Here is a 52,971-nt window from a genome sequence, read left to right as displayed (position 1 = left end):
GCGGAGTCCGCCGAGAACGCCGTGGAAGAGGTTCCGGAGCCGCCCGAGCCGACTGAGCCGGAGAAGGCTCCCGCGCCGGAAGCGGAAGTACCCGAACCGAGCGTGGCCCCGGAGCCGACAGCGGCCTCTCACGCCGAGGCCCGGCGGGCCACGGAGTCGCCTGAGGCTGCCGAGGCCGACGCGCAGTCCGCCGCGGAGTCCGCCGAGAACGCCGTGGAAGAGGTTCCGGAGCCGCCCGAGCCGACTGAGCCGGAGAAGGCTCCCGCGCCGGAAGCGGAAGTACCCGAGCCGAGCGTGGCCCCGGAGCCGGCAGCGGCCTCTCACGCCGACACGCCCGGTACCCCTGATCCCACTGGTACCGGTACCGATACCCCCGGTCTCGCCGTTACGCCCGACGGCCCGGACGCACTCGACGCGCCCGGCACCCCCGAGGCGACCGGGACGACCACGGCGACCGATGCCGGTGACCACCCCGCCCGCCGCCGCTCCCCCGCTCTCGTCATCGCCTCGGTGGCCGCCGCCGTACTCCTGATAGGCGGCGGTGGCGCCTACCTCACGTCGAGCGGCGGCAACGGTTCCGGTGGCGACGGGGCGGCACCGGGTGCCTCCGGTGGCTCCGCTCCCCCGCCCCTGGCACTGGACGGCTACTCCTCCGGCGGCGGCAACGGCATCGCTCCCGGCGAGCCCGATCCCTACGGCGTGAGCTACACGGCGAGCGGGACGCTCCCGGGCGGCCCCGGCTCGGCCGCGGTGTACCAGCCGTCCGGCGCGGTCTCCGCGGACCGGGTCGCGGCGCTGGCGAAGGCGCTGGGGGTCGACGGCACCCCGGTCGCCGAGGGCGAGGTGTGGAAGGTCGGTACGGACCACGACGGCTCCGGCGGCAGTCTCCAGGTGAACCGGACCGCGCCGGGCATCTGGACGTACAGCCGCTACGCCCCCGGCACCGACAACTGCAAGAGCGGTCTGGTGTGCGCGCAGGACCCGGCGGCGCCGGCCGGTGACCCGGTGAGCGTCGCCGACGCCGACAAGGCGGCGGCGCCGGTGCTGAAGGCGCTCGGGCAGGACGACGCGAAGCTCGACGCGAGCCAGGTGATGGGTGCGCAGCGGGTGGTGAACGCCGATCCGGTGGTCGGCGGGCTGCCGACGTACGGCTGGACGACCGGGCTGACCGTCAGCAAGCAGGGCGAGGTGGTCGGCGGCAACGGGATGCTGGCGACGCCGGCCGAGGGGGCCGCGTATCCGGTGCTGAGCGCCGCGAAGACGCTGGACCTGATGAACGCGGCGCCGCGTTCCGACCACCGGATGGGCATCGGCGGCTGCGCCAGTCCCGTGCCGCTGAAGGACCGCCTGGAGCAGCCGTGCGCCGCGTCGACGTCGGCGACCACGGCGTCGCCCTCCGCGTCCTCGGCGGTGATCGAGAAGGCGGTGTTCGGGCTGGCCGCCCAGTCCGTCGCCGGGCAGCAGGCGCTGGTGCCGTCCTGGCTGTTCCAGGTGCGCGGGGCCGCGGACTCGTACACCGTCACCTATCCGGCGGTGGACCCGAAGTACCTGGCTTCCGCGACCACGTTGACGCCCTCGGCGAGCGCCAGTGCCGCGCCGAAGGACGTGAAGGTGGACGGGTACACGGCCGAGGGCCGTGATCTGACCGTCGCCTTCACCGGCGGGGTGTGCGCCGACTACAAGGCGACGGTGGACGAGGGCTCGGAGCAGGTGGTGGTCAAGGTCACCGAGACGCCCTGGCCGGACAAGATCTGCATCCTGATCGCCAAGCAGTACCACCAGACGGTGCGTCTCGACGCGCCGCTGGACGGCCGGAAGGTGGTCGGCACGGACGGTCACGCGGTCCCGAAGGAGAAGGCCACGACGCTGAACCCGCAGGAGGGCTGAGCGCGGGCAGCACGAAGGCGGCGACCCCTCGCGATGAGGGGTCGCCGCCTTCGTGCTGGTCAGCCGCTGGGCTCAGCTGAAGGAGTCGCCGCAGGCGCAGGAGCCGGTCGCGTTCGGGTTGTCGATCGTGAAGCCCTGCTTCTCGATGGTGTCGACGAAGTCGACCGACGCGCCGCCCAGGTAGGGAGCGCTCATGCGGTCGGTGACGACCTTGACCCCGCCGAAGTCCTTGACGACGTCGCCGTCGAGGGAACGCTCGTCGAAGAAGAGCTGGTAACGCAGGCCGGAGCAGCCACCGGGCTGGACGGCGACGCGCAGGGCGAGGTCGTCACGGCCTTCCTGCTCGAGCAGGGCCTTGACCTTGGCCGCGGCGGCGTCGCTCAGGATGATGCCGTCGGTGGCGGTGCTGGTCTCGTCCGATACGGACATCTACATCTCTCCCGGGTTGTACGGAGACTGCTTGCCGACGAGTGCAACCGGCGGGTCCGCTGTTTCATTCCGGCCCGGCATTCGCGTTCTCGCGTTTTTCTACTTCTTCATGCTCGCACATGCCCGAAGTCACGCACAGCGGCTGTGAAGGTCACCCACGGCGACCTGCGCACAAGGCCACCACCCCACGGACATCCGGCGGCAACCCTCCCGTTCGGTGCCGGGATTCATGTCACATCGACGCAATGGCCGTCGTCAAAGTGACGTGAAGCAGTTATGATAGATAACGTCAGATCGACGAAAAGTAGAAAGGGTGCGTGTCGTGACCACCGCCCAGACCCCGGAGCTCGACGTACAGCCGACTCCGCTCGCCCTGCTGCTGCTCGGCCGCGAGGCCGACCCGAGGAGCGAGCGGGGCGTCGAGTGTCCCGGCGACCTGCCCTCGCCGTCCGACCCGGACCTGGTCGCGCGCGCCCGCGCGGCCAAGGAGAAGCTCGGCGACAAGGTGTTCGTGCTCGGCCACCACTACCAGCGCGACGAGGTCATCCAGTTCGCCGATGTCACGGGCGACTCCTTCAAGCTGGCCCGGGACGCGGCCGCCCGCCCGGAGGCCGAGTACATCGTGTTCTGCGGTGTGCACTTCATGGCCGAGTCCGCCGACATCCTGACCTCGGACGACCAGAAGGTGGTCCTGCCGGACCTGGCGGCCGGGTGCTCGATGGCGGACATGGCCACCGCCGAGCAGGTCGCCGAGTGCTGGGACGTGCTCACCGAGGCCGGCGTGGCCGAGCAGGTCGTGCCCGTCTCGTACATGAACTCGTCCGCGGACATCAAGGCGTTCACGGGCAAGCACGGCGGCACGATCTGCACCTCGTCGAACGCCCGACGAGCCCTGGAGTGGGCCTTCGAGCAGGGCGAGAAGGTGCTGTTCCTGCCCGACCAGCACCTGGGCCGCAACACCGCCGTCCGGGACATGGGCATGTCCCTGGAGGACTGCGTCCTCTACAACCCGCACAAGCCGAACGGCGGCCTGACCGCCGACGAGCTGCGGGCCGCCAAGATGATCCTGTGGCGCGGCCACTGCTCGGTGCACGGCCGTTTCAGCCTTGACTCCGTCAACGACGTGCGCGAGCGCATCCCGGGTGTCAACGTCCTCGTCCACCCCGAGTGCAAGCACGAGGTCGTCGCGGCGGCGGACTACGTCGGCTCGACCGAGTACATCATCAAGGCCCTGGAGGCGGCCCCGGCCGGCTCCAAGTGGGCGATCGGCACCGAGCTGAACCTGGTCCGCCGCCTCGCGAACCGTTTCGCCCCCGAGGGCAAGGAGATCGTCTTCCTCGACAAGACGGTCTGCTTCTGCTCCACCATGAACCGCATCGACCTCCCCCACCTGGTCTGGACCCTGGAGTCCCTGGCCGAGGGCAACCTGGTCAACCGCATCGAGGTCGACCAGGAGACCGAGGCGTTCGCCAAGCTGGCCCTGGAGCGGATGCTGGCGCTGCCGTAGCCGTACGAGCCCTGTGTCACCCCGAGCCGGACTTCCGCTCGGGGTGCGCGGGGTCGAGGCTGAAGAGGGTGCCGTCGGGGGTCATGACGGTCACCACACCCCCGTAGAGAAGTGCCTTGGGATCGGACGCCCCGTCCGTCGAGGCCGTGCCGACGCGCGGGGACGTCTGCCAGAGGAGGGTGCCCTTCCGGGTGTCCAGGGCTGCCACCCGGCCGCTGGGACTGGCCAGGTAGAGGGTGTGGGTGCGGGAGTCGTACGTCGGGGAGCCGGAGTTCTCCACGCTGGTGCGGGTGTGCCAGAGTTCCTTGCCGGTCAGCGGGGACACCGCCGCGACCTCGCCGTTCGCGCCCGTGATCCACAGGGTGTCGGAGGCGAGCGTCACCGAGCCCTCGTAGGTCTTCGCGAGCTTCGTCGTCGTCCGGCCGCCGGTCGTCGGGTCCGTCAGGAGGATCTTGGTGAACCTGGAGTCCTGCAGGGACGTCGAGCCGCTCTCCTCGTCGGCCAGGACCATGGCCGGATGGCCGTCGACGACCCCGAGGAAGCCGCTCTCGAAGGGGATCTGCCGACGCGCGAGGACCGTTCCGTCGGCGCGGTCCAGCTGCAGGAGCGTGGAGTACTTGGCGTTCTGCCCGGTGGGGAAGCACTGCGCGTACACGTCGGTTCCGGCCGGCAGGAACGTGCAGTAGGTGTGGGCCGGAAGTGTCATGGCCCAGCGGGCCTTGCCCGCGCGCGGGGAGCGGGCCGTCACCGTCCGGCCGTCGCTCTCGGCGGTGAGCACGACGTCACCGGCCATGATCAGGTCGACGTTCTCGTCGTTGACCTTGCGGATCCACAGTTGCGAGCCGCTCGTCGCGTCGAGGGCGACTATGCGGGTCGGGTTGTTCAGGGCGCCTTCCTCGGTGACGGTCTCCCGGACGAGGAGCGTGCCGTCGTACACCCCGAGGACCCAGGAGTCGTACCGGCTGGGATCGTCGCCCGGCGCCGCGAGCGCGGCGCGCCAGAGGGTTCTGCCGGTCCGGCCGTCCAGCCGTACCGGCAGGACGCCGTGGCCTCCGCAGTAGACGCTGCCGCCCTGGCTCAGGCAGTCCGGCTGGCCTTGCGCCGGCGTGCCCAGTGCGTTGACCTCGCCCCGGTCCGCCGGCTTGTACACCGTCGTCTGCCAGGGCTGCCAGCCGGTGGGCACCGCGGCCCAGCGGGAGGCCGAGGAGGAGCTCGCCGCCCCGGGGTCGTCCGTGAAACCCGGTCCGAACCGGATGTACCACAGCAGCCCCAGCGTCAGCGCGCCCACCGTGCCGACCGCCGCCCAGAGGGTACGGCGGCCCCGGAGCCGGCGGCGGCCGAAGCCGGTGCCGGTCGCCCGGTCGAAGTCGGCGCGCGGGCCGGTCGCCGCGCCGGCCGGCCAGGCCTCGCCGCGCAGGCCCAAGGTGCGCCGATCGTCCTCCGGCGCCTCGTACACCGCCGGGTCGCCCGCCGCCGGCTCGGGCAGGGCATCCGCCAACTCCTGTGCCAACTGCTCCAGTTCGGGCCGCTGGGCGGCCTCCTTGTGCAGACAGCGCTCCAGGACCGTACGCAGCGGGCCGCCCACGCCGTCGAGCACGGGCTCGTGGTGGACCACCCGGTAGGCGGTCAGATAGGGGCTGTCGGCGTCGAAGGGGCCGCGCCCGGCGACGCAGTACACCAGCAGCGCGCCGAGCGAGAAGACGTCCGAGGCGGGGCCGACGGTACGGGCGTCGGTGAACTGCTCGGGGGACATGAACGGCGGGGTGCCGATCATCTGGCCGGTCTCGGTGAGGGTGTGGTGGTTCTCGGCCGCGCGGGAGATGCCGAAGTCGATGACGCGGGGACCGTCCTCGGCGATCAGCACGTTGGCCGGCTTGAGGTCCCGGTGCACCACCCCGGCCCGGTGGATGTCCCGCAGCGCCTCCACCAGCCCGAGGGCCAGCCGCCGCAGTTCGCCGCCGCGCACCGGGCCCCGGTCGCGCAGCCGGTCGGCGAGCGAGCGCCCCGGCACGTACTGGGTGGCCATCCAGGGCCGGGCGGCCTCGGGGTCGGCGTCCACGACGGGCGCGGTGAAGGCGCCGCTCACCCGGCGGGCGGCCTCGATCTCCTGCCGGAACCGGGAGCGGAAGACGGGGTCCTCGGCGTACTGGGCGTGCACCACCTTGACGGCGACCTCACGCCCGGAGCGCGACCGGCCCCGGTAGACGGCGCCCATGCCGCCGGCCCCCAGCCGGTCGATCAGCTTGTAACCGCCGACGGACTTCGGGTCGTCCTTGCGCAGCGGCACGCTCTGACTCCTCTTCGCCGCATGGCCGTTCGATGCGTCAGCATACGGAACGGAAAACACGTCGGCGGCCGTACCCGGGGTTGTTCCGGGTACGGCCGCCGGTCATGGGACCGTCAGACGGCCGCGGGCTGCGGCTCCTCGGACGCGGGGGCGGACTCCGTGGCCCCCCGGCCCTTCTTGGCGGCCCGCTTCCCGGCCCGGCGCTCCTTGCGGAGCTCGACCATCGCGTAGAGCGTCGGCACGAGCAGCAGGGTGAGCAGGGTGGAGGTGATCAGACCGCCGATCACGACCACGGCCAGCGGCTGGGCGATGAAGCCGCCCTCGCCGGTGACGCCGAGCGCCATCGGGAGCAGGGCGAAGATGGTCGCCAGGGCCGTCATGAGGATGGGCCGCAGACGGTGGCGGCCGCCCTCGACCACGGCCTCGACGACGCCGTATCCCTGCCCGCGGTACTGGTTGATGAGGTCGATCAGGACGATCGCGTTGGTCACCACGATGCCGATCAGCATCAGCATGCCGATCATCGCGGGGACGCCCATCGGGGTGCCGGTGACGATCAGCAGGCCGAGCGCGCCGGTCGCCGCGAACGGGATGGAGACCAGCAGGATCAGCGGCTGGACCAGCGAGCGGAAGGTCGCGACCAGCAGCATGAAGACGATCGCGATCGCCGCGAGCATCGCCAGGCCCAGGTTCTTGAACGCGCTGTCCTGGTCCGAGGTGACCCCGCCGATCGAGGCCGTCGCGCCCGCCGGGAGCTTCAACGCCTTGATCTTGGACTGGAGTTGGGTGCTGACCGCGCCCGTGTTGTCACCGGTGGGCTTCGCGCTGACGGTCGCGGCGCGCTGACCGTCGATCCGGGTCATCGACACCGGCGCGTCCACCAGCTTCACGGTGGCGATGTCGCCGAGCTTCACCGGGCCCAGCTTGAGCGCGCGCAGCTGGGCCAGGGTCTCGGCCGGCTTCGCGGACTTCACGACGACGTCCCGCTCGGTGTCGTCGAGGGTCGCCTTCGCGGCCGCCGTACCCTTCACGGCCTGGGTGACGGCGGCGCCCAGCGTCTGGTCGTCGAACCCGGCGGCCGCGGCCTTGGAGTTGGCCTTCACGGAGATGCGCGGCACGCTCTGCGCCAGGTCGCTGGTGACGTCGGTGACGTCGTCCAGCCCCGCGACCGTGGCCCGGACCTGCTCGGAGGCCTTGCGCAGCACATCGCCGTCGGCCGCCTTCACGACGACGCTCAGGTCCTGGCTGCCGAAGCCGTCACCGGCGGAGACGGTCGTGGTGCCGATCCCGGACAGCTTGTGCAGGCCGTCCTCGATGGCGTTCTGCACCTTGTCGTACGACTTCGCGTCGTCCAGCATCACCGAGTACGACGCCTGGTTGGTGTCGGTGCCGCCGCCGAAGGCCGCCATGAAGCCGGAGGAGCCGACGGTGACCTGGTAGTCCTTGACGCCGTCGACGGAGGCGAGCAGCTTCTCGACCTTCTTCGCCTGGGCGTCGGTCGCGGCCAGGCTGGTGCCGGGCTTCAGCTCCTGCTTGACGGTGAGGACCTCCTGGTCGCCCTGGTCGAAGAAGTTGGTCTTCAGCAGCCCGGACATGCCGAACGTGACGACCAGGACGACGATCGCGATCAGGACGCTGGTGAGGCGGCGCCGGGTCGCGAAGCGCAGGGCGGGGACGTACGCGCGCTGCAGGCGGCTGCTCGCCTCCTTCTCCTCGGCCTCGCGGCGGGCCTCGGCGGTGTCCTCGGAGGTGCCCTTGGGGGCCCGCAGGAACCAGTACGCGAGGACCGGTACGACGGTCAGGGAGACGAGGAGGGACGCCAGCAGGGCCGCGGTGACGGTGAGGCTGAAGGGGCCGAACAGCTGGCCCACCATGCCGCCGACCAGGCCGATCGGCAGGAAGACGGCGACCGTGGTGAGGGTGGAGGAGGTGACCGCGCCGGCCACCTCGCGGACCGCCGTGAGGATGGCGGACTGGCGCTCCTCGCCGTAGCCGAGGTGGCGCTTGATGTTCTCCAGGACCACGATCGAGTCGTCGACGACCCGGCCGATGGCGATGGTGAGCGCGCCGAGGGTGAGCATGTTGAGGGAGAGGCCGCGGGTCCACAGCACGATCAGCGCGAGGACGACCGACAGCGGGATGGACACCGCCGTCACCAGGGTCGAGCGGACCGAGGCCAGGAAGACCAGGATGACCAGGACCGCGAAGACCAGGCCGAGGGCTCCCTCGGTGGTGAGGCCCTTGATGGACTTGGAGACCGCCGGGCCCTGGTCGCTGACGACCGTGAGGGTGGCGCCGGAGCCGAGGTCCTGACGCAGCTTCGGCAGCTTGTCCTTGACCGCGTTCGAGATGGAGACCGCGCTGCCGTCGTGGTCCATGGTGACGTTCACGGCGAGGCTGGGGCGGCCGTCGGTGCGGGTGATCGAGTCGGCCGGGGCCTCCTGCTCCCGCACCGTGGCCACGTCACCGAGGCGCACGGGCTTCTGCGCGCCCTGCCCGGTGACCATCAGGTCCTCGATCTGCCGCAGCGAGGTGAGACCGCCGCCGACCTGGACGGTGCGGTTGGCGCCGTCCTCGTCGAAGGAGCCCGCCGGCACGGTCGCGCCGGCCGCCTGGAGCGACTGGGCGAGGGCGGCGGAGGTGAGACCGGCCCGCGCGAGCTTCGCGTCCTGCGGGGTGACGGTGACCTGGAGGTCGCGGACGCCGGTGACCTGGACGCGGCCGACGCCGTCGATGTTCTTCAGGTCCGGGACGACCGTCTTGTCCAGCTGGTCGGCGAGGGCCTGCTGGTCCTTGCCGGAGGTGACGGCGAGGACCACGGTCGGCATGTCGTCGGTGGAGCCGGAGATGACCTGCGGGTCGACGGAGTCCGGGAGCTGGGCGCGGTTGACGGCCAGCTGGACGTCGGCCACCAACTGCTTGGTGTCGTTGCCGTAGTCGAAGGACGCCATGATCACGGCGTTGCCCTCGCTCGCGGTGGAGGTGACGCCGGTGACGCCGTCGACGCCTTCGAGGTTGTTCTCGATCGGCTCGATGACCTGCTTCTCGACGACGTCCGGCGAGGCGCCCTGGTAGGGGGCGAGCACGGAGACGACCGGGAGCTCGATGGTGGGCAGCAGCTGCTGCTTGATCTGGGGGATGGCGATCGCCCCGAAGACGAGCGCGATCAGGGACACGAGGCCTATCAGGGCCCGCTGCGCGAGGCTGAATCTGGACAGCCAGGACATGGGTCAGGGTCTCTTTTCGGTGAGCTGCTGTGAGCGGCAGATGAGCGGCACAGGGGGCACCTGTGAGCGCCCACCCCACCACCCTCACCCATGCGCGACCCTGCTCACGTAGGCCCTGGGTCCCGTTCCCTTATCCGGTTCCTACTCCGGCCGCAGTACGCCCGGGTGGAGATCAGTCCGTCCTCGGGCGGACCAGCCCCGACTCGTACGCGATCACCACGAGCTGGGCCCGGTCCCGGGCGCCCAGCTTGGCCATGGCCCGGTTGACGTGCGTCTTCACGGTCAGCGGGCTGACCTCCAGGCGCTCGGCGATCTCGTCGTTGGAGTGCCCGCCGGCGACCTGGACCAGCACCTCGCGCTCGCGGGAGGTGAGCGCGTCGAGCCGCTCGGTGCGGGCCGCGTCGCGGCCGTCGTCGCCCGCGTCGCCCTGGGCGAGGAAGCGGGCGATCAGGCCCTTGGTGGCGGTCGGGGAGAGCAGTGCCTCGCCGTCGGCGGCGACCCGGATGGCGTTGAGGAGTTCCTCGGGTTCGCTGCCCTTGCCGAGGAAGCCGGAGGCGCCGGCGCGCAGTGCCTGGACGACGTAGTCGTCGACCTCGAAGGTGGTCAGGATGACCACCCGGACCCGGTCGAGGGACGGGTCCTCGCTGATGAGCCGGGTCGCGGCCAGCCCGTCGGTGCCCGGCATCCGGATGTCCATCAGGACGACGTCGGCCTGCTCCTCCCGGGTCAGCCGGACCGCCTCGGCGCCGTCGGAGGCCTCGCCGACCACCTCCATGTCGGGCTCGGAGTCGACGAGCACGCGGAACGCGCTGCGCAGCAGTGCCTGGTCGTCGGCGAGCAGGACACGGATCGTCATACGGAATCCCCCAGGGCGGCCGTACGGTCGTTCGTACGGCCGTCGGTGTCGGTCTTGACCGGCAGGATCGCATGGACGCGGAAGCCGCCGCCGTAGCGGGGGCCGGTGGTGAGGGTGCCGCGCAGGGCGGTGACGCGCTCGCGCATGCCGAGCAGGCCGTGGCCGCCGCCGGCCTCGGGGGCGGTGTCCTCGCCGGAGCCGTTGTCGAGGACGGTGACCTCGATGTGCGGTCCGACGCGTACGACGCTCACCTCGGCCTTGGCCTCGGATCCGGCGTGCTTCTGCACGTTGGTCAGGGCCTCCTGGACGATCCGGTAGGCGGCCAGGTCGACGGCGGCGGGCAGGGTGCTGCCGTGGTCGGCGCGGGCCACCTCGACCGGGAGTCCCGCGTTGCGGAAGGTGTCGGCGAGCTCTTCCAGGACGTGCAGGCCGGGGGCGGGCTCGGTGGGTGCCTCGGGGTCGCCGGACTGGCGGAGCAGGCCGACCGTGGCGCGGAGTTCGTTGAGCGCGGAGCGGCTGGCCTCGCGGACGTGGGCGAGGGCCTCCTTGGCCTGGTCGGGCCGCTTGTCCATGACGTGCGCGGCGACCCCGGCCTGCACGTTGACCAGGGCGATGTGATGGGCGACGACGTCGTGCAGGTCGCGGGCGATCCGCAGCCGTTCCTCGGCGACCCGGCGGCGGGCCTCCTCCTCACGGGTGCGCTCGGCCCGCTCGGCGCGCTCCCGGATGGCCTGGACGACGGCGCGCCGGCTGCGGACCGCGTCCCCGGCGGTGGCGCCGATGCCGGTCCAGGCGAAGATCGCGAGGTTCTCCTGGGCGTACCACGGGAGGGGGCCCGCGGCCATCGCGGCGGTGGTCAGCACGATCATGGTGAGCAGGCCTGCGCGCAGGGTGGTGCGGCGGTCGGTGGTGGCGGCGACGGTGAAGAGGGCGACCACGGCCGCCATCGCGACGGGGGCGCGGGGGTCGCCGGTGACGCACTCGACGACGGCGGCGGCGCCGGTGACGGCCAGCACGGTCTTCGGGGCGAACCGGCGGAACACCAGGGCCGCGGCGGCGAGGGTCATCAGGGAGAGGCTGAGCGGGGCCGGGGTGCGGATGCCCCAGGCGACACCGTGCGCACCGTGCGGCACCGCGAAGGAGCTGACGACCATGCACCCCAGGACGCCGGCTGCGATGACCGCGTCCACGGCGAGGGGATGGGCGCCGGCTCTGCAGCGGGCCTTTTCGAGAGTGCTCACGTTCTGAACAGTACGGCTGGTTCGTGCCGACCGGAACGGTCCGCTCGGGCCACTCCAGGCACCGCCGCACCCGCCCACCCGCCTGACTCGGTCGGCTGATGAGCTCGGGTCCGGGCGCCGCGTCAGCCCGGGATCAGGCCGTCGTCCCGCAGCAGGGCCCGGACCTCCTCCAGGGTCGCGTCCGGGGACGGGAGGATGAGGTCCGAGGGTTCCAGGGCGTCGTCGGGCAGGGGCGTGCCCAGTTCTCGGACCTTGTCCAGGAGGGCGGTGAGGGTACGGCGGAAGGCCGTCTCGTCGCCGGACTCGGTCTCCGCGAGGAGTTCGTCGTCCAGCTTGTTCAGTTCGGTGAGGTGGCTGTCGGCCAGCCTCACCTGGCCCTCCCCCATGATCCTGACGACCATGTCGGCCATGTCGCCCTCCAGGCGTCGGCTACCGCTTGTCGAAGCTACTGCTTGTCGAAGCGCGGGGTGTCCTGCGGCTGCTGCGACTGCTGGCTCTGGCCGGTGCCGCCCTCGATCGCCTGCTGAGGCTGACCACCGGCGAGCTCGGCCTTCATGCGCTGCAGTTCCAGCTCCACATCCGTACCACCGGAGAGGCGGTCCAGCTCGGCGGCGATGTCGTCCTTGGCCATGCCCGTCGGGTCGTCCAGGGCACCGGAGGCCAGGAGTTCGTCGATGGCGCCGGCCCGGGCCTGGAGCTGCTGCGTCTTGTCCTCGGCGCGCTGGATGGCGAGGCCGACGTCGCCCATCTCCTCGGAGATGCCGGAGAAGGCCTCGCCGATACGGGTCTGGGCCTGGGCGGCGGTGTAGGTGGCCTTGATGGTCTCCTTCTTCGTACGGAAGGCGTCGACCTTGGCCTGGAGGCGCTGCGCCGCGAGGGTGAGCTTCTCCTCCTCGCCCTGGAGGGTGGCGTGCTGCGTCTCCAGGTCGGTGACCTGCTGCTGGAGGGCGGCGCGGCGGGACAGCGCCTCGCGGGCGAGGTCCTCACGGCCGAGCGCGAGCGCCTTGCGGCCCTGGTCCTCCAGCTTGGAGGACTGCTGCTGGAGCTGGTTCAGCTGGAGTTCGAGCCGCTTGCGGCTGGTCGCCACGTCGGCGACGCCCCGGCGGACCTTCTGCAGCAGTTCGAGCTGCTTCTGGTACGAGTAGTCGAGGGTCTCGCGCGGGTCCTCGGCCCTGTCCAGGGCCTTGTTCGCCTTCGCGCGGAAGATCATCCCCATACGCTTCATGACACCGCTCATGGGCTTCGCGCGCCCCCTTCTGACGGACTCCGGCTCACCGATCCTGCGACAGAACCCACAGTACGGGCCCTGCCTCCATTACCGCACTGTTCGGGGACCGATGCGCTCATCCCCAAGGACGACTACCGACAGCTCCGCTCCGGCACAGGTAGTAGGTGAGCCCCGAGCGAAGCGCCTGCAACGTCCCCTCTGTCCCCCATGGAGACGACTGGCGTTGCGGGATCGTTCCCCGCCCGACTAGGGCCCACACCCCGCCACCCCGTACCCTTGGGTTTTGTGTTCCGTAGCCGTGCCAAGGATGAGAAGGCCCCCGCCGACAAGGCGGCGGTGACCGACTCCAAGCAGACCCGTGACCCGCAGGCCCCGAAGGGCAGGCCCACGCCCAAGCGGAGTGAGGCCCAGACCCAGCGGCGCAGCGTGGCCAACACGCCGACGACCCGCAAGGACGCCGCCAAGCGTCAGCGCGAGGACCGGCGCGCCGCCATGGAGCGGCAGCGCCAGGCGCTGGCCACCGGTGACGAGCGGTACCTGCCCGCCCGTGACAAGGGTCCGGTCCGCAGGTTCGCCCGTGACTGGGTCGACTCGCGCTTCAACGTGGCGGAGTTCTTCCTGCCGCTGGCCGTGGTCATCCTGGTCATGAGCGTGATCAACAACACGGCGATCAAGAACATCGCGCTGCTGCTGTGGCTGATCGTGATCGTGCTGATCGTGCTCGACGCGGCGGTCAGCGGCTTCCGGCTGCGCAAGCGCCTGGCCGAGCGCTTCCCCGACCAGAACAAGAAGGGCGCCGTCGCCTACGGGCTGATGCGCTCCCTCCAGGTGCGCCGGCTCCGGCTGCCCAAGCCGCAGGTCAAGCGCGGAGAGCGGCCCTGAGCACAGAGCCGTTCTCCGGGGGTGCGGCGAAGGTCTGGCTGACCAGGCTGGGCGGGCTGCGTGATGTCGTACGACAGGAGCTGGTGGCCCGTCAGCTCGACGAGCAGATAGCCGGGCGGTTCCCGGTCGGTCAGCGGCTGCGAGTGCTCGACGTCGGGATGGGTCAGGGCACGCAGGCGCTGCGGCTGGCCCGGGCCGGGCACCAGGTGACCGGGGTCGAGCAGGAACCGGCGATGGTCACGGCCGCGCGCGAGGCCCTGGCCGGTGAGCCGGAGGGCATCCGCGAGCGGGTGCGGATCGTCGAGGGGGACGGCCGGGACACCGGCGTCCACTTCCTGCCGGGCAGTTTCGACCTGGTGCTCTGCCACGGTGTGCTGATGTACGTCGAGGAGCCCGACGCGCTGCTGGCCGGACTGGCCCGGATGCTCGCGCCGGGCGGCCTGCTGTCGCTGCTGGTGCGCAACGCGGACGCGCTGGCCATGCGGCCGGGGCTGAGCGGGGACTGGGCGGGGGCGTTCGGCGCCTTCGACTCGGTCTCGTACCGCAACCGCCTCGGTCTGGACGTCCGGGCCGACCGGCTGGGCACGCTCACCGACGCCCTCGCCGGGATCGGCGCGCCCCTGCACTCCTGGTACGGCGTACGGGTGTTCACGGACACGGCCGCGGACGACGCGGAGATACCCGACGACGTGGAGACCCTCCTCGCGGCGGAGGAGCGGGCCGGGCGGACGGATCCGTACCGGGCCGTCGCGGCTCTGCTGCATCTGTGCGGGGTCCGCGGCTGACCTCCGCGGGCGCCGCTCGTTCGGATCAGCAGCACGCGCCGGACCGTCGGCGGCGCGACGAGACTCGGGACATGGACGCTTCCCCCGCCCGCCGGACGACCCTTCGTACGGCCGCCGCGCTCGGTTCCTGCTGCCTCGTCCTCGCCGTCTCCGGGTGCTCCGCCCTCGGCGGCGGCGCGTCCGAGGACGCCTCGACCAGGGCGGCCCGGGCGGCATCCGTCCCGATGTCGGCGACCGACCTGCAGAACCAGTACCAGAAGGTGATCAAGGACGTCCTGCCGTCGGTCGTGCAGATCCAGGCCAGCAGCGACCTGGGCTCGGGCGTGGTCTACGACGGCGACGGGCACATCGTCACCAACGCGCATGTCGTCGGGAACGAGAAGACGTTCCGGGTGACGACCGCCAACAACGAGGAACCGCTCACCGCGACGCTCGTCTACTCCTACCCCGAGCAGGACCTGGCGGTCATCCGGCTCGACAAGGTCCCGGACGGGCTGAAGGCGGCCTCCTTCGGGGACACCGAGAAGGTCCAGGTCGGGCAGATCACGCTCGCCATGGGCTCGCCGCTCGGGCTGTCGTCCAGTGTGACCGAGGGCATCGTCTCGGCGACCGGACGGACCGTCAGCGAGAACCGCGAGGGCGGCGGTACCGGCGCCACGATCCCCAACATGGTGCAGACCTCGGCTGCCATCAACCCCGGCAACAGCGGCGGTGCGCTGGTCGACCTGGACGGCCGGGTCGTCGGCATCCCCACGCTCGCCGCGAGCGACCCCGACCTCGGCGGCAGCGCGGCGCCCGGGATCGGGTTCGCCATCCCGGCGTCGATGGTGAGGACGGTCGCCGACCAGATCATCAAGCAGGGCAAGGTCACCGACTCGGGGCGGGCCGCGCTCGGCATCACCGGGCGCACCGTCGTCGACGAGAACTACCAGCCCGCCGGGGTGGCCGTCGTGACCGTGCAGCCGGGGGGCGCGGCCGACAAGGCGGGCATCCGGGCCGGGGACATCATCACCAAGGTGGGTGAGGACGACATCACCACCATCACCTCACTGGCCGTGTCGCTCGCGTCGGACCGGCCGGGGCAGAGGACGACGGTGACGTACGGCCGGGACGGCGTCCGGCGGACGGTGGATGTGACGCTGAGCGCGCAGTGACGGCGGGGCGGCCCTGCGCGGGCCGCCCCGGACCGCCACGTCTCAGGACTCGTCCGCGTGCAGGCTCATCGGGCCGTAGATCTCGGTGGCGTCCTCGTAGAGCCGTACCTGGTCGGCGCCGCCGGCCAGCAGGGCCTTCCACTGTTCACCGATCCAGGACTCGGCGTCGCCCTGGGTGGTGAACTCCTCGGGCTCCACCGCGGGCTGGACCTCCGTCCCGTCGGCCTTCTCGAACCGCCACGTCCATGCCGCCATGTAGGCCTCCTTTGATCCAACTGGTGCATCGTATAAGGGCGCCGGGAAAAACTCCGCTGGTTGTGGGCTTGTGTACGGGCCCGTGGGGGCTTGTCGCGCAGTTCCCCGCGCCCCTCACGGGGCGCGTTGTGGGGGGCGTCGGCTGAAGCGGGAACCGTCAGGACGGGTGAGAATCGGGCTGTGGAAGTGACTTTGCTCGGTACCGGTGCTCCTGAGGGGCTGCCTCGACCCGGTTGTCCGTGTGCGGTGTGTGCGCGGGCCGTCGGGGTGGAGGCGCGGGCCGCGACCTCGGTGCTCGTCGACGGGACGCTGCTGCTGGATCTGACGCCGGGTGCGGCGTTCGCGGCGGCGCGGGCCGGGCGGTCGCTCGGCGGGGTGCGGCAGGCGCTGCTGTCGCATCCGCACGACGGGCCCGCCGTCGAGGTGCCGTCCGGGCTGCCGCAGCCGGTGCGGGTGCCGGACGGGCGGGAGCTGGCGCCGCTGACGGGGCATCGGGTGCGGGCGGTGGCGATGGACGCGGGCGGCACCGGGTACGCGGTGACCGGTCCCGACGGGCAGCGGCTGCTGTACCTGCCGCCGGGCGGGGCGCCGGCCGGGCTGGAGAACGGGAGCGCGGACTCGTACGACCTGGTCCTCCTCGACGTCGTGGGCCGCCCCGACGCGCTGGCGCGGCTGCGGGCGGTGGGGGCGGTGGGGCCGGCCACGGATGTCGTCGCCGTGCATCTGGACCACGACGTGCCGCCCGGCGCGGAGTCCCGGCGGCGGCTGGCGGCGGCCGGGGCCCGGGCGGTGCCGGACGGGACGACGCTGACGGTCGGGGTGTACGAGGACGTGCCCGACGTACCGCGCCGGACGCTGGTGCTGGGCGGTGCGCGGTCCGGGAAGTCCGTGGAGGCCGAGCGGCGGCTGGAGTCCTTCCCGGACGTGCTGTACGTCGCCACGGGCGGGACGCGCGGCGGGGACACCGAGTGGGCGGCGCGGGTGGCCCTGCACCGGGACCGGCGGCCGGGGTCCTGGCATACGACGGAGACCTGCGACCTGGTGCCGTTGCTGGCGGAGGACGGGCCGCCGTTGCTGGTCGACTGTCTGTCGCTGTGGCTGACCGACGCGATGGACTCCGTCGGGGCGTGGGACGACACGGAGTGGGCGTCGGGCGGGGAGAAGGCCCTGCGGGAACGGGTGCGGGAGCTGACGGACGCGGTGCGGGCGACCCGGCGGACGGTGGTGGCCGTCTCCAACGAGGTCGGGTCGGGGATCGTGCCGGCGACGGCGTCGGGTCGGCGGTACCGGGACGAACTGGGACGGCTGAACGCGGCGTTCGCGGGTGAGTGCGAGAGCGTGCTGCTGGTGGTGGCGGGGCAGGCGATGGTGCTGAGGTAGCCCGTACGACGGCCCTCCGACGTCCCCCTTTCTATGCCCCCCTCAGTGCCCCTCGACCCTCCCTCAGCGTCCCTTTCTCGCGATGATCCGGTAGGTGTTCGAGAAGCGGGTGCGGCGCAGGACGGGGGCCAGGGCGTGGTCGACCGCCGCCACCGTCGCCACCAGCGGGGCCGTCGCCCGCGGCCACCGCTTCGGCAGGAGCCGGCCGAGCATCAGGGCGACCGCAGCCGAGAGGTCGTACGGCAGGTGCGGGGCCCGGTGGTCGGTGGTCAGGATCTCGCAGCCCTGGGACTCCAGTTCCGCCCGGAGGTTGGCCGGTGGCAGCAGGTGCAGCTGGCGCGGCTGGCCGTGCGGGAACCACCACTTGCCCAGCAGCCGGGCGAACGGGCTGCGCGGGTCGGGGGTCTCGACGAGCAGGAGGCCGCCGGGGCGCAGCGCGGTGAGGGCGGCGCGGAGTTCGGCACGGGGGTCGGGGGCGTGTTCCAGGTGGTGGAACATGCTGACGACGTCGTAGCGGGCGCGCAGCCGGGTCAGGACCTCCGGGGTGGTCAGATGGCCGAGGTGGGCCTCCTCGATCCGGCCCGTTGCCTGGGCCCGCACGATGCGCAGGGTCGGGTCGAGCCCGTCGAAGGCCGTGTAGGGCAGCAGTTGCTTCGCCGTGTGCGGGAAGTGGCCGTGGCCGGTGCCGATGTCCAGCCAGCTTTCCGGCTCCGGCAGTGCCCTGGTGGCACGGACGGCGGCGCGGTGCCGGCGGCGGCCGGCGCGGGTGGTGTGGCCGCGTTCGGCGTGGTCCGCCAGCCGGCCCTCGTAGAAGTCCCGGTGGTAGAGGCCGAAGCCCTCCCAGGTCAGCCGGGGATTCTGGAAGGTGTGCGCGCAGTCCCGGCACTCGTCGAGGGCGAAGGTGCCGGGGCGGTGGTGGAGGAGATCGGGGGTGCGCAGCCGGGTGCGCAGGCGTCTGGAGCCGCACCAGGGGCAGTCCTGGCGGCGCGCCTCGTGGAACCGGTCGGTGCCCGGGCGGAGTTCGGGTCTGGGCGGCATGGGCGGCTCCCTGTGCTCCCTGTACGCATCCCTGTACGCAATCCACTGCAAACCGGAACGTATGGGATACCGATCTTGCCTGCCAAGACGCCGTGCGGGTGTGGTGGCGATCTGGCACCGAACCGTTCGTTCCGTGCCGGTACTGTTCGGCGAATGAGCTCGCTTAATCTCGACGACTTCACCGATCTGATCGAGCGCCCCGACGGCGGTGTACGCCGGGACGCCGAGGCGCGCCGGGAGCGGCTGGTCGTGCCGCCCGGGGCGCTGGGCCGCCTCGACGACCTGGGTGAGTGGCTGGCCGCCGCGCAGGGTTCCGTACCGGTACGGCCGGTGGAACGGCCGCGGGTCCTGCTCTTCGCCGGCGACCACGGCGTCGCCGAACTGGGCGTCTCCGCGCGGCCCGCGGGCAGTGCCGAGCTGCTGGTGCGGGCGGTCCTGGAGGGCGCCAGCCCGGTGGCGGTGCTCGCCCGGCGGCTCGGGGTGCCCGTGCGGATCGTGGACATGGCGCTGGACTGCGACCCTGACGCGCTGCCCGAGGAGGTCGTCCGGCACCGGGTGCGGCGGGGCAGTGGCCGGATCGACATCGAGGACGCGCTGACGGCGGAGGAGGCCGAGGCGGCCTTCCGGGCGGGCGTCGGGCTGGCCGACGAGGAGGCCGACTCGGGGACGGACCTGGTGGTGCTCGGCGACGTCAGCGTCGGCGGGACCACGGCGGCGTCCGTGCTGGTCGCCGCGTTGTGCGGGACGGACGCGTCCGTGGTGACCGGGCGGGGCGGGCTCGCCATCGACGACCTCGCGTGGATGCGGAAGTGTGCGGCGATCCGGGACGCGTTGCGGCGGGCGCGGCCCGTGCTCGGGGACCAGTTGCAGTTGCTGGCGGCGGTCGGCGGGGCCGACCTCACGGCGATGACCGGGTTCCTGCTGCAGGCCGCCGTGCGGAAGCTGCCCGTGGTACTGGACGGGGTCGTGGTGGCCGCGTGCGCGCTGGTCGCCCAGCGGATCGCGTTCCGGGCACCCGACTGGTGGCTGGCCGGCCACGACAGCGGCGAACCGGGCCAGGCGAAGGCGCTGGACCGGATGGCCCTGGAACCGCTGCTGCAGCAGGGCGTGACCGTGGGCGAGGGCGCGGGCGCCCTGCTGGCCCTGCCCCTGGTACAGGCCGCGGCGGCCCTGGCAGCAGAACTGCCCGAGAAGCCGGAGAAGCCGGAATCCGAGGAGAAGCCGGAGGAGTAGGGACCCCGGTGGGTCACGGCCGGGACGGCACCGCCGGATTGCGCCGTCCCGGTTGATCGCCGTCGCGGCGGACAGAAGAGACCGGCGGAACGGAGGGACCGGCCAACCGGGAAGCCCGCACGGAAGGGAGAGCGGCGGGCGAAGAGACCGGCGGGCGGGGAGTCCCTTGGAGAGGACCGGCGGAACGGGGAGGGCGGGAAGCCGGGGTTGAGGGCGTGGGAGTTGGGGGTTCTTGGGTGGTGTCGGCGGAATCGGGTGAGTGTGGCGGGGTTCGTCGTGAGGGCGCCCATATGATCGCTCTCCATGGGAGATGCCCGAATTGCCGTTGAGGGGTGCGATGGTCGTGAGCGGGGGCGGTGGGGCGTCGGGGTTTCCCAGCGGGCCGCCGGGTTTGCCGTGTGGTACTTGCGGGGTGTCGCCTTCGTCAACTTCCTCAGTGCGGTGTGGGTGTCGTTGGGGCAGGACGTGCGGCGGCACAACCAGGAGAACTTCTTCACGCCGTACCTGCTGACCGCCGGCTTCGCCTCCGGTGTGTTCACCGCGTTCCTCGCGATCACGATGCGACGGCGGAAGCGGGCCGCGTGGATCCTGAACCTCGTGCTGAGCGGGCTCTTCCTCGCGCTGTTCGCGTTCGCCATGGCGTTCCCGGAGATCCGGCGGTACCCGCAGAACTGGATCTCGATCGTGCTGACCGCCGCCTTCGTGGGGGCGCTGCTCGTCGGGCGGCGGGAGTTCTACGCGAAGGGCGACCGGTCCAATCCGCGGCTCGCCGCGACCGTCGCCGTCGGCGGCGGACTGGCCGCCTCGCTGCTCGCCGCCCTGCTCGTCACCGTCACCGACCAGGCCCCGCACGCCGCGCGTTCGACGTTCCTGGAGCGCTGGCACTACGGCACCCTGCGCCTGGTGTCGGTCGCCGCCGACCCCTCCCGGTTCCCGTACATCGCCCCGCCCACCTGGGTGAACGTCGTCATCAACGTGCTCAGCACGCTCCTCGTGCTCGCCGTCTTCTACGCCGCCTTCCGCTCCCGTCGCGCCGTCGACCCGCTCACCGAGGACGACGAGAAGCGGCTGCGGGCGCTGCTGGAGCGGCACGGGGAGCGGGACTCGCTCGGGTACTTCGCGCTGCGGCGGGAGAAGAGCGTGGTGTGGTCGCCGACCGGGAAGGCGGCGGTGGCCTACCGGGTGCTGGGCGGGGTGTCGCTGGCCTCCGGGGACCCGATCGGGGATCCGGAGGCCTGGCCGGGCGCGATCGTGCCGTGGCTGGGCGAGGCGCGGGCGCACGGGTGGATCCCGGCGGTGACGGGGGCGAGCGAGGAAGCCGGGACGGTGTACGCGCGGCACGGGCTGGACGCCCTGGAGCTCGGTGACGAGGCGATCGTCGAGGTCGCCGAGTTCACGCTGGAGGGACGGGCCATGCGGACCGTCCGGCAGGCCCACAACCGGGTGAAGCGGGCCGGGTACGCGGTGCGGATCCGCCGGCACGAGGACATCCCGGCGGACGAGATGTCGTACCTGGTCCGGCGCGCCGACGACTGGCGGGACGGGGCCACCGAGCGCGGGTTCAGCATGGCGCTGGGGCGGCTCGGGGACGGCCGGGACGGGCAGTGCGTGATGCTGGAGTGCACGGACGGGGCGGGTGAGCTGCGGGCGCTGCTGTCCTTCGTGCCGTGGGGGCCGGGCGGGCTGTCGCTCGATCTGATGCGGCGGGACCGGGACTCCGACAACGGGCTGATGGAGTTCATGGTCATCGAGCTGCTGCGGCGCGCCGAAGAGATCCGGATCACGCAGGTTTCGCTCAACTTCGCCATGTTCCGGTCGGTCTTCGAACGTGGTGCGCGTCTCGGCGCGGGGCCGGTGCTGCGGCTGTGGAGATCCCTGCTGAGCTTCTTCTCCCGGTGGTGGCAGATCGAGTCCCTGTACCGGGCGAACGCCAAGTACCGGCCCATCTGGGAGCCCCGGTTCCTGCTCTTCGAGAAGAGCGCGGACCTGCCGCGCATCGGCCTGGCGTCGGCGCGCGCGGAGGGGTTCCTGGGGGTTCCGGGGCTGCCGAGATGGGTGAACCGCAAGCACCTCGACACGCGATGAGGCACGCGGGGCAACCGGCCGCGCGACACGCACAGATGAGGACCCCCGTATGAAGCCGCTCGCCCGCTGGGCCCGCGCCGAGTGGGGGCTGCTGTACGCCACGGTGCGCGGCCCGCTGGCGAAGCGGCGGCTGCGGACGGTGCCGATGACGGTGGCGGCGGTGGGTCTGACCGCGCTGCTGCAGTTCGCCCAGAACCAGTCGTGGGGTTTCCGGTTGGTGCAGGACCTCGGGGCGGTGCGCGCCGAGGACCCGCTCTGGCAGGCCCTGCTGCGCACTCCCCTGTCGCTGTTCGTGCCGGCGCTGGATCTGCCGGTGTGGGGCGCGCTGGCGCAGATCCTGGTGGTGTTCGGCATCGCCGAGGTGTGCCTGGGCTGGTGGCGGACGCTGGCCATCGCCTACGTGGCGACCCTCGCCGGGACGCTGTACGCCCGGCTCGGCATCGCGCTCGGCCCGCACGGCCCGCTGGGTCTGCCCGCCTCGGACGCGCTGGTGGTGGACACCGGTCCGTCGGCCGCCGTGGTCGGTCTCGCGGTGTATCTGGGCTGGCGCTACGGCGCGTACACCACCGCGGGCGTGGTGGCGGCCGCGATGGTGGTCGAGGTCGCGGTGAAGGAGAACCTCGCCGGCAAGGAACATCTCGCGGCGATCGCGGGCGTGGCGGCGCTGTGCGCGGCGGCGGTGGCGCTACGACGGCTGCGGCAGCGGCGGAGCCGCCGCGGGGGTCAGCGGCGGCCGGGCAGCCGGACCGGCTCGGGGCGGTCGGGCTTGCCGCCGATCCAGTCCTGAAGGGTCCGGCTGAGCCGGGACCAGCGGCGGTCGTGGTGGTAGGCACGCAGTCCGGCTCTGGCCCGGGCGCGCGGCCGGTCGCGGTAGAAGCGGCGGGACCAGGCGGAGCCGGGGCGGGCCAGCCGGACCGCGCCGACGATCCCGACCAGCGGGACGATCACGCCGAAGATCGCGGTGCGGGTCTTGCCCTTGCTCAGGGCGACGAGCGAGAAGAGGAAGTTCGCCCCGATGTTCGCGATGGCGGTGCCGCGGTCCTGGAGTTCGTCGGCGGACAGGTCGTTGACGCCGAACGGGGAGAACCCGGCGAGCAGCAGTCCGACCAGCGCGGCGGTGATGACGACGGCCTCGACGCTCTTGCGGCCGTCCTCGGTCCAGTAGACGTCGTTGAGGTGCAGGATCAGCGCGAACTCGTCGAGGACGAGTCCGGCGCCGATCCCGAAGACGATCGCGGCGAGGGCCGCGCCGGGGCCGTGGCGGCCGCTGCCGACCGCGCCGAACCCGCCGACGACGATCAGGACGACCCCGGGGACCACGTGGTGGATGTGCAGCCCGCCCGCCTTCACATTGCCGAACGGGCCCTTTCCGGCGCGGATCAGGCGGGTGATGGTCCGGGTGATCACGAAGGTCAGGACGAAGGCGGTCAGGGCGAGCAGCAGGGGGAGTTTGCCCGGCTCGATGATGTTCCGTTCCAGCCAATGTCCCATGTGCGAACTTTATCCCCGGCCGTGGTACGGCCCGAAGTCCGGCCTGTAGCACGGCCGGAAGCCCGGCCGGGGCAAGCGCCTTCCTGACCACCGGGTAACCTGCGCCGGTGGCTGCGACACCTGCGACTCCCTGGCTTGACGGCCTCCGCTTCGCCTTCGGCACCCTCACCGTCTTCCCCGTGAAGGTCACCCGCTGGGACCGTGACGCGGCCCGCGGCGGCATGCTGTCCGCCCCGCTGGCCGGCCTCGCCGTCGGGCTCTGCGCGGGTGCGGCCGGCGCGCTGCTGCTCCTGGCCGGCGCGAGTGCGTTGCTGGCCGCGGTGGCCGCCGTCGCCGTACCGGCCGTGCTCACCCGGGGGCTGCACCTGGACGGCCTCGCCGACACGGCCGACGGCCTGGGCAGCGGCAAGCCCGCCGAGGACGCCCTGCGGATCATGAAGCAGTCGGACATCGGGCCGTTCGGCGTGATCACCCTGGTGTTCGTGCTGCTCGCCCAGGTGGCCGCGCTGGCCCAGGCGTACGGGGACGGGTGGCAGCAGGGGGCGCTCGCCGCCGTCGTCGCCGCCATGGTGGCCCGGCTGGCGCTGACCCTGGCCGCCGTGGACGGGGTGCCCGCCGCCCGGCCCGAGGGGCTGGGGGCGGCGGTGGCGGGGGTGGTGCCGAAGGTGGGCGCGTCGGTGGTCACGGTCGCCGTGATGGTGGCGGCGGCGGGCGCCGGGGCACTGGTGGGGTCGGCCTACAGCCTGCCGGCTCTGTTCGCGGTGGTGGGCGCGGAGATGGTGACCGACGGGTTGCTACGGCACTGCAGGCGGCGCTTCGGCGGGGTGACCGGGGATGTCTTCGGGGCGCTCGCGGAGACGGCCGCGACGACCGCCCTGGTCGTCCTCTGCGTGACGTGACCGGCCTCAGCAGGTCTTCCGCCACACCCCCAGTTCGTACTTCTTCTCCAGCGAGCTGAGCCCCAACTTCCGTGACTGCGCGCAGAACTTGCTCGTCGGCAGCTCGTACTCCACGTGGAAGACCGCCTTGTCCGCCTTGACGAAGGGCACCAGGTCCGCGCACTCGCCGTACTGGGCGCACTGCTCGTTCACCGCGAAGTCGAAGTCCCCCACCAACTGCGGTATCTGGTCCAGGTCGTTCTTCAGGCCCACCGCCATGCCCCGGTCGTGGGCAAGGCGCGCGATGAGCCGGTTGTAGCGGAGCTGGTCGGCCGCCTTGAGGGGGAAGCCGGTGCGGTTCTTGTAGCCGTCCATGTTGTCGGGCTCCACCGCGTCGAAGCCCTTCTCCCTGCACATGTCGAGGCGGGCCGCCATCAAGGGCTTCAGTACGTCGGTGCGGCGGATGTCGAGCCAGCGCTCGCCCTCCCAGCCGTTGCCGCGCCCCAGCACCGACTTGGGGAACTTCTTCGCGTCGGGTCGCCAGTCCTCGTAGGCGCCGGTGGAGAGGTAGCAGATGACCTTGCGGCCGGCGTCGTGCAGCTTGCCGACGGTCGCCCTGGACTGGTCGAAGCCGTCGATGTCGTAGACCGACGCCTTGACGGAGGTGTCGACACGGCCGCTGAGCTGCCACTGCCAGCTGACCCCGGGTCTCGGCTGCCAGCGCCCGGCGTCGTCCGAGGCCCGGGTGCAGCCGGCGAGCAGGGCCGGCAGGACGAGCAGGGCCGACAGGAATACGGGGCGGGGTTTCACCGGGCGGGCTCCAGGGTGTGCGGCAGGGTACCCCAGGGATGATCTCCCACTCCGGGGACCGCGCAGTACACCGAGGCCCCGCGCTCCCGGCAGAGCGCCGCCGGGTCCGCGTCCGCCGGGACGCCGTAGACCAGATGGCATGCCTGCGCTCCGGGCGGGGGCGGGGCGAAGGCCGTACGGCGGTACGCCGGCCACGGGCCCTCGAAGGTGACCAGGACGTCGGCGATCGCCGCGTACGAGGGGTCGGGCGGGGTGCCGTGGTTGAGGACCAGCGTGGTGTGGCCGGTGAACCGGGCGGCGGAGGCGAGACGGCGGTAGTGGGCGAACTCCTCCGGGCGGGAGGAGACCTGGTCGAGGAAGACGCCGTCCGTGCCGTACCAGTCACGGTGTCGGGTGAGGTCGCGGACGACGTCGGCGTGCGGGCGGCGGGCGTAGTCGGTGTCCGTGTACCCGAGCACCCGCACCCCTGACTCCCGGAGCCTGGCGGCGACTTCGGCGAACGCCGGGTCGGGGCGTTCGCCGGGGCCGCTGGCCGGGTTGAGGACGACCCCGCGCAGGCGGGGCGCGGCCGCGACGATCGCGTCCCACTCGGCGGGGCGGACGGCGGGATGCTCGTAGTACGGGACCAGCAGGGTGCTCATCGGTGGGCGGTCGCCCTCCCCGTCCGGGCGCGGACCAGGGCGGTCTGGGCCACGGCGGCGGCGCCGAGGACGGCCACGGCGATCCGGTGCGGGTCCGCGGTGTGGGTCAGCAGGGCGAGGGTCTGGGCGAGCGCGGCCACGCAGCACACCGCCGCGGCGGCGAGGACGGCGCCGAAGGACTGGAGCAGCAGGCCGGTCCAGAGGACCGCGCCGAGGAGCAGGAGTCCGGCCAGGCGGACGGGGGTGAGGTCCGGCGCGTGCGGCCAGAGGGCGGCGAGGGTGAGGGCCAGGGCGAGGAGGGTGGCCAGGTAGCCGGTCAGGCAGGCGGCGAGGGTGCCGGCCGTGGCGCGCCGGAAGGCCGCGGCCGTGCCGGTGGTGCGGAGGGCGGTGAGGGCGCGGCTGCGGAAGCGGTACAGGAGCCATTCGGCCGGGCCCATGCTGAGGGTGAGGGCGACGGTGGGGTGGGGTTGGCCGGTGAGGAGGTCGGTGAGGGCGGCGTGGACGACGAGAATGCCGGTGGCGAGGCCGAAGAGGGCGTAGGGGAGGGAGTTGATCAGTTGGGGTTCGTTGGAGGGGGCTGTTGGTCGGGTGCGGCGCCGTGGGGGCTGGTCGCGCCCACGCGGCGGCAGCCGCCTGTCAGACACAGCCCCGCGCCCCTTACGGGGCGCTACGGCCGGGGCCACTTCGACGAAGGCGAGGGTGGCCACCGCGGTCAGTGAGGTCAGCAGAAGGGTCAGGCTCGCCGGTTCGGGGACCGGGTGGACGAGCGCCACCAGCGCGCCCGCCGTCATCGGCGACAGAGCGGCCAGCAACGCTCGTTCGCGGCCCATCACCAGGAGGACGCTCGATGCGCCCAGGTAGCAGGACTGGGCTGCGGCGAAGGCGGTGGCTGTGGGGGTGTCGGACACGGCGAGGGCGGCCAGGGTGCCGAGGAGGGCGCCGGTGGGGGTGCCGAGGAGGAGGGCTCGGCGGGCCGCGGTGCGGTCGCCGAGACCCAGCCAGGTGTAGGCGCGGTGGGCGAGGCCCTGGTTCCAGGTCCAGCCGCAGAGGGCGCCGGTCAGGAGGGTGAGGGTGCCGGTGGGGAGGCCCAGGGGGTCGGGTGGGCCGGCCAGGAGGGGGGCGCCGAGGACGTAGGCGAGGCCCGGGAGGGCGAAGAGGATGCCGCGGAGGAGGCAGGGCAGCAGGGCGGTGCGCCAGGGGTCGTGGGGCGGGGTGTCCGGTTCGGGATGGCGGCGTGGTACGCGGTCGTAGAGCTTCTCGGCGAGGGCGAAGGAGTCGGAGACGCCGTGGCGTTCGCGTATCTGGGCGTCGGACAGGCCGTCGGACTCCAGTAGGGCGGCTATCTCGTCCGGGTGGACGGCCGCCGCGACGAAGTCGTCGATGGACCGGGCGAGTTCGTCGGTCGGGTCGGACTCGGCCCAGCTGGGCGCGGTCCGTTGGCGGGGGATGCCGGGCAGGGTGGTGCCGGGGGCCGCCTCCGGGGGCAGCGAGACGCTTCCGCTCACCAGTCGGTCCCTTCCGTGGCGACCGCCGCGTACCAGGGGTCGCGCAGTTCGGCGGTCCAGTCGGCGACCGTCTCGAGGGCCGGTTCGTAGGTCGCGGAGCGGTCGGCCAGTTCCTGGTAGATCGTGCGGAAGTTGTCGACCGAGCGCTTGAGCGTGAAGCGGTCGATGACCCGCTGCCGGGACAACTCCCCCAGCTTCCACCGCCGTTCGTCATCCTTGAGGAGGGCCAGGGCGGCGGCCGCCATCTTCTCCGGTTCGCGCGGGGGCACCACCAGGCCGGTGTCGCCGACCGCCTCGCGGACCCCGCCGACGTCCGTCGAGACCGTCGTACGGCCGCAGGACATGGCCTCGATGAGGGAGAACGGGAAGCCCTCGGAGATGGACGACAGCATCACGACGTGACCGGCCGCGTAGGCCTTCCAGACCTCGCTGATCCGGCCCTCGAAGGTGAGGCCGTCGGTGACGCCGAGTTCGGCGGCGAGCTTCTCCAGGCGGGTGCGGTAGTCCTCGCCGCCGGGCGGCACCGGGCCGAACAACCTCAGTTTGGTCTCCGGGAGTTCGGCGCGGACCCCGGCGTACGCGCGGAGCAGCGTTTCGAGGTCCTTGATCGGGTCGACGCGGCCGCACCAGGTGAGGGTGGGGACCTCGGGTTCCGGGCCCGCGTGCGGGAAGGCGTGCGGGTCGACGCCGTTGTAGACCGTGCGGATCCGGTCCGGGTCGGCGCCGCCGCGCTCCTCCCAGCGGCGGTTGTACCGGTTGCAGGGGGTGATGAGGTCGGCGGCCCGGTAGCCGTAGGAGTTCAGCTCGCGGTAGAAGCCGAGCATGAAGGCCTTGACCGGCCAGCGTTGGGCGTCGCGGCGGTAGCCGAGGTAGCGCTCGCGGAGGTAGATGCCGTGCTCGGTGAGGAGGAACGGTACGCCGTCGAGGTGGTGGGCGGCGAGCGCGGGCAGGGTGGCCAGACCGCTGCTGACCGCGTGCGCCACGGAATCGGCCGGGACACGGGTGCCGAGCGGACGCAGGGCGTGTTCGAGGAGGTCGGTGGCGGTCAGCGCGTCGTGCACGGTGGGGTGGGCGGCGGCGGTCGGCAGATGCGGCATCGTCCAGATCCACATCAGCGAGCGGAGGGCCGACTCCGTGCGCAGGGCCGCCGGGAGGCTTCCGTCGCGGGCCAGCCGGGCCAGTGCCATCAGGGACTCGCCGAAGTCGGCGGGTGCGGCCGGGTCGAGGAAGGACAGCAGGAAACGCTCGTAGGCGTCGACGAAGTGGCGGCGGGCCCGGCCGTAGGGGGCCCGGGCGCGGCCGGGGCGCGGGCCCCAGGTCGGTACGGAGGTGTGCCGGCGGACGTTGGGCGGCAGCTCCCAGGTCACGGGTTCGCGGCCGGTGCCGGTGAGCGAGACGAGGTGGAAGTCGACGTCCGGCATGCCCTTGACGAGTTGGTCGCACCAGGTACTGACGCCGCCGTGGACGTGCGGATAGGTGCCTTCGGTGAGCATGGTGACACGAGTATGCGGGCGCATGCTGCGCGGTTCCCCCCTGCTGGTGCATGCGGATGGTGTGCGGGAACTGCGGGCCGACCCCGAGCGGGTGCGTGGGGGCCGGTCGCGCAGTTCCTCCCCCAGCCTTCGGCCGGGGGTACCCCCAGCGCCCCTTTCGGGGCGCTGCTGCTTACGGCAGCTTGAGCGTGACCGCCGACTGCAGGGCGCCGGGCGCGGTCCAGGCCTGGCGTTCGCCGGCGTAGGCCGTGCCGAAGGTCGAGGTGCCGAGCAGTTGCTGCTGTTTGGTGCCCTCCGGTGCCGTCACCGGGATCTGGGTGCCGGAGGGGGCCGAGATGGTCACCGTCTTGCCGATCCGGTAGGCGGTGACCTTGCCGGCGTCCAGGGCCGCCTGCCACTTGGCGCGGTTCTGGAGTTCGGCGCCGATCGCGCTCTCGCGGAGGTTCACGACCGGGGTGTTGTCGGCGAAGATCGCCTGGTAGTCGGCGAGCACGCGGTCCATGACCGGGTACAGGATCCGGTCCTCGGCCAGGTTGGACTGGTGCGCGTAGTGCGGGCGGGGGTCGTTGGCCAGGACGTGCCCGAGGTCGGTGTGGGCCTCCTGCGGGACGATGGTGGCGTCGTAGCCGGAGGCCGTGTCCAGCGGTGCGGACAGGCAGGTGGAGGTCGCGTTGTTCTCACAGATCCCGCTGCCGCCGTCGGCCTTGGACGTGTAGATCCAGTTGTACTCGTCGGCCATCTCGGGCTTGGTGCCGACGTTGTAGTACACGTTCATCGGGTAGCGCGGCACGGTGAGGGTGCCGCTGCCGACGGAACGCTGGTCCGGCTCGCGGGAGTTGTCCGAACCGGTCCACTTCACGCCGTTGGAGGCGAGGGCCGACGCCAGGTTCGGGTTGTCGTCGGGCTGCTGGGGCAGGGTCTTCAGGCCCGAGTGCTCGCCGGTGACCAGCTCGGTGCGGTCCACCGGGAGGCCCTTCTGGACCGCCCAGTCGTAGTTGTCGCGGATCTGGGCCGAGATGTCGGCAGCCGACACGTACTTGGTCGAGCCGTCCGCGTTGCGGGCGCAGCTCCACGGCACGGTGGAGGTGTCCTGGACGCAGCCGAGGAACAGGTGGGTGTAGGTGTGGTTCACCCAGCGGTACTTGGCCTTGTCGGCGAGCAACTGGTCGGTGAGCGAGTCCTTGCCGCCGTTCTCGCTCTTCCACTCTTCGCCGGAGCCCGCGTTGAACACCATGTCCAGGGTGAAGCCGTGCTGTTGCTGCCACTGGGCGGCGTACTGCGCGTCGGCCGCGGTCATCCGGATCGGGGTGGTGGTGTCCTGGCCGTCGCCGCCGGCGCAGTCGATGTCGCCGGGGGTGCAGTTGCGGGCGGTGTCCCAGCGGGCGTCGGGGGCGAACACGTCGTCGACGTGCACGGCGAAGTAGTTGCGGGCCTGCCCCAGGTGCACGCCCTGGGTGAGCCATTCGACGATGCCCCGGGCCAGCACCCGGAACTGCTGCTGGTACTGGTTGTAGGCGAAGGTCAGCACCAGTTCGCGGCGGCCGTCGTGGGCGTACTCGCCGAGCAGGCTGCCGGTGCCCGTGCCGCCCAGCACCGGGACGTCGACATAGCTGGTGAAGCCGGTGCGGGGCGTGGCGACGTAGCCGTAACTCTCCTGCACGGACGGGGAGTTGTCCTCGAAGGCGACCGTGCCGTCGAGGTAGCCGAAGGCGGCCGACCGGCCGGCGGTGGTGACGGTCGCCGTCTTCCCGTCGAGCGTGCCGGAGTAGGCGCCGTAGTCGAGGCCGACCTCGGGGTGCGCCCAGGTGTAGGCGTCGACCTGCGGGATGCCGTACGTCTTCTCGTACGTCTCCAGGGCCGTCTGTTCGGCCGAACCCGCCCCGAAGGGAGCCTCGTTGGGCAGCACCACGCCCTGGAACCTCGCGCGGGGCGTGCCGTTCACCGTGTCGCCGAGGAACGCGGCGGTGACCGCCGGGCGGCCGGAGTCGTTGAGGTCGACGGTCGTGTACGGGATGCCCTCGCTCCTCAGCTGGGCCGTGATGGCCGCGACTGGGCTGTCCCCGTTGTCGACGACCAGCACCCTGAGGTCGATGCGGGGTGTGGCGGTGGCGGCGGAAGCGCCGGGAGCGGCCACGCCGAGCGTGGTCAGTCCTGCGGCGGCGGTTATGGCGATGGCCGTGGTTCTCCATCGGAGCGCGGTGTGCGCCAAGGCGGGTCCCTCCCCCAGAAGATCCCGGCGCGCCCTGATATAGGGCGGATCAGAGCGGGATCGGTGGACATCATGCGAAGCGACGGGCAAGTCGCCCGCTGGATCCCGACGAGTGTGTCCCAGGTGACCCCTGGGGAGGGGCGGGAAGTGGCGACGACGCCACCCCCAGGTGAACGCCCGCAGGAATGAGCGAACGCATACACACGCGTAGGCTCGTCCCGGGTGTTCGCCGACAGGGTGAAGGCCCCGGTCGCAACGCGCCCCGCGAAAGCTTCTAGGGTCGCTTCCCGGGCCCGGTCGACCCACCCACTCGGCCACAGCAACTCAACATCGGAAGCGAGATTCCACCACCGTGACTGCTCTCACTCTCAGCACCTCAGCGGCGCCCGGCCTCCGGGCCGACGCGATCGTGATCGGTGTCGCCAAGGGCACAGGTTCCAAGTCTGGGGACCTGCTCGTAGCGCCGGGCGCGGAGGCCGTGGACGAGGCCTACGACGGCAAGCTCGCCCGCGTCCTGGAGACCCTCGGTGCCTCGGGTGCCGAGGGCGAACTGACGAAGCTGCCCTCCCCGGCCGGCTTCAAGGCCCCGCTCGTCATCGCGGTGGGCCTGGGCGCCGCGCCCGGCAAGGACGCCGAGTACACCGCCGAGGCGCTGCGCCGGGCGGCCGGTGTCGCCGCCCGCGCGCTGAACGGGGCGAAGAAGGCGGCCTTCGCGCTGCCGGTCGAGGACGCGGCCGCCGTGGGCGCGATCGGCGAGGGCGTGCTGCTCGGCGCGTACTCCTTCGACACGTACAAGGAGAACGGCCGTCAGGCCGCGGGCGCCGCCAAGGCCAAGAACGGCAAGGCGCCGCTCGCCGAGGCCGCGCTGCTCGGCGGCAAGCCGCGGGACGCGGCCCACAAGGCGGCCGTGGCCCGCGCCACCGCCGTCTCCGAGGAGCTCAACCGCGCCCGTGACCTGATCAACACCCCGCCGAACGACCTCACGCCGGCCGCGTTCGCCGCGATCGTGCAGGGCGCGGGCAAGGAGCACGGCTTCAAGGTGCAGGTGCTCGACGACAAGGCGCTCGCCAAGGACGGCTACGGCGGCATCCTCGGCGTCGGCGGCGGCTCGGCCGCGACCCCGCGGCTGGTGAAGCTGTCGTACACGCACCCCGAGGCGGAGAAGCACCTCGCCTACGTCGGCAAGGGCATCACCTACGACTCGGGCGGCATCTCCCTCAAGCCGGCCGGCCACAACGAGACGATGAAGTGCGACATGAGCGGGGCGGCCGCGGTCTTCGCCGCCGTCGTCTCGGCGGCACGGCTCGGTCTCCAGGTCAACGTGACCGGGTGGCTGGCGCTGGCCGAGAACATGCCGTCCGGGTCCGCCGTGCGGCCGGGTGACGTGCTGCGCATGTACAGCGGCAAGACGGTCGAGGTGCTGAACACGGACGCGGAGGGGCGGCTGGTCCTGGCCGACGCGCTGTGGGCGGCGTCGGCGGAGCAGCCGGACGCGATCGTGGACGTGGCGACGCTGACCGGGGCGATGATGCTGGCGCTGGGCAGCCGGACGTTCGGGGTCATGGCCAACGACGACGCGTTCCGCTCCACGGTGCACGAGGCGGCGGAGGAGGTCGGCGAGCCGGCGTGGCCGATGCCGCTGCCGGAGCACCTGCGCAAGGGGATGGAGTCCTCGACCGCCGACATCGCCAACATGGGCGAGCGGATGGGCGGCGGCCTGGTCGCCGGGCTCTTCCTGCGCGAGTTCGTGGGCGAGGGGATCACCTGGGCGCACCTCGACATCGCCGGTCCTGCCTTCAACGAGGGCGGGCCGTTCGGGTACACGCCGAAGGGCGGGACGGGGTCGGCGGTGCGGACGCTGGTGCGGCTGGCGGAGCTGACGGCCGAGGGTGACCTGGGCTGATGTTGCCGACGGGACCTCGCGCGCGGGTAGGGCGGGGTCCCGTCGCCTCTTGGCTCGGTCCATTCCGTCATAGGGCGACTGCGGGCCGTGGGGGTTTCTCGCGCCCGCGCGGCGGAGCCGCATATCGATACAGCCCCGCGCCCCTGAGGGGGACCACGTGCCCCTTCTCACACGTGAGCGTGTGGTGTCTCACACCCCGGCCCCGCGTCTCGTTCACCTCCGACAAGTGCGAAGATGGGGCTCGGCAGGACAGGGCCCCACCCACAGGGCCGAAGAAGAGCGGCCGGACACCAGCCGACCGACCGGTCAACCACCCGTATGGGGAAAAGGTGCCCGGCGTACGGCGCACATGCATGGAGGACGTGACGTGGCGAACGACGCCAGCACCGTTTTCGACCTAGTGATCCTCGGCGGTGGTAGTGGCGGTTACGCCGCGGCCCTGCGCGGGGCGCAGCTGGGCCTGGACGTCGCCCTGATCGAGAAGGACAAGGTCGGCGGTACCTGCCTGCACCGGGGTTGCATCCCCACCAAGGCCCTGCTGCACGCGGGCGAGATCGCCGACCAGGCCCGCGAGAGCGAGCAGTTCGGCGTCAAGGCCACCTTCGAGGGCATCGACGTCCCCGCCGTCCACAAGTACAAGGACGGTGTCATCTCCGGCCTGTACAAGGGTCTGCAGGGTCTCATCGCCTCGCGCAAGGTGACGTACATCGAGGGCACGGGGCGGCTCTCCTCCCCGACCTCCGTCGACGTGAACGGCCAGCGCATCCAGGGCCGCCACGTCCTGCTGGCGACCGGCTCCGTGCCGAAGTCGCTGCCCGGTCTGGAGATCGACGGCAACCGCATCATCTCCTCCGACCACGCCCTCGTCCTGGACCGCGTGCCGAAGTCCGCGATCATCCTGGGCGGCGGTGTCATCGGCGTCGAGTTCGCCTCCGCGTGGAAGTCCTTCGGTGCCGACGTCACCGTCGTCGAGGGCCTCAAGCACCTCGTCCCGGTCGAGGACGAGAACTCCTCCAAGCTTCTTGAGCGAGCGTTCCGCAAGCGCGGCATCAAGTTCAACCTGGGCACCTTCTTCTCGAAGGCCGAGTACACCGCCGACGGCGTCAAGGTCACCCTCGCCGACGGCAAGGAGTTCGAGGCCGAGGTCCTGCTGGTCGCGGTGGGCCGCGGGCCCGTCTCCGCCGGTCTCGGCTACGAGGAGCAGGGTGTCGCCATGGACCGGGGCTACGTCCTGGTCGACGAGTACATGCGGACCAACGTCCCGACCATCTCCGCCGTCGGCGACCTGGTCCCGACGCTCCAGCTCGCGCACGTCGGCTTCGCCGAGGGCATCCTGGTGGCGGAGCGCCTGGCCGGTCTGAAGGCCGTCCCGATCGACTACGACGGCGTGCCGCGGGTGACGTACTGCCACCCCGAGGTCGCCTCCGTCGGCATCACCGAGGCCAAGGCCAAGGAGATCTACGGTGCGGACAAGGTCGTCGCTCTGAAGTACAACTTGGCGGGCAACGGCAAGAGCAAGATCCTCAACACCTCCGGCGAGATCAAGCTCGTCCAGGTGAAGGACGGTGCCGTGGTCGGCGTCCATATGGTCGGCGACCGCATGGGCGAGCAGGTCGGCGAGGCCCAGCTGATCTACAACTGGGAGGCGCTGCCCGCCGAGGTCGCCCAGCTCATCCACGCTCACCCGACGCAGAACGAGGCGCTCGGCGAGGCCCACCTGGCCCTGGCCGGCAAGCCCCTGCACTCGCACGACTGACCCTCGGTCGACACAAGCGACGACTCAGACTTCCGCAATTCGTAAGGAGCAACCGAAACCATGGCGGTTTCCGTAACCCTTCCGGCGCTCGGCGAGAGCGTCACCGAGGGCACTGTCACGCGCTGGCTGAAGGCCGAGGGCGAGCGCGTCGAGGCCGACGAGCCGCTGCTCGAGGTGTCGACCGACAAGGTCGACACCGAGATCCCGGCCCCCGCCGCGGGCATCCTGGCCTCGATCAAGGTCGCCGAGGACGAGACGGTCGAGGTCGGCGCCGAGCTGGCCATCATCGACGACGGCACCGGTGCCCCGGCTGCCGCTCCGGCCCCGGTCGCCGAGCCCGTCGCCGCGCCGGCTCCGGCCGCCCCGGCCCCCGCGCCGGTCGCCGAGGCCCCCGCCCCCGCCCCGGCCCCCGCCGCCGCTGCCCCCGCCGCTCCGTCCGGTGGCGCGTCCGGCACGGACGTGGTCCTGCCCGCGCTCGGTGAGTCCGTCACCGAGGGCACCGTCACCCGCTGGCTGAAGCAGGTCGGCGAGGAGGTCGCGGAGGACGAGCCCCTGCTCGAGGTCTCCACCGACAAGGTCGACACCGAGATCCCGGCGCCGGTCGCCGGTGTCCTGCTGGAGATCGTGGTCGGCGAGGACGAGACGGCCGAGGTCGGCGCCAAGCTCGCCGTCATCGGCGCCCCGGGTGCCGCTCCGGCGGCTGCCCCGGCCCCGGCCGCTCCGGCCCCGGCGCCCGTCGCCGCTGCCCCGGTCGCGCCCGCCCCGGCAGCTCCGGCTCCCGCGCCCGCCGCCCCGGCCCCGGCTCCGGCCGCCCCGGCGCCCGCCCCGGCCCCCGCGCCGGTCGCCGCCGCTCCGGCTCCGGCCGCCCCGGCCCCGGCCCCCGCGCCGGTGGCCGCCGCCCCCGTCACCCCGGCCCCGGCTCCGGCCGCTCCGGTCGACGAGGGTGCCTACGTCACCCCGCTGGTGCGCAAGCTCGCCGCCGAGAACGGCGTCGACCTGGGCGCCGTCAAGGGCACCGGCGTCGGCGGCCGGATCCGCAAGCAGGACGTGCTCGCCGCCGCCGAGGCCGCGAAGGCCGCCGCCGCCGCTCCGGCTCCCGCCGCTGCTGTGACTGCCGGGGGCCCCGCCGCTGCCAAGAAGGCCCCGGCGCTGGAGGTCTCCCCCCTCCGTGGCCAGACCGTCAAGATGCCCCGCATCCGCAAGGTCATCGGCGACAACATGGTCAAGGCGCTGCACGAGCAGGCGCAGCTGTCCTCGGTCGTCGAGGTGGACGTGACCCGTCTGATGCGCCTGCGCGCCCAGGCCAAGGACTCGTTCGCGGCCCGCGAGGGCGTCAAGCTCTCCCCGATGCCGTTCTTCGTGAAGGCGGCGGCCCAGGCGCTGAAGGCCCACCCGGCCGTCAACGCCCGGATCAACGTGGAAGAGGGCACGATCACCTACTTCGACACCGAGAACGTCGGTATCGCGGTGGACTCGGAGAAGGGCCTGATGACCCCGGTCATCAAGCACGCGGGCGACCTCAACATCGCCGGTATCGCCAAGGCCACGGCCGACCTGGCCGGCAAGGTCCGCGCCAACAAGATCACCCCGGACGAGCTGTCCGGCGCGACCTTCACCATCTCCAACACCGGCTCGCGCGGCGCGCTGTTCGACACGATCATCGTGCCGCCGAACCAGGTCGCGATCCTCGGCATCGGTGCCACGGTCAAGCGTCCGGCCGTCATCGAGACGGAGGAGGGCACGGTCATCGGCGTCCGCGACATGACGTACCTGACCCTGTCCTACGACCACCGCCTGGTGGACGGCGCCGACGCGGCCCGCTACCTGACGGCCGTGAAGGCGATCCTGGAGGCCGGCGAGTTCGAGGTCGAGCTCGGTCTGTAGGCCTCGGCAGGTCCCCCACGGTGCCCCGCCCGGAGTTCCTCCGGGCGGGGCACCGTCGTGTAAGTCTCGTCTCACCTGCACGAAAGCGCCCCCGTGCGCCTCTCCCGCAAGGCGGTCCGGCCTTATTGTCTAAACGTCAAACGCCCTTAAGGAGCTCCCATGACCGCGCCCGTCGTCCACTCGCTGCGCGAACAGATCCGCGAGCACATCGTGGAGGGAATCGTCAGCGGGCGCTGGAAGCCGGGCGAGCGGATCGTGGAGCGGCGGATCGCCACGGAGCTGGAGGTCAGCCAGACGCCGGTGCGGGAGGCGCTGCGGGAGCTGGAGTCCCTCCGGCTGATCGAGTCCGCGCCGAACAAGGGCGTGCGGGTGCGGAACCTGACGGCGGCGGACCTGGAGGAGAGCTACCCGGTGCGGGCCGGTCTGGAGGCGATCGCGGCGGAGCTGGCGGCGGAGCAGCTGGCGGAGGACTGCTCGGCGCTCGAACCGCACGTGGCGGCGCTCTACGAGGCCGACCGGAACGCCGACGGCACGGCGCAGGTCCGCCACACGGTCGGCTTCCACCGGGAGCTGGTCCGGGCGGCCGGCAACTCGGTCCTCCTGCACACCTGGGAGGGCCTGGGCATCGAGGTCTTCACGGCCCTGTCCATCCGCTGGCTGGGCACGGTCCAGCAGTCGTACGCGGAGGAGCACCAGGAACTGGTCGCCGCCTTCCAGCGCCGCGACCCGCGCATCGCCGACATCGTGAAGTCCCACGTCCTGGGCTGCGCCCCGAGGCCGTGAGCCGCGGGGGTTACGGCGGGCCGGGCACCGCCGAAGACCGCCATCGCGGCTGAGCGCCAGAGGCGCTGGAGGTACCCCCGGCCGAAGGCTGGGGGAGGAACCGGGCGGCCAGCCACGACGACGTGGCACCAGGTCGGCAACCGCCACCCGCAACCGCAACCTCGGCACCGCCGAAAACGCCGTCCCGGCTGAGCGCCGGCGCGGCGGACAAGACATGGCGTCGAGCCCCTCCCACACAAGAGCGCTCCCCCGCTCACACGCCGCCCCACCTGCGGAAACCCCCGTCTGGAGCGTCACCCGGTGCCATCGCCGAAGGCACCCCGTGCCGACTTTCTCGGAATCGAGAAGTTTTGCCCTTGAAACCTTTGATCGATCATCGATCAGGGAGTTAGAGTCGCCGACGGGCTCGCACCCGGGCCCTCTGCCCTGTCCTGCCAAAGACCAAGGGCACCCCGAACCCTTACCGATGAGGGAACCCCCTTCGACTGAGGAAGGCGGCGACATGACCGACCCCCAGGCCATCCAGCCGAGCGCGCTCGACCAGCTCCCCGACCGGGACCCTGAGGAGACCGCCGAATGGCAGGCCTCACTGGACGCCGTGGCCAGGGAGGCCGGGCCGCACCGCGCCGCGTACCTGATGCGCCGCACGCTGGAGCGCGCCGAGGCGGACGGCATCGCGCTGCCGAAACTGCTGGAGACCGACTACGTCAACACCATCCCCACCGCCGCCGAGGCCGCCGTGCCGGGCGACGAGGAGATGGAGCGGAAGATCACCGCGTGGAACCGCTGGAACGCGGCCGCGATGGTCACCCGGGGCTCGAAACACGGCGTCGGCGGCCACATCGCCACCTTCGCCTCCGCCGCCTGGCTGTACGAGACCGGCTTCAACCACTTCTTCAAGGGCAAGGAGGGGGACGGCAGCGGTGACCAGCTCTACATCCAGGGCCACGCCTCCCCCGGCATCTACGCCCGCGCCTTCCTCGACGGCCGGCTGACCGAGGCGCACCTCGACAACTTCCGCCAGGAGGCCGGCGGCAACGGCCTCCCGTCGTACCCGCACCCCCGCCGCCTGCCCTGGCTGTGGGAGTTCCCGACGGTGAGCATGGGCCTCGGCCCGCTCTCGGCCATCTACCAGGCCCGCTTCAACCGCTACCTGACCGCCCGCGGCATCAAGGACGTCTCGCAGTCCCACGTCTGGGCGTTCCTCGGCGACGGCGAGATGGACGAGCCCGAGTCGACGGCGGCGCTCGCACTCGCCTCCCGTGAGGGCCTCGACAACCTCACCTTCGTCATCAACTGCAACCTGCAGCGCCTCGACGGCCCGGTCCGCGCCAACTTCAAGATCGTGCAGGAGCTGGAGGCCCAGTTCCGCGGCGCGGGGTGGAACGTCGTCAAGACGCTGTGGGGTACCGCGTGGGACGAGCTGTTCCAGCTCGACACCACCGGTGCGCTGGTACGACGGCTGCGCGAGGTACCGGACGCGCAGGTGCAGACGTACCAGACCCGCGACGCCGCCTACATCCGCGCCGACTTCTTCGGCAAGGACCCGGCGCTCGCCGAGATGGCGAAGCTGCTGAGCGACGACAAGATCCTCGAGTGCTTCCACCTCTCGCGCGGTGGTCACGAGGCGCGCAAGGTGTACGCCGCCTACAAGGCCGCCGTCGAGTTCAAGGGCGCGCCGACCGTGATCCTGGCCCAGACGGTCAAGGGCCACACCCTCGGCGAGGGCTTCGCGTCGAAGAACGCCAACCACCAGATGAAGAAGCTGACGGTGGACGAGTTCAAGACGATGCGGGAGCTGCTGGAGCTGCCGATCCCGGACAGCGCCTTCGTCGACGGGGTCGTGCCCTACGGCCACCCCGGCGCCGACTCCCCCGAGGTCCGCTACCTCCAGGAGCGCCGCGCCGCCCTCGGCGGTCCGGCCCCCGCCCGCCGTACGCACGCCCTGGCCCCGCTGCCCGCTCCCGCCGACAAGGCCTTCGCCTCCTTCGACAAGGGCTCCGGCTCGCAGAACGTGGCGACGACCATGGCCTTCGTCCGGCTCGTCAAGGACCTGGTCCGGGACAAGGAGACCGGGAAGCGCTGGGTGCCGATCGTCCCCGACGAGGCGCGCACCTTCGGCATGGAGAGCCTCTTCCCCTCGCTGGGCATCTACTCGCCCAAGGGGCAGACGTACGAGCCGGTCGACCGTGACCAGCTGATGTACTACAAGGAGGCCAAGAACGGCCAGATCCTCAACGAGGGGATCACCGAGGCCGGTTCGATGGCCGACTTCATCGCCGCGTCCACCGCGTACGCGACGCACGGCGAGGCGATGATCCCGTTCTACATCTTCTACTCGATGTTCGGCTGGCAGCGGACCGCCGACCAGATGTGGCAGCTCGGCGACCAGCTCGGCCGCGGCTTCCTCGTCGGCGCGACCGCCGGCCGTACCACCCTGACGGGCGAGGGCCTCCAGCACGCCGACGGCCACTCCCCGGTGATCGCCGCGACCAACCCGGCGGCGCTGTCGTACGACCCGGCCTTCGCCTACGAGATCGCAACGATCGTCAAGGACGGTCTGCGCCGGATGTACGGCGAGCCGGCCCCCGGTGAGGACCCGAACGTCTTCTACTACCTGACCGTCTACAACGAGCCGCTCCCGCAGCCCGCGAAGCCGGCCGGGCTCGGTATCGACGAGGGCATCGTCAAGGGTCTGTACCGCTTCAACACGGCGGAGTCCGCGGGCGTGACCGTCCCGGCCAACGCCCCGCGCATCCAGCTGCTCGGCTCCGGTACGGCGATCCACTGGACGCTGAAGGCGCAGCGGCTGCTCGCCGAGGAGTGGGGCGTGGCGGCCGACGTCTGGTCGGCGACCTCCTGGACGGAGCTGCGCCGGGACGCGCTGGAGGCCGACGCGGCCCTGCTGCGCGGCGAGGAGCGGGTGCCGTACGTCCGTCAGGCGCTGCAGGGTGCCGAGGGCCCGGTGCTGGCCGTCTCCGACTACATGCGCCAGGTCCCGGACCAGATCGCGCAGTGGGTCGAGCAGGACTGGTCCTCGCTGGGCGCCGACGGCTTCGGTCTCTCCGACACCCGTGAGGCGGCCCGCCGCCACTTCGGCGTGGACGCGGAGTCCGTCGTCGTGGCAGCCCTGGCGCAGCTGGCCAGGCGCGGCGAGGTCAAGGCCACGGCGGTGAAGGAAGCCCGGGAGAAGTACGGGCTGTAGGAAAGCCGACGTCATCACGGCAGCGCGGTCCGGACTCCCGGGCCGCGCTGTCGTGGTTGCTCACCGCTTCCTGCCGAACCGCTCGCGGCCGACGCTGTCGGTGCGCCCCGGCATCATGAGACGTATGCGCGCCGCCCGACTCATCAAGATGGTGCTCCTCCTGCAGTCCCGGTCCGCCATGACCGCCGCCGAGCTGGCCGGTGAGCTGGAGGTGTCGGAGCGGACGGTGATGCGGGATGCGCAGGCGCTGTCGGAGGCGGGCGTTCCGGTGTACGCGGACCGGGGGCGCGGGGGCGGCTACCGGCTGGTCGGCGGGTACCGGACGCGGCTGACGGGGCTGGGCCGGAACGAGGCCGAGGCGCTGTTCCTGAGCGGGGTGCCGGGCGCCCTGCGGGAGATGGGTCTGGAGGACGCGGCCAGTGCGGCCCGGCTGAAGGTGTCCGCCGCGCTGCTGCCGTCGTTGCGGGACGCTTCGCGGACGGCTTCCCAGCGCTTCCACCTGGACGCGCCGAACTGGTTCACCGAGCCGGAGACCCCGGCGCTGCTGCCCGACGTGGCCGACGCGGTGTGGGACGACCGGCGGGTCGTCGCACGCTACCGGCGCGGGGAGTCGGAGGTGCGGCGGGAGCTGGAGCCGTACGGGCTCGTGCTGAAGGCCGGGGTCTGGTACCTGTGCGCGCGGGTCACGGAGAGCGACTCCTACCGGGTGTACCGGATCGACCGGTTCACCTCCGTGGAGGCCGGCGAGGAGCGGTTCGGGCGGGACGAGGAGTTCGACCTGCCGGGGTTCTGGAACCGGCGGGCGGAGCAGTTCGCGCGCTCGCTCCTGCACGCCGAGGTGGTGGTGCGGCTGTCGGCGGTCGGCGTGCGCAGGCTGCCGTACGCCGTCGATCCGGTCGCCGCCCGGCAGGCGCTCGCGGGCGCCGGTGCCCCGGACGCGCACGGGTGGGTGACGGTGACCCTGCCGGTGGAGAACGAGGAGGTCGCGCACGGCCAGCTGACCGCGCTCGGCCCGGAGGCCGAGGTGCTGGCGCCGCCCCGGCTGCGGGCGCGCTTCGCGGCGGACGCGGTCTGGCTGGCGGAGCTCTACGCGCGGCAGGGCGACGGCGGATAACAATCCGCACCACTCCGCGTGCGGCCCCGGCGCCCAGGCACGATGCTGGACCCGTGATGGACGAGACGGAGTTCTGGGAGCTGGTCGACGCCACCCGTGAGGCCGCCGAGGGGGACCCGGAGGACCAGGCCGACCTGCTCGTGGAACGGCTGCTCCAGATGGAGCCGGACCTGGTGCTGGACTTCGCCCGTCACTTCGAGGCCCGCTACAACCGCGCCTACCGCTGGGACCTGTGGGGCGCCGCCTGGGTGCTGCTGGACGGGGCCAGTGACGACGCGTTCGACTTCTTCCGGTGCTGGCTGATCGGCCAGGGCCGGGACGTCTTCGAGGGCGCCGTGCACGATCCGGACACCCTCGCGGAGTTGCTGGACGACTTCGACGAGGAGATCGACGGCGACGGCGAGGAGCTGGGGTACGCGGCGGACGAGGCGTACGAGCAGCTCACCGGGACCGTGGCCCCGGACCTGGGCATCGCCCCCGCGCCCTCCGAACCGGAGGGCACCCCGGTCGACTTCGAGAACGAGCGGGCGCTCGCCGAGCGGTTCCCCCGGCTCTGGGACCGCTTCAAGGAGTGAGCGTCAGGCGGCCGTACGGCGGCGGGTGGCGTCCGACGGGATGTACGCCTGCGTCTGCTCGGCCTTGACCGCGTGGTGCATCGGCGCCGCGTTGGCCTGGTCGAGGGCGGACGCGGTGACCGCGGCCGGGCCGAGGACGACCGTCGCGACCGCGCAGACCACCGCCCAGGGTCCCCGGGACGACCTGACCCGGCCGGCCTTCTCCGTGCCCTGCGTGGTCTCCGTACGGGCTTCGGTACGACTGCTGTTCATGATCCCCACCTCCAGTCGACTGCTGATGTCCTTGACTGTAGGACGCGGGGATCTGAACGACCTGCGTGCCGCCTATGGCGTTCCTTTGACATCCTCCCCCTGCTGGAAGCAGGAGGATTCCAACTCCGAGGAGTTGAGGTTCACGGACGCTCGACCGCCTGAGCGGTGTCGCCCCACCGGCGTGTCCCGCCGCGACGCCGGAAGCCTAGCACGGCGGATCAAGGCATCGGCGCCTTCACCGGAGATTCGGTAGCCGCCTTCGTGGCTGTCGGCACCCTGCCCTGCAGCCGGGCGGCCGCCTCCCTGATCTCGGGGAGGCGCTCGGTGAGGGCGGCGCCGGGGCAGTTGGTCATGTAGCCGTCCTTGTGGGCGGCCACGGCGGGCAGGGCGACGGCGGTGCCCTCCCGGTAGCGGCTGAGGCCGTTGCTGGAGACCAGACGGGCGCCGGCGCGCGGGTCGACGTCGGCGAGGCCGAGTTTCCAGGCGGTCAGGGCGGCGATCGCGTCGGTCATCGCGCGCGGCACGGGCACTCCGGCGGTGAAGGTGCCGAGCGCGGCGATGCCGGCGGTGCGGTGGTTGAAGCCCTGGGTGTGGGCGCCGGTGACGGCGCGGTCGACACCGCCCGCGCGGCCCTCGTAGATGGTGCCGCAGCGGTCGACGAGGAAGTTGTAGCCGATGTCGTCCCACGCGCGGTCGCCGGTCTGGCCGGTGTAGAGGCGGCGGATGATCTCGGGTGCCTGGGCGCAGGAGTAGCCGTTGGGCGAGTCGGTGTGGTGCACGAAGACGGCGACGACCTGGTCGTCGTAGCGCGGGGGCGGCTGGGTGCGGCGGACGGTGGCGTCCAGCCAGGCCGAGCGCGGCACGATGTGCGGCCGGGGCGCCCGGTAGCGGGTGGCGGGGCTGGCGGGCGCGGGGGCGGCCAGCCGGATCGGGGCGGGGCGGTCGGCGCCCTGGGCGCACAGCACCAGCGCGAGGACCGCGGCGAGGCCGGGCAGGCAGCCGAGCAGCGTCAGGACGGTGAGCCGGGTGCGCCGCCCCGCTCTTGGGAAGACACGCATGGCACCCACTCTCGGGTCGGCCCCCCGCGCCCGCGATGTGTGCTGTGCCACCTGGTGGAACCATCGTCCTGGTCCGTGGCGTTTCAGGAGGTACACGCACGCGTGGCCGGTTCCCGGGGTCCCCGCGCGCGTGAACTGATCACCGGGCCTGTCCCGGCCGTATGTGAGGGCACCGAGAGAAAGGCGGCTCCGTGGACCTGCTCGACCTGGTGCTCGTACTGGTGGTCCTCGTCTACGCGGCGGCCGGTTACCGGCGCGGGCTGGTGGCCGGCTGCGTCTCGCTGGCCGGGTTCGTCGGCGGTGCGGTGATCGGCGTGTGGGTGCTGCCGTGGGTGATGGAGCTGGTCACCCGGGGCACGGCGACGGCGACGGTGGTCGCGGTGCTGACCGTGCTGGTGCCGGCGGTGGTGGGGCACGAGCTGGCGGGGCGGCTGGCGCTGCGGCTGCGCCGGGAGCTGGACGAGGGTCCGCTGCGGGTGGCCGACGGGATAGGCGGGGCGTTCGCCAACTCGGTGGCGGTGCTGATCGTGGCCTGGGTGGCGGCGAGCGTCCTCGGTGCCTCCTCGTCGCCCGCGGTGACGACGGCGATCCGGGACTCGAAGCTGCTCGGCGCGGTGCAGAACACCATGCCGGACACCACTCCGGCCTGGTTCTCGCGGGCCACCTCGGCGCTGACCGAGGCGGGTTTCCCGCAGGTCTTCAACCCGTTCGAGAACGAGTCGACGGCCCAGGTCGCCAAGCCCTCCGGCGACAACGTCACGGCGGCCGCCACGAACGCGGCCAAGCGCAGCACGGTCAAGATCGAGGGCACCCAGGGCACCCAGGGCCGCGAGGGCAGCGGGTTCGTGTACGCGCCGGAGCACGTGATGACCAACGCCCACGTGGTGGCCGGCATCTCCAACCCGAGCGTGCGGATCGGCGGGGTCGGGCCGGCGTACGACGCGGAGGTCGTCCTCTTCGACCCGGACCGGGACGTGGCGGTGCTGTACGTGCCGCAGCTGCGCGCGCCGGTGCTGCGGTTCGACACCTCGGCGGCGCGCGGGAACTCGGCGGTGGTGGCCGGCTATCCGCAGGACGGCGACCTGAACCTGCAGGCGGCCACGGTGGCGAACAAGGTGCAGGCGACCGGCCAGAACATCTACAGCGACGCCACCGTGACCCGGGAGATCTACTCGATCCGCTCCACGGTCCGCCCCGGCAACTCCGGCGGCCCGCTGCTGACCACCGGCGGCAAGGTGTACGGCGTGGTGTTCGCCCGCTCCACCTCGGACAACGAGACGGGGTACGTGCTGACCGCCGACGAGGTGGCCACCGACGCGCAGCGCGGGGCGGACGCGACGCGGCCGGTGGACACGGGCGAGCTGATCACGTCCTGACCGTCACGACCGTCACAGCGACCGGCCCATGATCACGTCGTCGACGTACTCGCCGTCCAGGAGGAACTCCCCCGGCAGCACGCCCTCGACGGCGAAGCCCTCCGACTCGTAGAGCCGGCGGGCCGGGGCGTTGTGCCCGAGGACGCCCAGCCTGATCCGGCGGGCGCCCCGGCGGCGGGCCTCCTCCATGACGGCCCGCAGCAGTGCCCGGGCGACCCCCCGGCCGCGGGCCTCCTCGGCGACGGCGAGGCCCTGGATCTGCCGGACGTGGGCGTTGGAGGCGACCTTGTAGGCGAACCCGAGGCGCACATAGCCGACGATGCGCCGGTCGAGTTCGGCGACGAGGGTGTCCTCGGGGGCGTGCCGCTCGCTGAAGAAGGGGTCGTACGGCGGCTGCGGCTCGGGCAGCACCGCGTGCAGGTACGACCAGGTGGCACGGTCGAGGGCGGAGAGTTCCTCGTCGTCGTCGGGCAGGGCGGTGCGTATGTACGGCTCTGGCATGCGGATCACCCTAGGACGGCCGACCCCCGGACCCCATCGGGTTTTCCGCCGTCCGCACCGGCATGCTGGGACGCATGGAACGTTCTCGTATCGCGGTGGCCGGTGCGTCCGGCCTCATCGGCAGCGCCCTGGTGCGGTCCCTGCGGGCGGACGGGCACGAGGTGGTGCGCCTGGTGCGGCGCGCCTCCCACGGCACCGGGGAGGTCTGCTGGGACCCCGAGGGGCAGTACGTGGACGCGGCCGGGCTGATCGGCTGCGACGCGGTGGTGAACCTGGCCGGGGCCGGGATCGGCGACCGGCGCTGGACGGCGGCGTACAAGCGCGAGATCCGGGACAGCCGGGTCCTCGGCACGGCCGCGCTCGCGGAGGCCGTGGCGGCCCTTCCGGAGCCGCCACGGGTGTTCGTGAGCGGCAGCGCGATGGGCTTCTACGGCGACACCGGTGACCGGGCCGTGGACGAGGACGCCCCGCCCGGGGACGGCTTCCTGCCGTCGCTGTGTGTGGAGTGGGAGGAGGCGGCGGCCCCGGCGCAGGAGGCGGGCGTACGGACGGTGTTCACCCGCACGGGTCTGGTGGTCGCCCGCGGCGGCGGGGCCTGGGGCCGGCTGTTCCCGCTCTTCCGGGCGGGACTCGGCGGCCGGCTGGGCGACGGCGGCCAGTACTGGTCGTTCATCGCACTGCACGACGAGGTGGCCGCGATCAGGTTCCTGATGGACACCGAGGGCCTGTCCGGCCCCTTCAACCTCACCGCGCCCCAGCCGCTGACGAACCGTGAGATCACCGCGGCGATGGCCCGGGTGCTGCGCCGCCCGGCTCTCTTCCCGGTCCCCTCCCCCGTGCTGCGGGCCGCGCTGGGCGAGATGGCCGGGGACGTCCTGGGCAGTCAACGGGTGGTGCCGAAGCGGCTGCTGGAGTCGGGGTTCACGTTCGCGTTCCCGGGCATCGAGGACGCGATCCGCGCAGCCTGACGGCCCATGTGACCGTATGCGACCGGCGTGCGACCGTGCCCTGTTCATGCGCGACTGCCCTTGACCGATCACCGTCTTAACCTCGACCCGAACTCGGGTATCCCCGGAGCGGGTTGGGGGCATCACGTCTCCACCGGACGCGCAATCGAGGAGGGGCCTCGTGCATGAGCCCGCGTACCAGGCGGACGTCGTCATCGTGGGAGCCGGTATCGCCGGACTCTCCGCGGCTCATCGGCTGAACAGCGCAGGAGTAACGACCGCGGTCCTGGAGGCCGCCCCTTACGTCGGCGGACGGATGTCGACCGAGAAGGTCGACGGCTTCCGGCTCGACCGGATCGGGCAGCTCCTGTCCACGTCCTACCCGGAGCTACGGCTCACACCGGGACTGGACGCCCTGGTTCTGCGCCGGTTCGCGCCCGGCGTGCTGCTGCATCGCGACGGGCGCAGGCACCGGGCGGGCGCTCCGGCGGGCACAGGGAGCGCGAGGGGCGCACTGTATGCGGTGCGCGCCCTGGCAAGCGCCCCCAGGGGCTCCGCGGTGGCCCCGGCGCGGGCGACCGCGCCGATGGGGAGCGCGGTCGACCAGGCACGCCTGGGCGCCGCGCTGGGCCGCCTGGCCGCCACCCCCGTCGAGCGGCTCCTGGCCCGCCCCGAACTCCCCGCCGCCCACGCCCTGGCGGAACGCGGGATATCCGCCCGCACGATCGACGGCTTCCTGCGCCCGCTGCTCGCGGCCCTGCTCTGCGACCCCGGGCTGACGACGTCCAGCCGCTGCGCGGACCTCGCCCTGCGCTCCTTCGCGAGCGGCCGGCTGTGCGTGCCGGAGGGCGGCGCCGAGGTCCTGCCCGACCTCCTCGCCCGCGCCCTCCCGCCCGGCACGGTCCACACCGGCGTACGGGTCACCTCGGTCTCCACGACCTCGGTGACGACGGCCGAGCACGGCGTGATCCGCTGCCGTGCGGTCCTGCTGGCCACGGACGCCCGCGCCGCCGCCGAACTCCTCCCGGGCCTGCGCGTCCCGGACTTCCACGAGGTGACGGTGGTCCACCACACGACGGACGAGCCGTCAGCCCTCACCACCGGCACGTCCCTCCTCCTGGACGCCGACCGGGGCGGTCCCGTCTCCCACACCTCGGTCGTCAGCAACATCGACCCGAGCCGGGCGCCGCAGGGCCGCGCGCTGATCTCCTCCACGGTCCTCGGCACGCCCCCCTCCGACATCGACACCTCGGTCCGCATGCACCTCGCCCGCCTCTACGGCACCTCGACGCGCCGCTGGGAGACCCTCGCCGTCCACCACACCCCCGGGGCGATCCCCGCCATGCGCCCCCCACACGACCTCCACCGCCCCGTCCGCCTCCTCGCCGGCCTCTACGTCTGCGGCGACCACCGCGACACCAGCACCGTCCAGGGAGCCCTCCACTCGGCCCACCGGGCCACGGCCGCGATAGTGGCCGACCTGGGAGCAGCGGGCTCCTTGCACACAGCGGAGCCGTTGCAACGCCGAGCCGCATAGCGCCCCCTCAGGGGCGCGGGGCTGCATCTGATATGCGGCCCCGCCGTGCGGGCGCGACCAGCCACGACGGCGCGGCACCGAGCCGATCACCGCCACCCGCAACGGCGAGTGGCAACGCCCGGCTCGGCACCGCCGGACAACACCGTCGTGGCTGAGCGCCGGCGCGGCGGAAAAGAGACACAGCCCCGTCGGCCCAAGCCCGGCGCAGCGTCCCGTCAGCCCAGCGCGGCGACCTTGTCGCGGTAGCCCTTTACCGGGGCCGCGTCCTTGTAGGGCTCGAGGCGGCGTTCGAAGTCCTTGACGTACTCGAGCGCGCGGACGGAGCGCATCTCCGCGGCCGCGCCCGCCGCCTCGACGCCGAGCGCGCAGGCCTGGTCGAGTTCGCCGAGGCCCAGGCGGGCGGTGGCGAGGACGACGCGGCAGAAGAGGCGGCTGCGGGCGTAGGAGGGCGCACGCAGTTGCAGGGAGCGCTCGGCGTGCTGGGCGGACGCCCGGAACTGCTGGAGGTCCCGGTGGCAGTGGCCGAACTCGTCGGCCAGCTGCGCCTCGTCGAAGAAGCGCGCCCAGTGGGGGACGTCGTCGCCGGGACGCGCCGCCTCCAGAGCGCGCTCGGCCCGCACCAGCGCGCCGGTGGACGCCCGCACCTCCCCGAGGACCCCGTGCGCCCGGGCCTCGGCCGCGTGCAGAAGCGCCTGGACGACCGGCGGGGCGCTGGTGCCGACGCCCTGCTGGGCCACCCGGGCCAGTTGCACCGCCTCCCGGCCGTGGCCGAGGTAGACCGCCTGACGGCTCATGGTGACCAGGACGTAGGAGCCGTAGGCGCGGTCCCCGGCCGCCTGGGCCAGCCGCAGGGACTGGACGAAGTAGCGCTGGGCCAGGCCGTGCGCGGCGATGTCGTACGACGTCCAGCCCGCGAGCCGGGTCAGGTCGGCCGCCGCGCCGAACAGCCGGCGGCCGGTCTGCTCGCCGTACGTGCCGCGCAGCATCGGCTCGCACTCGTGCTCCAGGTAGCGCACCAGCGCCTGGCGCGCGTGCCCGCCGCCGTAGGCGTCGTCGAGGGTGCGGAAGAGTTCGCCGACCGAGCGGAGCGCGGCGATGTCGCCGCCGGTGACCTTCTGGCCGGGTCCGCGGTCGGCCTGTCCGCGCGGCCGCCCCGGCACGGGTGCCGTCTGCTTGGGCGACGGGGCGGGGCGCAGCTGCGCCGGCACCCGGACCGTCGCCGTGGCCCCCGGTGCCGGCTCGCCGCGGGCCACCTTGTCGTCCGCGCGGCCGATCAGCCAGTCCCGGCTGGGCACCACGAGCCCGGCCGGGGTGAACGCGATCTTCCGGAGCTCGGCGTGGCTGCCGGAGTCCTTGCGCCACAGCCCGCTGACGATGTCGACGGCCTCCTCGGGGGTGGCCGCGAACTCCAGCCCGGCGTAGACCGGGGCGCACGCGTCGAGCCCCAGGTCCTGCGCGGTCAGCCGGCGGCCGAGGCGCCGGGTGAAGACCTCCGCGATCAGGGCGGGGGTGGTGCCCCGGGGCTGCTGGCCGCGCAGCCACCGGGTGACGGATGTCTTGTCGTATCTGAGATCCAGCCCGTGTTCGAGACCGAGCTGGTCGACGCGACGGGCCAGACCCGCGTTGGAGAACCCCGCTTCTGCGATGAGCGCGGCGAGCTGGCGGTTGGGGGTGCGCTGCGCGGGTCGGTCCGTCATCTGGGGTGGGGTCTCCTGCCTTCTGGCTCAGCCCGGTGGCTTGTGCCCGGATTGCCGGTGAGCAGCCCTTTTGGCGCTCTTGGACGGCGCGAATGTAGCGGAGAGTGAGCACCCGATCGCACACTTCGACGTTCATTCATCCGATCGTGTGAGGATTGCCCCCAGGGCTGACGCGCGACGGCCGGACGTACAGTGGCTTGGGCGCGTTATGTGCCTGACACACCCGTCGCCGAGGGAGGCGCTTGCCGTGAGTGAGTTGCGGTTCGTCCGCATGGGGTTCGGAGCGGATGCCGTCGAGTACCAGGAGGCGTGGGACGAGCAGCGCCGGGTGCACGCGGCACGGTTCGCCGACGAGGTGCCCGACACGGTCCTGCTGCTCGAACACCCCCCGGTGTACACGGCGGGCCGCCGCACCGCGGACAACGAGCGGCCGCTCGACGGCACCCCGGTCGTCGACGTGGACCGCGGCGGCAAGATCACCTGGCACGGCCCGGGCCAGCTGGTGGGCTACCCGATCCAGAAGCTCCCGCGCCCGGTCGACGTGGTCGCGCACGTACGGCGTCTGGAGGAGGCGCTGATCCGGGTCTGCGCCGAGTTCGGCATGGAGACCACCCGGGTCGAGGGACGCAGCGGGGTGTGGGTGCTCGGCGACCCGGTCGAGCAGCGGCCGCAGGCCCTCGGAGGACTCTCCCTGGACTTCGACCCGCGGCTGCACGACGAGGAGTTCGACCCCCGCCTGAACGGCCCGGAGTACGCGCCCTCCAACGCCGGGCAGCGCCGCGAGGACCGGAAGATCGCCGCGATCGGCATCCGGGTCGCCAAGGGCGTCACGATGCACGGCTTCGCGCTGAACGTGAACCCCGACAACAAGTGGTTCGACAAGATCATCCCCTGTGGCATCCGGGACGCGGGCGTCGCCTCCCTCGCGGGCGAGCTGGGCCGGGACGTGACCATCGACGAGGTGCTGCCGGTGGTGGAGCGGCACCTGAAGGACGTACTGGAGAACGCGGAACTCGCGCCGAGGGTGATCGAGAAGACACCGGCGGCCTGACTGCAGCCAGCAGGCTTTCGAATCCACGGGCGTACGCTGGAGCACGCCGAAGAATCAATCGCTAGGGAGCCGGTCGTGTCCGCAGTCTCACCCGACGGACGCAAGATGCTGCGCCTGGAGGTCCGCAACAGCCAGACCCCCATCGAGCGCAAGCCCGAGTGGATCAAGACCCGGGCGAAAATGGGCCCCGAGTACACGAAGATGCAGAACCTCGTGAAGAGCGAGGGCCTGCACACGGTCTGCCAGGAAGCCGGCTGCCCGAACATCTACGAGTGCTGGGAGGACCGCGAGGCGACGTTCCTCATCGGCGGCGACCAGTGCACCCGGCGCTGCGACTTCTGCCAGATCGACACCGGCAAGCCCGAGGCCCTGGACCGTGACGAGCCGCGCCGCGTGGGCGAGTCCGTGGTCACCATGGACCTCAACTACGCCACCATCACCGGCGTCGCGCGCGACGACCTGGCGGACGGCGGCGCCTGGCTGTACGCGGAGACGGTCCGTCAGATCCACGCGCAGACGGCACAGCGCGAGGAGGGCCGCACCAAGGTCGAGCTGCTCGCGCCCGACTTCAACGCGGTCCCGGAGCAGCTCGCCGAGGTCTTCTCGTCCCGCCCCGAGGTCTTCGCGCACAACGTCGAGACCGTGCCCCGGATCTTCAAGCGCATCCGCCCCGGCTTCCGCTACGACCGCTCGCTCCAGGTCATCACGGCCGCCCGCGACTTCGGCCTGGTCACCAAGTCCAACCTCATCCTCGGCATGGGCGAGACCCGCGAGGAGGTCAGCGACGCGCTGCGGCAGCTGCACGAGGCCGGCTGCGAGCTGGTCACCATCACGCAGTACCTGCGCCCGAGCGTCCGCCACCACCCGGTGGAGCGCTGGGTCAAGCCGCAGGAGTTCGTGGAGCTGAAGGAGGAGGCCGAGCAGATCGGCTTCTCCGGTGTGATGTCCGGGCCGCTGGTCCGCTCCTCCTACCGGGCCGGACGCCTCTACCGGATGGCCGTCGAGAAGCGGGGCTCGTTCGTCGCCGTACAGGCGGTCTGACACACCCCGGACTCCGAGCGTGTGAATTCACGCACAAGCCACTACCGGCCAGTAATGACCGAATGGACGCGGTCCTGACCGTCCTCGCTGATGAGGACACACGTCAGGGCCGCGTCGGTGTTCCGGGCCCTCGTATCAAGGCTTCATTGGCGTTTGACCGGTCGGTCACGCCCTGGTAACACCGAACAGTGACCCTGGTATCACAGCTCGTACACCCACTTCGAGGGGGGACCTCCACCATGCAGGCCGCGCCCGTTCGCGCCACCGCGATCCCGTCCTTCACCGACGCGCTGCGCGCCGTCGAGTCGCTCCTCATGAGCGGCGGCCAGCGCACCGCACGCCAGAACGCCTGGACCTCCGTGCTGGAGGACCGCCGTCGCGCCAAGGACCGGGTCGAGGCGCAGCACTTCCTCGAGCAGGCCGCCGGCCGCTCCTGACGCCCTTCCGCCGCCCCTGTCCGGGCACTGCCGTCGTCGGCACTCCCGGGGCCACGTAGACTTCGGGGCATGGCGAGGCAGGAACCGGCAGCGGACGCTGCGAATGCGGGACGACTGAAGCAGATCGTCCTGACGTACAAGATGACCCGCAAGGCCGACAAGACGATCGGCCTCGTACTCGCGGGTGTCGGTCTCGGCACCCTTGCCGTCTTCCTCGTGATCGGCTTCCTGATCGGCCACCCGGTCTATCTGGGCATCCTGGGCCTGCTGCTCGCCGCCCTCGCGACGGCGATCGTCTTCGGCCGCCGGGCCGAGCGGGCGGCCTTCGGCCAGATGGAGGGCCAGCCGGGCGCCGCGGCCGCGGTGCTGGACAACATCGGGCGGGGCTGGACGACGACGCCGGCGGTGGCGATGAACCGCAGCCAGGACGTGGTGCACCGGGCGGTCGGCAAGGCCGGCATCGTCCTGGTCGCCGAGGGCAACCCGAACCGGGTGAAGACCCTGCTGGCCGCCGAGAAGAAGAAGATGGCCCGTATCGTGGCCGACGTACCGGTGCACGACGTGATCGTGGGCACGGCCGAGGGCCAGGTCGAGCTGAAGAAGCTGCGCACGACGATGCTCAAGTTCCCGCGCGTCCTCACCGGCCCCCAGGTCACCACCACCAACGACCGGCTCCGCGCCATGGGCGACCTGATGTCCAACATGCCGCTCCCCAAGGGCCCGATGCCCAGGGGCATGCGCATGCCGAAGGGCGGCGGCAAGGCCCGCTGACGCCTCGCATGTCGACTCCTGTGACGATGGGGCGCCCGGTCACTCCGGGCGCCCCATCGTTCACATGTCGGGCCGGGTACGGCTTCATCAGCCGGAGGGGGTCAGCACGACAGTCACTCGGCATGCTCTCCGCCCATTCGACGTGACTGCTGACCAGCGGCTTTCCCGCACCACGAGGCCGGCGTCGCTTTCGGCGGTCTCCCTCGTGCGCGCATGCCGTGGATGACACGCCGCCGAACGGAGCATCGGGCGGGTTATCGGGTCATCTGCTCTTAACCTTCCCAATGTGACAAAACGCCATATCACATACCTCGCGTGCAGCGCCGCCCTGTGCGGCTCCCTCCTCGGCGCCGCTCCGGCGTCCGCCGCCCACCGCACCCTGGTGGTGCACCCCGGTGAGTCGATCCAGAAGGCGGTGAACGCCGCCCAGCCCGGCGACACCGTCCTCGTGGCGGCGGGCACCTACCGCGAGAGCGTCAAGGTGACCACCCCCGGAATCACCCTGCGCGGCATGGGCGCGGGCACCGTGCTCAAGCCGGCCAAGAAGGTCAAGAGCAGCGGGAAGAAGGCAGCCGCCCAGAA

General features: G+C 72.2%; 44 protein-coding genes (1 of these 44 only partly in view). 25 read left to right on the top strand and 19 right to left on the bottom strand.

Annotated features, from left to right (window positions below):
* Window positions 1-1,887 (top strand): hypothetical protein (locus tag ACFZDK_RS07990; protein ID WP_390970878.1); only part of this gene is annotated, 1,887 nt, incomplete at its 5' end.
* A 72-nt stretch (window positions 1,888-1,959) separates the two neighbouring features.
* Here ACFZDK_RS07990 and ACFZDK_RS07985 read toward each other — a convergent pair.
* Window positions 1,960-2,316: an iron-sulfur cluster assembly accessory protein gene (locus ACFZDK_RS07985; RefSeq protein ID WP_355726892.1), complete on the bottom strand. Its 357-nt coding sequence runs from the start codon at window positions 2,314-2,316 to the stop codon at window positions 1,960-1,962.
* 322 nt (window positions 2,317-2,638) lie between these two features.
* Here ACFZDK_RS07985 and nadA point away from each other — a divergent pair, with 322 nt between their 5' ends.
* Window positions 2,639-3,823, top strand: coding sequence for a quinolinate synthase NadA (nadA, locus tag ACFZDK_RS07980; RefSeq protein WP_390970876.1), 1,185 nt, complete (start codon window positions 2,639-2,641; stop codon window positions 3,821-3,823).
* Between the two features lie 16 nt (window positions 3,824-3,839).
* Here the strand turns inward: nadA and ACFZDK_RS07975 are convergent, their stop codons facing one another.
* From ACFZDK_RS07975 to ACFZDK_RS07950, 6 genes are all read right to left on the bottom strand, one after another.
* On the bottom strand, window positions 3,840-6,110 hold the full coding sequence (locus ACFZDK_RS07975) for a PQQ-binding-like beta-propeller repeat protein (RefSeq protein ID WP_390970874.1): 2,271 nt from the start codon (window positions 6,108-6,110) through the stop codon (window positions 3,840-3,842).
* A gap of 113 nt (window positions 6,111-6,223) precedes the next feature.
* Window positions 6,224-9,337: an efflux RND transporter permease subunit gene (locus ACFZDK_RS07970; RefSeq protein ID WP_390970872.1), complete on the bottom strand. Its 3,114-nt coding sequence runs from the start codon at window positions 9,335-9,337 to the stop codon at window positions 6,224-6,226.
* Between the two features lie 172 nt (window positions 9,338-9,509).
* Window positions 9,510-10,193 (bottom strand): response regulator, encoded by a 684-nt coding sequence (locus ACFZDK_RS07965; RefSeq protein ID WP_390970870.1) that lies wholly within the window; start codon window positions 10,191-10,193, stop codon window positions 9,510-9,512.
* Window positions 10,190-11,434 carry a histidine kinase gene (locus tag ACFZDK_RS07960; RefSeq protein WP_390970868.1) on the bottom strand — a complete coding sequence of 415 codons (1,245 nt, stop codon included), beginning with the start codon at window positions 11,432-11,434 and terminating at the stop codon, window positions 10,190-10,192. Before ACFZDK_RS07960 ends, ACFZDK_RS07965 begins: the two co-directional genes overlap by 4 nt.
* 122 nt (window positions 11,435-11,556) lie before the next feature.
* Window positions 11,557-11,835, bottom strand: a complete 279-nt coding sequence (locus ACFZDK_RS07955) for a hypothetical protein (protein ID WP_355726893.1) — start codon at window positions 11,833-11,835, stop codon at window positions 11,557-11,559.
* Window positions 11,836-11,879: 44 nt separating this feature from the next.
* On the bottom strand, window positions 11,880-12,671 hold the full coding sequence (locus ACFZDK_RS07950) for a PspA/IM30 family protein (protein ID WP_390970866.1): 792 nt from the start codon (window positions 12,669-12,671) through the stop codon (window positions 11,880-11,882).
* 198 nt (window positions 12,672-12,869) lie between these two features.
* On the opposite strand from ACFZDK_RS07950, the gene ACFZDK_RS07945 reads away from it, so the two are divergent.
* The 3 genes from ACFZDK_RS07945 (at window position 12,870) to ACFZDK_RS07935 (ending at window position 15,483) form a co-directional block, all read left to right on the top strand.
* A complete protein-coding gene (locus tag ACFZDK_RS07945; protein ID WP_390970864.1) occupies window positions 12,870-13,544 on the top strand; it encodes a DUF3043 domain-containing protein in 675 nt (224 codons plus the stop codon).
* An 83-nt stretch (window positions 13,545-13,627) separates the two neighbouring features.
* Window positions 13,628-14,329, top strand: a complete 702-nt coding sequence (locus tag ACFZDK_RS07940; RefSeq protein WP_390970862.1) for a methyltransferase domain-containing protein — start codon at window positions 13,628-13,630, stop codon at window positions 14,327-14,329.
* Between the two features lie 71 nt (window positions 14,330-14,400).
* Complete coding sequence (locus ACFZDK_RS07935) at window positions 14,401-15,483, top strand: trypsin-like peptidase domain-containing protein (protein WP_390970860.1); 1,083 nt, start codon at window positions 14,401-14,403, stop codon at window positions 15,481-15,483.
* A 42-nt stretch (window positions 15,484-15,525) separates the two neighbouring features.
* Here the strand turns inward: ACFZDK_RS07935 and ACFZDK_RS07930 are convergent, their stop codons facing one another.
* Complete coding sequence (locus tag ACFZDK_RS07930; RefSeq protein ID WP_234542644.1) at window positions 15,526-15,738, bottom strand: hypothetical protein; 213 nt, start codon at window positions 15,736-15,738, stop codon at window positions 15,526-15,528.
* A 180-nt stretch (window positions 15,739-15,918) separates the two neighbouring features.
* Here ACFZDK_RS07930 and ACFZDK_RS07925 point away from each other — a divergent pair, with 180 nt between their 5' ends.
* Window positions 15,919-17,118 carry a bifunctional adenosylcobinamide kinase/adenosylcobinamide-phosphate guanylyltransferase gene (locus tag ACFZDK_RS07925; RefSeq protein WP_390970857.1) on the top strand — a complete coding sequence of 400 codons (1,200 nt, stop codon included), beginning with the start codon at window positions 15,919-15,921 and terminating at the stop codon, window positions 17,116-17,118.
* Between the two features lie 63 nt (window positions 17,119-17,181).
* Here ACFZDK_RS07925 and ACFZDK_RS07920 read toward each other — a convergent pair whose 3' ends face one another.
* Window positions 17,182-18,156, bottom strand: a complete 975-nt coding sequence (locus ACFZDK_RS07920) for a methyltransferase domain-containing protein (protein WP_390970855.1) — start codon at window positions 18,154-18,156, stop codon at window positions 17,182-17,184.
* A gap of 153 nt (window positions 18,157-18,309) precedes the next feature.
* On the opposite strand from ACFZDK_RS07920, the gene cobT reads away from it, so the two are divergent.
* The 3 genes from cobT (at window position 18,310) to ACFZDK_RS07905 (ending at window position 22,261) form a co-directional block, all read left to right on the top strand.
* Window positions 18,310-19,389, top strand: coding sequence for a nicotinate-nucleotide--dimethylbenzimidazole phosphoribosyltransferase (gene cobT / locus ACFZDK_RS07915; RefSeq protein WP_390970853.1), 1,080 nt, complete (start codon window positions 18,310-18,312; stop codon window positions 19,387-19,389).
* Window positions 19,390-19,692: 303 nt separating this feature from the next.
* Entirely contained in the window at window positions 19,693-21,474 is a 1,782-nt protein-coding gene (locus tag ACFZDK_RS07910) for a phosphatidylglycerol lysyltransferase domain-containing protein (protein WP_390970851.1), read from the top strand.
* Between the two features lie 49 nt (window positions 21,475-21,523).
* Window positions 21,524-22,261: a hypothetical protein gene (locus ACFZDK_RS07905; protein WP_390970850.1), complete on the top strand. Its 738-nt coding sequence runs from the start codon at window positions 21,524-21,526 to the stop codon at window positions 22,259-22,261.
* On the opposite strand, the gene ACFZDK_RS07900 is transcribed toward ACFZDK_RS07905, so the two are convergent.
* The gene (locus tag ACFZDK_RS07900) at window positions 22,198-22,965 is read right to left on the bottom strand and encodes a hypothetical protein (RefSeq protein WP_390970848.1); all 768 of its coding nucleotides are present in this window, start codon (window positions 22,963-22,965) and stop codon (window positions 22,198-22,200) included. The genes ACFZDK_RS07905 and ACFZDK_RS07900 overlap by 64 nt on opposite strands.
* A gap of 107 nt (window positions 22,966-23,072) precedes the next feature.
* On the opposite strand from ACFZDK_RS07900, the gene ACFZDK_RS07895 reads away from it, so the two are divergent.
* Complete coding sequence (locus tag ACFZDK_RS07895) at window positions 23,073-23,864, top strand: adenosylcobinamide-GDP ribazoletransferase (protein ID WP_390970846.1); 792 nt, start codon at window positions 23,073-23,075, stop codon at window positions 23,862-23,864.
* A gap of 6 nt (window positions 23,865-23,870) precedes the next feature.
* On the opposite strand, the gene ACFZDK_RS07890 is transcribed toward ACFZDK_RS07895, so the two are convergent.
* The 5 genes from ACFZDK_RS07890 to ACFZDK_RS07870 all read right to left on the bottom strand — a co-directional run bounded on the left by ACFZDK_RS07890 (window position 23,871) and on the right by ACFZDK_RS07870 (window position 30,501).
* Window positions 23,871-24,653 carry an endo alpha-1,4 polygalactosaminidase gene (locus ACFZDK_RS07890; protein WP_390970844.1) on the bottom strand — a complete coding sequence of 261 codons (783 nt, stop codon included), beginning with the start codon at window positions 24,651-24,653 and terminating at the stop codon, window positions 23,871-23,873.
* Window positions 24,650-25,294, bottom strand: coding sequence for a spherulation-specific family 4 protein (locus ACFZDK_RS07885; RefSeq protein WP_390970842.1), 645 nt, complete (start codon window positions 25,292-25,294; stop codon window positions 24,650-24,652). The genes ACFZDK_RS07890 and ACFZDK_RS07885 overlap by 4 nt, the downstream gene beginning before the upstream one ends.
* Window positions 25,291-26,799, bottom strand: coding sequence for a hypothetical protein (locus ACFZDK_RS07880; protein WP_390970840.1), 1,509 nt, complete (start codon window positions 26,797-26,799; stop codon window positions 25,291-25,293). The genes ACFZDK_RS07885 and ACFZDK_RS07880 overlap by 4 nt, the downstream gene beginning before the upstream one ends.
* Complete coding sequence (pelF, locus tag ACFZDK_RS07875; RefSeq protein ID WP_390970838.1) at window positions 26,796-28,316, bottom strand: GT4 family glycosyltransferase PelF; 1,521 nt, start codon at window positions 28,314-28,316, stop codon at window positions 26,796-26,798. Before pelF ends, ACFZDK_RS07880 begins: the two co-directional genes overlap by 4 nt.
* A gap of 148 nt (window positions 28,317-28,464) precedes the next feature.
* Window positions 28,465-30,501, bottom strand: coding sequence for a hypothetical protein (locus tag ACFZDK_RS07870; protein WP_390970836.1), 2,037 nt, complete (start codon window positions 30,499-30,501; stop codon window positions 28,465-28,467).
* A 352-nt stretch (window positions 30,502-30,853) separates the two neighbouring features.
* Here ACFZDK_RS07870 and ACFZDK_RS07865 point away from each other — a divergent pair, with 352 nt between their 5' ends.
* The 7 genes from ACFZDK_RS07865 (at window position 30,854) to ACFZDK_RS07835 (ending at window position 41,721) form a co-directional block, all read left to right on the top strand.
* Complete coding sequence (locus tag ACFZDK_RS07865; protein ID WP_390970834.1) at window positions 30,854-32,404, top strand: leucyl aminopeptidase; 1,551 nt, start codon at window positions 30,854-30,856, stop codon at window positions 32,402-32,404.
* A gap of 367 nt (window positions 32,405-32,771) precedes the next feature.
* Window positions 32,772-34,160, top strand: coding sequence for a dihydrolipoyl dehydrogenase (lpdA, locus tag ACFZDK_RS07860; protein WP_355726858.1), 1,389 nt, complete (start codon window positions 32,772-32,774; stop codon window positions 34,158-34,160).
* A 60-nt stretch (window positions 34,161-34,220) separates the two neighbouring features.
* On the top strand, window positions 34,221-36,044 hold the full coding sequence (gene sucB, locus ACFZDK_RS07855; RefSeq protein ID WP_390970832.1) for a 2-oxoglutarate dehydrogenase, E2 component, dihydrolipoamide succinyltransferase: 1,824 nt from the start codon (window positions 34,221-34,223) through the stop codon (window positions 36,042-36,044).
* A gap of 159 nt (window positions 36,045-36,203) precedes the next feature.
* The gene (locus ACFZDK_RS07850; protein ID WP_390970830.1) at window positions 36,204-36,827 is read left to right on the top strand and encodes an FCD domain-containing protein; all 624 of its coding nucleotides are present in this window, start codon (window positions 36,204-36,206) and stop codon (window positions 36,825-36,827) included.
* A gap of 502 nt (window positions 36,828-37,329) precedes the next feature.
* On the top strand, window positions 37,330-40,032 hold the full coding sequence (gene aceE / locus ACFZDK_RS07845; protein ID WP_390970828.1) for a pyruvate dehydrogenase (acetyl-transferring), homodimeric type: 2,703 nt from the start codon (window positions 37,330-37,332) through the stop codon (window positions 40,030-40,032).
* 124 nt (window positions 40,033-40,156) lie between these two features.
* Complete coding sequence (locus ACFZDK_RS07840; protein ID WP_390970826.1) at window positions 40,157-41,146, top strand: WYL domain-containing protein; 990 nt, start codon at window positions 40,157-40,159, stop codon at window positions 41,144-41,146.
* 56 nt (window positions 41,147-41,202) lie between these two features.
* Complete coding sequence (locus ACFZDK_RS07835) at window positions 41,203-41,721, top strand: DUF4240 domain-containing protein (protein ID WP_390971589.1); 519 nt, start codon at window positions 41,203-41,205, stop codon at window positions 41,719-41,721.
* Between the two features lie 3 nt (window positions 41,722-41,724).
* Here ACFZDK_RS07835 and ACFZDK_RS07830 read toward each other — a convergent pair whose 3' ends face one another.
* Together ACFZDK_RS07830 and ACFZDK_RS07825 are read right to left on the bottom strand one after the other, a co-directional pair.
* The gene (locus ACFZDK_RS07830; RefSeq protein ID WP_359225974.1) at window positions 41,725-41,973 is read right to left on the bottom strand and encodes a hypothetical protein; all 249 of its coding nucleotides are present in this window, start codon (window positions 41,971-41,973) and stop codon (window positions 41,725-41,727) included.
* A 218-nt stretch (window positions 41,974-42,191) separates the two neighbouring features.
* Window positions 42,192-43,031: an N-acetylmuramoyl-L-alanine amidase gene (locus ACFZDK_RS07825; RefSeq protein WP_390970824.1), complete on the bottom strand. Its 840-nt coding sequence runs from the start codon at window positions 43,029-43,031 to the stop codon at window positions 42,192-42,194.
* Window positions 43,032-43,222: 191 nt separating this feature from the next.
* Between ACFZDK_RS07825 and ACFZDK_RS07820 the strand changes: the two genes are divergently transcribed.
* Window positions 43,223-44,407: a MarP family serine protease gene (locus ACFZDK_RS07820; RefSeq protein WP_390970822.1), complete on the top strand. Its 1,185-nt coding sequence runs from the start codon at window positions 43,223-43,225 to the stop codon at window positions 44,405-44,407.
* Window positions 44,408-44,419: 12 nt separating this feature from the next.
* Here the strand turns inward: ACFZDK_RS07820 and ACFZDK_RS07815 are convergent, their stop codons facing one another.
* The gene (locus tag ACFZDK_RS07815) at window positions 44,420-44,908 is read right to left on the bottom strand and encodes a GNAT family N-acetyltransferase (RefSeq protein ID WP_390970820.1); all 489 of its coding nucleotides are present in this window, start codon (window positions 44,906-44,908) and stop codon (window positions 44,420-44,422) included.
* A gap of 74 nt (window positions 44,909-44,982) precedes the next feature.
* Here ACFZDK_RS07815 and ACFZDK_RS07810 point away from each other — a divergent pair, with 74 nt between their 5' ends.
* Window positions 44,983-45,876, top strand: a complete 894-nt coding sequence (locus ACFZDK_RS07810; protein ID WP_390970818.1) for a TIGR01777 family oxidoreductase — start codon at window positions 44,983-44,985, stop codon at window positions 45,874-45,876.
* Between the two features lie 160 nt (window positions 45,877-46,036).
* On the top strand, window positions 46,037-47,392 hold the full coding sequence (locus tag ACFZDK_RS07805; protein ID WP_390970816.1) for an FAD-dependent oxidoreductase: 1,356 nt from the start codon (window positions 46,037-46,039) through the stop codon (window positions 47,390-47,392).
* A gap of 215 nt (window positions 47,393-47,607) precedes the next feature.
* Here the strand turns inward: ACFZDK_RS07805 and ACFZDK_RS07800 are convergent, their stop codons facing one another.
* A complete protein-coding gene (locus ACFZDK_RS07800; protein WP_390970814.1) occupies window positions 47,608-49,089 on the bottom strand; it encodes a regulator in 1,482 nt (493 codons plus the stop codon).
* 247 nt (window positions 49,090-49,336) lie between these two features.
* On the opposite strand from ACFZDK_RS07800, the gene lipB reads away from it, so the two are divergent.
* From lipB to ACFZDK_RS07775, 5 genes are all read left to right on the top strand, one after another.
* The gene (lipB, locus tag ACFZDK_RS07795) at window positions 49,337-50,140 is read left to right on the top strand and encodes a lipoyl(octanoyl) transferase LipB (RefSeq protein ID WP_390970812.1); all 804 of its coding nucleotides are present in this window, start codon (window positions 49,337-49,339) and stop codon (window positions 50,138-50,140) included.
* Between the two features lie 75 nt (window positions 50,141-50,215).
* A complete protein-coding gene (gene lipA, locus ACFZDK_RS07790; protein WP_390970809.1) occupies window positions 50,216-51,181 on the top strand; it encodes a lipoyl synthase in 966 nt (321 codons plus the stop codon).
* A gap of 239 nt (window positions 51,182-51,420) precedes the next feature.
* Window positions 51,421-51,618, top strand: coding sequence for a hypothetical protein (locus ACFZDK_RS07785; RefSeq protein WP_089101191.1), 198 nt, complete (start codon window positions 51,421-51,423; stop codon window positions 51,616-51,618).
* 69 nt (window positions 51,619-51,687) lie between these two features.
* Window positions 51,688-52,389: a DUF4191 family protein gene (locus ACFZDK_RS07780; protein WP_390970807.1), complete on the top strand. Its 702-nt coding sequence runs from the start codon at window positions 51,688-51,690 to the stop codon at window positions 52,387-52,389.
* A 286-nt stretch (window positions 52,390-52,675) separates the two neighbouring features.
* Window positions 52,676-52,971: the beginning of a NosD domain-containing protein gene (locus ACFZDK_RS07775; protein WP_390970805.1), read on the top strand. The gene runs 790 nt beyond the window's last position; 296 of the gene's 1,086 nt are visible here — the first part of the coding sequence; its start codon is at window positions 52,676-52,678; its stop codon lies off the right edge, out of view.

Source organism: Streptomyces sp. NPDC007901 (assembly GCF_042959465.1).
Classification (GTDB): Bacteria; Actinomycetota; Actinomycetes; order Streptomycetales; family Streptomycetaceae; genus Streptomyces.
The sequence above is the reverse complement of the archived record's forward strand: the minus strand, read 5'-3'. Positions and strand labels throughout refer to the sequence as shown.

Coding starts and splice junctions, on each gene's coding strand:
- ACFZDK_RS07815 (WP_390970820.1), bottom strand. CDS start 44,908: ATGCCAGAGCCGTACATACGCACCGCCCTGCCCGACGACGACGAGGAA.
- ACFZDK_RS07985 (WP_355726892.1), bottom strand. CDS start 2,316: ATGTCCGTATCGGACGAGACCAGCACCGCCACCGACGGCATCATCCTG.
- ACFZDK_RS07910 (WP_390970851.1), top strand. CDS start 19,693: ATGGGAGATGCCCGAATTGCCGTTGAGGGGTGCGATGGTCGTGAGCGG.
- sucB (WP_390970832.1), top strand. CDS start 34,221: ATGGCGGTTTCCGTAACCCTTCCGGCGCTCGGCGAGAGCGTCACCGAG.
- ACFZDK_RS07780 (WP_390970807.1), top strand. CDS start 51,688: ATGGCGAGGCAGGAACCGGCAGCGGACGCTGCGAATGCGGGACGACTG.
- ACFZDK_RS07900 (WP_390970848.1), bottom strand. CDS start 22,965: ATGGGACATTGGCTGGAACGGAACATCATCGAGCCGGGCAAACTCCCC.
- ACFZDK_RS07850 (WP_390970830.1), top strand. CDS start 36,204: ATGACCGCGCCCGTCGTCCACTCGCTGCGCGAACAGATCCGCGAGCAC.
- ACFZDK_RS07920 (WP_390970855.1), bottom strand. CDS start 18,156: ATGCCGCCCAGACCCGAACTCCGCCCGGGCACCGACCGGTTCCACGAG.
- ACFZDK_RS07905 (WP_390970850.1), top strand. CDS start 21,524: ATGAAGCCGCTCGCCCGCTGGGCCCGCGCCGAGTGGGGGCTGCTGTAC.
- ACFZDK_RS07840 (WP_390970826.1), top strand. CDS start 40,157: ATGCGCGCCGCCCGACTCATCAAGATGGTGCTCCTCCTGCAGTCCCGG.
- ACFZDK_RS07885 (WP_390970842.1), bottom strand. CDS start 25,294: ATGAGCACCCTGCTGGTCCCGTACTACGAGCATCCCGCCGTCCGCCCC.
- pelF (WP_390970838.1), bottom strand. CDS start 28,316: ATGCGCCCGCATACTCGTGTCACCATGCTCACCGAAGGCACCTATCCG.
- ACFZDK_RS07935 (WP_390970860.1), top strand. CDS start 14,401: ATGGACGCTTCCCCCGCCCGCCGGACGACCCTTCGTACGGCCGCCGCG.
- ACFZDK_RS07830 (WP_359225974.1), bottom strand. CDS start 41,973: ATGAACAGCAGTCGTACCGAAGCCCGTACGGAGACCACGCAGGGCACG.
- ACFZDK_RS07945 (WP_390970864.1), top strand. CDS start 12,870: ATGGAGACGACTGGCGTTGCGGGATCGTTCCCCGCCCGACTAGGGCCC.
- ACFZDK_RS07970 (WP_390970872.1), bottom strand. CDS start 9,337: ATGTCCTGGCTGTCCAGATTCAGCCTCGCGCAGCGGGCCCTGATAGGC.
- ACFZDK_RS07785 (WP_089101191.1), top strand. CDS start 51,421: ATGCAGGCCGCGCCCGTTCGCGCCACCGCGATCCCGTCCTTCACCGAC.
- ACFZDK_RS07835 (WP_390971589.1), top strand. CDS start 41,203: ATGGACGAGACGGAGTTCTGGGAGCTGGTCGACGCCACCCGTGAGGCC.
- ACFZDK_RS07930 (WP_234542644.1), bottom strand. CDS start 15,738: ATGGCGGCATGGACGTGGCGGTTCGAGAAGGCCGACGGGACGGAGGTC.
- cobT (WP_390970853.1), top strand. CDS start 18,310: ATGAGCTCGCTTAATCTCGACGACTTCACCGATCTGATCGAGCGCCCC.
- ACFZDK_RS07800 (WP_390970814.1), bottom strand. CDS start 49,089: ATGACGGACCGACCCGCGCAGCGCACCCCCAACCGCCAGCTCGCCGCG.
- ACFZDK_RS07955 (WP_355726893.1), bottom strand. CDS start 11,835: ATGGTCGTCAGGATCATGGGGGAGGGCCAGGTGAGGCTGGCCGACAGC.
- aceE (WP_390970828.1), top strand. CDS start 37,330: ATGACCGACCCCCAGGCCATCCAGCCGAGCGCGCTCGACCAGCTCCCC.
- ACFZDK_RS07825 (WP_390970824.1), bottom strand. CDS start 43,031: ATGCGTGTCTTCCCAAGAGCGGGGCGGCGCACCCGGCTCACCGTCCTG.
- ACFZDK_RS07965 (WP_390970870.1), bottom strand. CDS start 10,193: ATGACGATCCGTGTCCTGCTCGCCGACGACCAGGCACTGCTGCGCAGC.
- ACFZDK_RS07810 (WP_390970818.1), top strand. CDS start 44,983: ATGGAACGTTCTCGTATCGCGGTGGCCGGTGCGTCCGGCCTCATCGGC.
- ACFZDK_RS07950 (WP_390970866.1), bottom strand. CDS start 12,671: ATGAGCGGTGTCATGAAGCGTATGGGGATGATCTTCCGCGCGAAGGCG.